The organism is Deinococcus soli (ex Cha et al. 2016) (genome assembly GCF_001007995.1).
In the GTDB taxonomy this organism is placed as follows: Bacteria; Deinococcota; Deinococci; order Deinococcales; family Deinococcaceae; genus Deinococcus; species Deinococcus soli.
The window spans coordinates 2240001-2297671 of record NZ_CP011389.1; the positions used below are offsets into that span (position 1 = coordinate 2240001).

The window sequence follows — 57671 nt, forward strand, 5'->3', positions numbered from 1 at the left end:
CCGTCGCGTCAATCCGCACCACGTCCAGCTGCCCGTCCGCCGGATCGGCATTCGTCGCCAGGCGTAGCCTCGGCCCGGTCGCCTTCGTGTTCATGACCTCCAGCAGCGCGAACGGCGTGTCCGGTTCCTCCTGCCCGTCCAGCGTGATCCGCACGGGCGGCGGGTCGAAGGTCGTCAGGGTCGTCGTGAGGGCCTGCACGGCCCGCAGGGGACTCTTGCCTTCCTCCGGGTCGTACTCGGCCATCACGTCCGCGAACGCCCCGCACCCACACGCCTCCAGGAACAGGTCCTCACCCCAGGGGCCCTCCACGCGGCCCAGGTCGAACGGCCGGACCTCCGCGCGGCCGTACGCGGCGATCACGTCCAGCGGCTCGCCCTGCACGCCCAGCGTCCGCGCCACGTTGTTCGCCGTGCCCATCGGAATGACCGCCAGGGTCACCTCCGGGCGGCCCGCCAGCGTCAGCGCCACCGCCCGCTGCGTACCGTCCCCGCCCGCCACGAACACCGTGCCCTCCACGCCGTCCAGCGCTTCTTTCAGGTCTTCCTCGGAGCTGGTCGCGCGGTACACGGGCGTGAAGCCGACGGCATGAATGGCGCTGACCAGATCGTCCGGCGACGCGTGCCTGCTACCCCCCGCGTTCGTGTTATAGATCAGCGTCGCGGGGCCACGCTGCGCGGGTGCAGGGGCGCCCTCCGGGGCGAGGGAATCAGGTGCGGTCATGCCGCCACTGTAGCCACCCCGCAAGACGCGCGCCTTGAGGAAATCATGACCCCTCCCCAGCCCGTCCCGCCCGCGCCCGGTACAGTGCAGGTCATGCCCCCCGCACCCGCCCTGCTGATCCACAACCCCGGCGCCGGTACCAGCCACCGCGCCGACCCTGCCCAGCTGCAGGCGGCGCTGCGGGACGCCGGATTCGACGTCGAGTACCGCCCCACCCGCACCCCGCACGACCTCGGCCCGGCCCTGAGCGGCCCGCTGCCCGGCCCGGTGTTCATCGCCGGGGGGGACGGCACCTTCCGCGCCGCCGCGCTGCACCTCGCGGGACGGGACGCCACGGTCGGCGTGATCCCGCTGGGCACCTCGAACAACATTGCCCGCACGCTGGGCCTGACCGGCGACCCCGTGGACATTGCCCGCGCGTACCTCACCGCCACGCGGCACCCGTTCGACGCGGGCCGCGTCCAGGCCCCCTGGGGCGACGACGTGTTCTTTGAGGCGTTCGGCTGCGGCCTGTTCGCCGACCTGCTGCACGCCTACGACCCCACCGCACCCAAGAGCCCCCTGCGGGCCGCGCAGGCCGTCCTGACCACCCTGCCCGGCTTCCAGGCGCAACCTGTCCCCACCTGCATCGACGGGCACCCCAGCCCCGCGCCGCCCCTGACCCTGCTGGAAATCATGAACATCCAGTCCACCGGGAACGGCCTGCACCTCGCGCCCGACGCGCACCCAGGCGACGGCCTGCTGAACCTCATCCGCGTGAACGGCCAGCAGCGCGACAGCCTCGCCGCGTACGCCACCGCCATGCTCCGCGGGCAATTCGACACGCTGCCCAGCGTGCAGGAGGACGTCGCCGCCACCTTCACCCTGCACGCCACCGGCCAGCACGTCGGGCAGGTGTTCCACGTGGACGGCGAAACCCGCACGCACCCCGGCGGCCCCGTCCACGTTCAGGTATGGGCGGGCGCGCTGCACGTCCTCCGACCCGACTGAGGCAGTCCCCGGAGGTTACCCCTCCACGCGACCCTCCCGCTCGGCCCGTATGGCCGCCGCGTCCTCAAGCATCAGCGCGGGCAGCAGCGCGAAACTCCCCGCGAAGAGTGAGGCCACCGCCGCCGGAACCCGCACCCGCGTCCGCCCGTTCAGTACCAGGTACAGCGCGCCCAGGGTGCTCAGCGCGCCGATATCCATGAACATCACCCGCGCGAACGCACTGCGCCGCAGCGTCTCCCGCGTACCCAGCTCCCCCGGACGCCGCCGCCCCACCACCGCCGTCAACACCAGCATCAGCAGCAGAGAGGCGTACAGGCGGAAACGAGCAGGGGAGGGGCGAGCGTAATCTGAGAGAGGCATATTGCAATATTATTTCCGCACATCAAATTATGCACTTTATGCGTTCATTAATATCATCAAAGAACTCTTTTCTGGCGCTTATGAATGCATCAATTATGGCATACTTTGCTAAGTCTTTAGGTATACCCATGATTCGAGAAAACTCCCGTATTTCACTGTGTTTGGATGCATTAATACCGTATTCAACTGCTTCTACTATGACGCCATCTTGAGTATTCAGAATACTTGATAATATGCCTATTGCTTTTGGCGAGGAGATAATTGTGTTGAAAATATGTTTTTCCGGCCATGTTGATCCGTCGAAAAATATAAGCGATTTCTCAATTTTTTCTCTAAGCGTCAATTTTTTCTGGGCGTCTGAGTTTTCGTGTTGATTTACGAACTCCCTTATAAGCCTTTCGCATTCTGTTTTTTATCTCCATCTATTAGGCAGATAAATTTTCTATTTGCGTCTTCTTTGAGCATTTCGGAGGCATGTCTAACCACGGCTAGCGCGCTACCAATCGGTAGTATTTTGGATCTTCTGACGAGTTCGTTATCTAGTCCGCGTATTAAAGCTGTCTCGCAAATATCGTCTTCTGTATAGATGGATAGTTCGTGATCGGCCTTTCCGGAAAGTTTACCGGTAGCAAATTTTGTTGAAATTTCAGAAATTATTTTAACTGCTTGATCATTTGATTCAATAAACAGCCGCCCTTCTGGAGGTAGGGCATTCATCACGCAGGAAGAGTGGGTTGTAAATATAATCTGTAAGCATTTCTTTTGGCAAATATTTTTTAACTCATTTAAGAGTCTTGATTGAGCTTCTTCGTGAAGTCCTAATTCTATCTCGTCTATTAAAATTAGCGTTTCATTCGGACAATTGTGCAGTACGTGCATTATTTCAAATAGAGAATCCTCACCTGCTCCCATATTGAAGCTTGAATACGTAGTATTATTGTGACGGATCTGGGTTATTCGGTGCTTGGAATACTCTCTCCTCTTTAAATCCTGAAATGATCGCCCCATTATATTACTCACCGAATTAATAATAGCTTCGGAATTTCCAGTATTGGTTTCGAGTAGCTTTTTATGATTTCTTCCGATCGATGTCATATATTTAGGAGCTATTCTATCAGTGCTGATAAATACCACATTGCGGCTAATTCTGGTTGAATAATCATTCCATTTCTTATAGCTCCTTTTTCTGGATTGAAAACCTATTCTTTCTTGATTTTGATCCGACTTGTTTTGTCTCCACTTGTTGTAGTATATCCCATATCTTATTAATATATGGTCATCCATAGGTGTATCTGTCTGGGTTTCTATGAAAAAATCTTTGAAAGTATAGTATGTATTTTTTCCTTTATAAGGATTATAACCATTTTGCTTATTATGGTAAGCACATGCTATAATTGCTAGTAGAGTTGACTTGCCTGATCCATTCTTGCCCGCTATCGCGGTGATGGGATATTTAAAATCGATTTCTATCGACTGTATTTGTCGTATTTTTCCGTAAGATACCTCGATTGATTTCAGTGATTTGCAGTTAGGATTTTTTGAGAACCATTCAAAGTTCTTATTATCGAGACTGGATATGGAGTATGACATTTCCCTCCTTTAATTTGCAGGGCGACATCGATGAATATGCATCTAGTTTTTAAATTGCCGCAGGGATCCAAAATAATGATTAGGCTTTTGGATCCCTGCTGCTGCACTTATGTGATTTAACTTTTTTTTATTTGCTTCTTCAGCCGCATTTGCTGTAGCCGCAGGCTTGGCATTTCAGGCAGCCTTCCTCGCGGATCACGGCTTTCTCCTCGCACACCGGGCACCGCTCGCGCGCCATGCCGTCCACGCTGACGCCACTGGGCGCGGCGCTGGTGACGGGTTGGGCGGTGTCGGTGCTGCCTCCGGCGAGGGGGGGGAGTTTGGCGGCGTCGAGGTCTTTCTGGAAGGTTTCCAGGGCGACGGCGATCAGGTCGGCCTTTGAACCGACGAGGCGGCCGTTGTAGCTGCCGTACAGGCCGCCGTTGATGCCTCGGAGGGTTTTGACGATGGCCTGGGCGGGGACGCCGTGTTGGAGGGCGATGCTGACGACGCGGCCGAGAGCTTCGCTGTCGGCGTTCGCTTCGTCTCCGGCGCGGCCGCTGATGACCATGACTTCGACGGGTTTGCCGCCGAGTTCGTTGACGGTGACGAGGAAGCTGCGGCGGTGGCCGCTGGTGGGGTCGGTGAGTTTGACCATGTCGGTGATGCCGCGCAGTCGGGTGGGACGTTCGTAGGTGGGTTTGGCGGGCGCGGCGGTCACTTTGGGGGTGGCGGGTTGAACGTCGGTTTTGGCGGGTTCGCTGCTGACCTGTTCGCCCATGACGTCGGCGCTGGCGCTGACTTCGGCGGTGGGTTCTTCGGTCTTGGCTTTTTTCTTGCTGGTGCTCAGGACCTGGAACTGCCTAGAGCCGTCGCGGTACACGGTGATGCCTTTGCAGCCGGTCTTGTACGCTTCGCTGTAGGCGTCCTGCACGTCCTGGACGGTGGCGTCGTTGGGGAGGTTGATGGTCTTGGACAGGCTGTTGGCGGCGTGCCCTTCGGCGTCGAAGGCGCGTTGCACGGTGCCCTGCATGCGGACGTGGTCGACGGGTTTGATGTCGTGCGCGCAGACGAACACCTGCTGGAGGGCGTCGGGGATGAAGGGCAGGCCGACGACCGAGCCGTGGTTTTCGCTGACGGCTTCGGTGACCTTGTCCCAGTCCCAGCCTCCGTCCTTCGTCATGCCCTGGGGGGCGGGGTACGTTTCGAGCAGTTCGACGAACAGCGGGGCGAGGAGGGCGCGGTATTCGCTGCCGATCTTGCGCCAGATGAACGGGCTGAAGATGGGTTCGATGCCGCTACTGACGCCCATGAGCATGCTGGTGGTGCCGGTGGGGGCGACGGTCAGCACGGCGACGTTGCGGCGGGGCGCGTGGGGGATCTGTTCGGCGTTGCGGGTGTACACGGGGTAGATGCCGCGTTCCTCGCCCAGGCGTTCGCTTTCCGCGATGGCTTCCTCGCGCAGGGCGCTCATGATGTCGTAGATGGTGTCGCGGCCCGCTTCGCTGTCGTAGCGCAGGCCGAGTTTGATGAGGGCGTCGGCGAGGCCCATGACGCCCAGGCCCAGGCGGCGCAGGTCCTGGCTGGCGACGCGGTTGTCTTCCAGTGCGAACACGTTCACGTCGAGCACGTCGTCCAGGAAGCGCACGCAGGTGCGGACGTCCGCGCGGAACGTGTCGTAATCGAAGGCGCTGTTCTGGACGTAAGCGGCGAGGTTGATGGCGCCCAGGTCGCAGGGTTCACCGACGGTCAGGGGAATCTCGCCGCAGGGGTTGGTGCTGCGGATCTGGTACCGCTCGCCGAGGTTCTTCAGAGCGCTGTATTCGTTGATGCGGTCCACGAAGATCAGGCCGGGTTCGCCGGTGCTCCAGGCGTGCTGCGCGATCTGGTCCCACAGCCACTGGGCGGGGATGCTGGTTTTGCCGGTCTTGTCGGTGTACACGGGGACGCCCTGCGCGTCGTCCTCGGCGCGGGTGGGCAGGCTGGGGAGGGTGCCCTTGAACGTGCCCTTCTGCGGCGCGAGGTAGTACTTGCCGGGCACGTCCTGCGCGTTCACGGGCCACAGGCCGCCCGCCTGGAGGGTGTCCCAGAAGGCGCTGCTGACCAGGATGCTGATGTTGAAGGTGCTGATGTCGCCCTCGGCGGCCTCGCGGTCGAGGTCCTTGGCGGTCAGGAAGTCCAGCACGTCCGGATGCTCGATGCTGATCGTGGCCATGCCCGCGCCGCGCCGGGTGCCGCCCTGACGCACGACGCGCAGCACGGGGGCGTACACGAAGCGCAGGGTGTTGATCGGGCCGCTCTGCTCGGCGCCGCGGTTGGCCCATTCCAGGAAGTTGTCGAAGATCTCCAGCAGGAAGCTGACGGGGCCGCTGCTCGTGCCGCCCGAGCCCTTGATGGGGGCACCCTCGGGGCGCATGCTGCTCAGGTCCAGGCGGGGTTCCAGGCCGGTCTTCGCGTCCTCGGCGATCTTGCGGGCCGCGTCGATGATGCCGCCCATGTCGTCCGGCACGGCCTGCACGCCTTCGGGCATGGCCTTGACGACCGATACGCCGTTGGCGCGGGCCAGCGCGACCAGTTCCGGCCTGATGACCTGCCCGTACACCACGCGCGTCCAGTTGCGCACGGCGATGGGTTGCTTCTCACCGTCGGGCTGGGTGGGGGGGCGCATGAGACCCTCGATGAAGTCCTGCACGTCCGCGTGCGCGGCGCTCATGTACACCCAGCCGCGCACGCCGGTGTCGGGGCGGCTGCTCTCGGCGCGGGGCGTGTACACGTCCAGGTTCACGCCGTTCCCGCCGCCGACCTTCGTGACCAGCGCGAGTTTCTTCGCGACTTCCATCACGCCCTCGAAGGTGTGCGGGGCGTGCTCGGTGGCGCCCTGCACGAAGCAGTTCAGGACGTTGCCGTGCTGCGTGCCCGCACCGGCCAGGACGCGCCCGCCGGGGCAGAATTTCTTCTCGGCCATCAGGTCGTAGTACGCCTGCGCCCAGTGCTCGCGCGCGCCCGCCTCCTCGGCGCCGGCCACCCAGGTGGCGATGCGGCGGAACATGCCGCTCAGGTCGCCGTCCGTGCCTTGCAGGTACTGCCGCTTGGCAATGTGGTGGGCATTCTCGTCGAAGTTGGTCAGGGGCTGGGCGCTCAGGGTGGTCACGGTGGGTCTCCTTGCGGGCGAGGGTGCGGGGCATGAAACGGCAAACAGCCGCGCATGCCGCTGGTGTCGCAGCGGGATGAGAGGTGGGCCGTTGGGTTGTTCTTAACGCGTGAAGCGTATCACGCGCAGTGCCCAGAGCGTACTACATCTTGTGGGCACTTGTCTGAAGGGTGACCACATATGGTATGCAGCGGGCGTGAATATCGGCCCGCTGCACGGTGAAAACCCCAGAAATTGATCCCCGGTTCAGCCTTCACCCGCCCAGGTCAGGGCAGAGGAGACGGCCCCTGACCCGCTCAGTGCTGCTCGGGTTTCGCCTCGCGTTCCATCAGGCGCGCCACGCCGTCTCCCGGCGTCCACTCGCCGCGCGTGACGTGCGCCACTGCCCGCACGATCGGCAGGTCATGCCCGTGCGCCGCCGCCCACGCGTCCAGCAGGCCTGCCGTGCGTAGGCCCTCCACGACCTTCCCGCCCTGCCCCGGATGCTCGCCGCGCGCGATGGCCTCGCCCGCCGCGCGGTTGCGGCTGTGACGACTGGTGGCCGTGGCGACCAGATCGCCCAGGCCACTCAGGCCATACACGGTCTCCTCGCGGGCGCCCAGCGCGGTCAGGTAGCGGTTCATCTCGCGCAGGCCGCGCGTGATCAGCGCGGACTTGGCGTTGTCGCCCAGGTTCAGGCCGTCCACCAGTCCGGCCGCGACCGCCATGACATTCTTCAGCACGCCGCCCAGTTCCACGCCGGTCTCGTCGTCGCTGGTGTACACGCGCAGGCCCGGCGTCATCAGCGCCGCCTGCACGGACCGGGCGAAGCCACCGTCGCGGCTGGCGACGACGGTGGCGGCGGGCAGGCCCCGCCCGATCTCCTCGGCGTGATTCGGGCCGCTCAGGACCGCCACGCGCGTGAACCCCAGCTGCCGCGCCAGCACGCTCAGCTGCCCCCCGTCCGGCGCGAGGCCCTTGGCGCACAGCACCACACCCAGGTCACGCGGCAGCGCCGCGAGCAGGTCCGGCACGCCCACGCTGGGCACCACGACCAGCGCGAACGGCGCGTCCGTGATCGCCTCGCCCAGGTGGGCCGTGACCTCCAGGCCCGCCGGGAGCGTCACGCCCGGCAGGTACGCCGCGTTCACCCGCTGCTCGGCCAGCGTCCGCGCGAAGTCCGCGCGGCGCGCCCACAGTCGCACCGGGCCGTTGCGCGCCGCGTTCACCGCGAGCGCCGTGCCCCAGCCGCCCGCGCCCAGCACCGGCAGCCCGTTCACGCTTCACCTGCCCAGGCGAACACCCACACGCGCGGCGCGTCCGGTTCCGGCGGCGCGTAATCCGGGTACTCCACGATCTCCCACCGCGCGAACCCCGCCGCCCCCAGCAGGGGCTCCAGGTCGGCCGGGTCGTACCCGCGCTCACGGTGCGTCTCCACGAACTCCTGCTCGTCCACCCGGCAGAACGCCTGCACCACGCCCACATCCGCCTCCGCGTCGTAGTGGTGCGACCAGTGGTAGTGGACCTCGCCGCCGTCCGGCAGTGGGGCCAGGCCCTCGATGGCGTCCCCCTCCCACAGTTCCCGCACGCCCAGGCGGGTGTTCACGTCGAACGCCAGCAGCCCGCCGGGACTCAGGTGCGCCCGCGCCCGAGCCAGCGCCGCGCCCAGATCCCCCGGCGTCAGGAGGTTGTTCAGGCTATCGAACACGCACGTGACCAGCCCAAACCGCTCCCCCAGGTCGAAGGTCCGCAGGTCCCCCTGCACGAACGGCACGCCCGGCAGACGCACGCGCGCCTCGGCCAGCATCGCCTCACTGAAATCCAGGCCCGTCACATCCCAGCCCGCCGCGCGCAACTCCCGCGTGAAACCCCCGGTGCCACACGCCAGATCCAGCGCGCGGCCCGGCCCGGCCAGCCCCCCATCCCGCGCGAACGACAGGACGAAATCCGACCAGTGGTCATACTCCACGTCCGCCATGATCGCGTCATACACGGCCGCCAGAGCGGTAAAAGGCTGCCTCTGCATGACGGGAAGTATAACGGGCAGCTGGTGGTTCAGACCGAGTGGCTATTGCAGGAGAAGACGACCACAGAGTGAACGTGTGGTCGTCTGCGGCGGTGATCCAGTTAATTGCTGAAGGTGTATTCGTTTCCGGAAAGCGATTTGACCTTCACGCCGTAGGCACCGGCACTGAGCTTCACGACTTCGCAGGTTTGCACGGAGACGGGCAGACTGGAAGACGCCCCTTCGGCAACATAGGCCGTGTCGTTGCAGTCGCTGGGCATGTCGGCGACCTTGTTCTTCGGGTCGTTCGTCAACCAGGACGTGGCGTAGGCCAGCATGTGCCGCCCGTAGCCCATGGCAGCCCCGTCGTGGGCCTTGTTGCGGGCGCTGACCAGGTTGGGTGTCAGGACGGCGGCCAGAATGCCGATGATGGCAACGACGATGAGCAGCTCGATCAGGGTGAAGCCTTGTGTCATTTTACCGATTGCCCTCATATGAACGAGAAAGGGGAAGCCTAAGCTCCCCCTCGGGTTTGAAAGCGGCTGCCTTACTTGAGGTCAGCGGTAGTGATGGCTGCAGCGCCTTTCGCGATGTTGACCCCATCGTAGTTGAAGAAGGTCTTGCCGTCCTGCATGGCGAGCGTCACGCCATAGTTATCCTTGGTGCCGTAGATGATCGTGCAGCTGGTGACACCGGCAGGCTCTTCGGTCTTTTCCTGCGCCACCTTGCAGTCCGTGATACTGGTGTCCAGTTTACCGCTGACGCTATCGCGCTTGGTTTCCACGGCGGTCAGCGTGTTGCGCACGAAGCTCTGGGCGGCGCTCTCGTTGGCCTTGGTGCGGGCGCTGAGCAGGTTGGGGATCAGGACGGCGGCCAGGATGCCGATGATGGCGATGACGATGAGCAGCTCGATCAGGGTGAAGCCTTGGGTGGTGTTCTTCATGCTGTGCTCCTGGTGCGACCGTCCCGGTTGATGGATGGATGGGTCCGGGTGGTCTGCGTATGGCGTTGGGCGGGTCAGGTGTCTCCTGTCCTGCCTTGATGTGAAGTGTACCTGGGGTTTTCTCACAACAGTCTTACGGAATGGTGGGGTGCGGAACGATCCGCCCCGCGGTGACCGGCAGGGGCCAAGTGTGAATTGCACGCCGTTTTTTCATTGTTTTGAACTGCCCTTTCGTTTGTGAGGGTCGCGGTGCGGTATTCCCCCATGGGTGGGGGTGGTATGCTGCTGGGCAGTTCAGCCTGCTCCGTCAGCGGGGTCAGGCGAATGGGATGACCTGCGGGTGTCCCCGACTTGCTCACATCACATTGGACGGCGGGAGCGGTCCGGGGCCCCAGCGTCCCGCGCCCTGCCGGGAGAGAGGCCGCATTTGGAACTCACGCCACGCGTTCCGCCGCACAGCAACGACGCTGAGATCAGCGTGCTGGGCAGCATCCTACTGGACAACGACACCCTGAACTCGCTGGGCGACACGGTCACGCCGGAGATGTTCTACCGCGAAGGGCACCGCAAGATCTTCACCGCCATGCGCACCCTGCAGGAGCGCGGCGAGCCGGTGGATCTGGTCACCCTCAGCGAGGACCTGCGCGTCAAGGGCATGCTCGACGAGGTGGGCGGCCTGACGTACCTGATCGGCCTGTCGGATCAGGTGCCGACCGCTGCGTACGCCGAGCACTACGCGCGGATCGTGCAGGAGAAGGCCACGCTGCGGTCGCTGATCAGCGCGTCCGGGAAGGCCATGCAGCTGGCGTACGAGGCGCAGCTGCCGCTGGAGGACCTGCTGGACCGCGCGGAGAAGATGATCTTCGAGGTCGCCGAGCAGAAGAAGAAGGGCGAGGCGTTCCAGGCGATGAACGAGGTCGTCACCGAGACCTTCGAGTACATCACGCTGCTGCACCAGAACAAGGGCATCCCCGACGGCGTCAGCACGGGTTTCCGTGACCTGGACGAGCAGATCTCTGGGTTGCAGAAGGGCAGCCTGAACGTGCTGGCCGCCCGGCCTTCGATGGGGAAGACGGCGTTCGCGCTGTCCATCGCGCAGAACGTCGCGCTGCGCGGCGAGAAGGCGGTCGCGGTGTTCAGCCTGGAAATGCCTGCCGTGCAGCTCGCGCTGCGCATGCTGTGCAGCGAGGCGCGTGTGGACATGAACCGCATCCGTTCGGGTCAGCTGAACGAACGGGATTTCGAGCGGCTGGCGCACGCGGCCGGGCGACTGGCGGACGCGCCGATGATCATCGACGACGAGGCGGACCTGACGCTGAACAACCTGCGCAGCAAACTCCGGCGGATCGCGGCGCAGCACGGGCGGCTGGGTCTGGTGGTCATCGACTACCTGCAGCTCATGTCGGGCAGCAAGGGCGGCGGCGGCACCGAGAACCGCCAGCAGGAGATCAGCACCATCTCGCGCGGCCTGAAGGGACTGGCGCGCGAGATGGAGGTCCCGATCATCGTGCTGTCGCAGTTGTCGCGCGCCGTCGAGCAGCGCCCCAACCACCGCCCGATGCTGTCGGACCTGCGTGAGTCGGGCGCGATCGAGCAGGACGCGGACATCGTGATGTTCATCTACCGCGACGAGTACTACAACAAGGAGACCGATCAGCAGGGCATCGCGGAGATCATCGTCGGCAAGCAGCGCAACGGTCCGGTCGGTACGGTGAAGTTGCAGTTTCACAGCGCGCACGTCCGCTTCAACGACCTCGCGCCGGAGGGCGTGTAATGGCGGAAGAACAGGTCAAGTCCGGAGGGCAGGGCGCGCAGCGCCGCCGCCGCCGTCGCCGCGGCACCGGGGGCGCGCAGGCGCGGCCCGGGCAGGTCACGAACACCACCGCCACGCCCGTTCCGGCGGCGCCCAGCAAGCGCGGGCAGAAGCGGCCGCTGGCCGACCCGCGCATCGGCGTGGGCTGCATCGTGCTGCGCGGCGACGAGATCCTGCTCGTGCGCGAGCGGGGCCGCTGGTCGCTGCCCAAGGGCGGCCTGGAGTCCGGGGAGCTCGTGCAGGACGGCGCCCGCCGCGAGACCTTCGAGGAGACCGGACTGGTCGTGGAACTGCGCGACCTGGCGTTCATCGTGGAATTCCAGGCGGTCACGTGGGGTCACCACCTGCAGTTCTTCTACACCGGGCGTGAGGTGGGCGGGAAGCTGGAGCCGCGCGACCCGGACCGGGACGTGCAGGAGGCGCGCTTCGTGCCGATCCGGCAGCTGCGGGAGTTCATCCGCTTCCGGCCGCGGCTGGTGGCGCTGGAGACGTGGCTGCGCGAGCGGCGCCCCCGGCATTTCGTGTTCAACCTGGACAAGGAACCCGCGATGCTGCGCAAGCGCCGCCGGGTGGGGGAGCCTGCGCCGGGGGCGCGCGCGCCGGAACCGGACTTCACGGACGAACCGGATTTGTAATAACCGGGATGGCGAAGGTGGGCGGCGGCCCACCTCTTTCCTGTGCGGGACGAATTGTCTGGGCTTATTCTGCTATGATCGTAGTATGAAGCAAGTCTCCCGCCCGCAGGCCGACCCCCTGCCCGCCAGCGGGCGCGGCTACCGGCACGTCTGCCCCCACTGCGCCCAGCCCCTGACCCTGCACGACCTGCGCGACGGCGACCAGGGTTACTGGTGCCATCCCTGCGGCTGCGGCCACCGCGCCGGCGATCCCCCCGCCCAGGCGCTGCAACCCCTGCCCCAGGCGGGATAACCGCCGCGCGCGCTCCGGTATGCTGAGGCACATGACCCAGCAGACCCCCACCGCTGCCGTGCCCGCGCACACCCCCGTCGGTGAAGTGCTGGCCGGACAGGTGATCGCCGTCACCGGCGCGGACCAGGGGTACGGGCGCACCGTCAGCGCCGCCCTGGCCCGCGCCGGGGCCAGCGTCGTCCTGATCGGCAACAACAGCGAGACCCTCGCCGCCGCCGCCAGCCAGCTCGAACACGCCGGCGGCACCGCCGTGCCCATCAAGGCCGACGTGGGCGTGCCTCTGGACTGGCTGAGCGCCCAGACCCGCATCCTCGACATCTACGGCAGCCTGCACGGCATCGTGCACCTCGCCGACAAACGCGCCCACGCCGAGTTCACCATGCTCAGCGAGAACGAATGGATGGACCTGTTCAACTGCAACGTGAAAAGCAGCGTCGCCATCGCGCAGATCATCCGCCGCCGCCTCCCGGGCACGTGGCTGACCATCATCGGCCCGCACACCGACGAACGCGGCCTGCACGTCCATCCGCAGCGCGGCGCCGTGCAGGGCCTCGTGGAGAACGCCCACCGCGAGAACCTGCGCCTGAACCTCCTGCTGCCCTCACGCGCCAGCAGCAGCGACGACACCCTCGACCGCCCACTGTCCACCGCCGTCATGGCCCTCGCGGCGCCCGGCATGGCCTCCCTGCGCGGCAACGTCATCGAGGTGCCCCTCCCGCCCCTGCCGAAACTGCGCGTGCAGGAGGACTACCCGCTGTGACCTGCCCCACGTCCGCACCGCGCCCCGACCGTTCCCGCCGGGCGGTCCCGGCATGAGATGCCCGTACTGCTCCGCGCCGGACAGCAAGGTCGTGAACTCCCGGCCCAGCGACGACGGGGCCAGCATCCGCCGCCGCCGCGAATGCCTGAACTGCGCCCGGCGCTTCACCACCTACGAACGCGCGCAGCTCGAACCGCTGATGGTCGTCAAACGCAGCGGCCCGCGCGAGGCGTTCAACCCCGACAAGCTGCTGCGCGGGCTGGTGCTGGCCACCGAGAAACGCCCCGTGGATCAGGACCTGCTGCGCGCCTTCGCGTACGGCTTCGAGGACGAGGTGCAGACCGGCGAGATCCGCAGCGAGGAGATCGGCCGCCGCGCCATGACCTTCCTGCGGCCCCTGGACGACGTGGCGTACATCCGCTTCGCGAGCGTGTACCGCGACTTCGACAGCCTGGAGCGCTTCATCGAGGAGATCCGCGGCCTGAAAGACGAGCAGTGACCGCAAAAGGAGGGCCGCCCGGCTAGGTGCGCGGGCGGCCCTCTTCCTGTGCCCCTTACCGGCGGCGCCGCCAGTGTTGCAGTGTCCCCACCACGCCCCGGCGGAAGAACAGCACGACCAGCACGAACACCACGCCCGTCACGATGCCCACCGGGAGGTTCGCGGTGGTCAGCACGTCACGCAGCAGCAGCACGATACCCGCGCCGATCACTGGGCCGAACAGGGTGGTGGTGCCGCCCAGCAGGGTCATCATGACGACCTCGCCGGACGTGCGCCAGTTCACGACCTCCAGGCTGACCACGCCGTGCCCGAAGGTGTACATCGCGCCCGCCAGTCCGGCCAGCCCGGCACTCAGCAGGAACGCCGTGAACTTGAAGCGCGCGGGGTTGTACCCGACGCTCTGCGCGCGCTGCTCGCTGTCCCGCACCGCCTGCTGCGCCTGCCCGAAGGGACTGCGCACCGCGCGGTACGCCACGCCGAAGCCCAGCGCGAACAGCACGAGGCACACGTAGTACCGCACCTGCGCGTCACTGAAATCCAGACCGAACAGGCTGGGCCGCGCGAAGCCCTGCAACCCGTTCTCACCGCCGGTCAGGTCCGTCCACTGCAGCGCCAGGAAGGACACCATCTGCGCGAACGCCAGCGTGATCATGCTGAAGTAGATGCCGCTGGAGCGGACGCTGAGGTACGCGACCGGTACCGCCAGCGCCAGCGCGCCCAGCGTGCCGCCCGCGAGGGCCACCGGGACGCTCTGCCCGTGCCCCAGCAGGTACGCGGTCAGGTACGCGCTGGTGCCCCAGAACGCCGCGTGCCCGAACGACAGCAGGCCGCTGAAACCGAACAGCAGGTCGAACGCCACCGCGAAGAGGCCCCAGGCCAGGATGTCCAGTGCCAGCACCGGGTAGATCAGGTGCGGCAGCGCCAGCAGCAGGACGCCCAGGCCGATCAGCCACGCGGCGCGGGTCACGCGGGCTGGATCGCGCGTCACCCCCAGTTTCGAGACGGCGCTCACCGCGCCCCCTCAGGCAGGCCGAACAGCCCACTAGGGCGCACGAGCAGGACCAGGGCCATCAGGATGAACACCAGCGTGTTCGCGATCGGCGGGTACACCGCCGCGCCCACCGCCGCCAGCACGCCCACCGCGAAACCGGTCACGACCGAGCCCAGGATGCTGCCCATCCCGCCGATCACGACCACCGCGAACGTCGTGATGATCAGCTCGGCGCCCATGTACGGCTCGACCGAGTAGATCGGCGCGGCCAGCACGCCCGCCAGCCCGGCCAGCGCCGCGCCCACCGCGAACACGCCCGTCACCCACAGGCTCACGTTGATGCCGAACGCCCGCGTCACCACCGGGTTCTCGGTACTGGCACGGATGATCGCGCCCACGCGCGTCTTCTCGATCACGAACCACGTGAGCAGGCACACGACCAACGACAGGGCGATCACGAACAGGCGGTACTTCGGGAACACCACGAAGCCCAGGTTCACCACGCCCGACAGCACCTCGGGCGGCGAGTACGGCGCGCTCGACACCGCGAAACGGCTCAGCATCACCTGCTTCACCAGGTCCTGCGTGAGCAGCGTCAGGCCGAAGGTCAGCAGCAGGTTGTAACTGGGCTCCAGCCCGTACAGCCGCGACAGCAGCCCACGTTCCAGCACTACACCCAGCAGGCCCACCAGCAGCGGCGCCAGAATCAGCGACGGCCAGAAGCCCAGGCCCAGCAATTGCCCCAGCGCGAACGCCGCGAACGCGCCCAGCATGTACAGCGCGCCGTGCATGAAATTCACGATCCGCAGCATCCCGAAGATCACCGCGAGGCCCAGCGACAGCAGCGCGTAGAACGCGCCGTTCACCAGACCGTTGAACACCTGAATCAAGAGTAACTGTGTATTCATAAGCGTCCGGGGGTCATAGAGTCCGAGGGGCCAGTTCAGCCCCTCAGACTGCTTAGACCGCCTTCCTCACATGCGGCACTTGTTCTCGCTCAGGGGCATGAAGGCCTTCGCGGCGGGAATGGTGTTCAGGCGCCTGTAGATGTCCCCGGCTTCCTTGGACTCGCTCTTGCCCTTGACCTGCACGACCTGCACGTCGAGGATCACGCGGTGGTCCTGGGGGCGGATCGTGGCGTTGCGCGCGAAGAAGTCGTCGAAGGAGTGGCCTTCGAGCGCCCTGACGACCGCGTCGCTGTTGTCGCTCTTGGCGCGCGCCACGGCGTTCAGGTACTGCAGGGTCGCGGAGTACACGCCCGCCTGAGCCCAGGTGGGTTTCTTCCCGAAGGCCTTCTCGAAGCGCCCGGCCCACTGGCGGGAACGCGCGTCGAAGTTCCAGAACCACGGCACGGTGGCGATCGCGCCCGCGAAGGCGTCCTGGCCCAGCGCGGCCACGTCGGTCTCGAACAGCAGGCCGATGCCCAGGCCGATGCCCTGTTTCTTCAGGCCGAACTCGTTGTACTGCTTGACGACGTTCACGAGGTCGTTCCCGGCCTGCATGGTCCCGAAGATCCTGGGCCGCACGCTCTGGGCCTTGAGCAGGTACGAGCTGAAATCCGTGTTCGGGAAGGGCGTGGCGTCGCTGGGCGCGGCCAGTTTCCCGCCGTTCTCCTGCACGGCCGACACCATCTGCCGGTTCAGGTCCTGCCCGAACGCGTAGTTGGGGTAGATGATGTACCAGCTGTTCCCGCCGCGTTTGGTGACGGCGGTGCCGGTGCCGTTGGCGAGCATGTAGTTGTCGTACGCGTAGTGGAAGGTGTACTTGTTGCACTTCTCGTTCGTCAGGGCGGTGGTGGCGCCGGTCACGACCATGGCGACCGTCTTCTTCTGCCGGGCGACCTCGGTGGCGGCCAGCGCGGCGCTGCTGGTCGGCATGTCCACCAGCATGTCCACGTTCTGCCGGTCGATCATCTCGGCGGCCTTGTTCCCGGCCACGTCCGCCTTGTTCTGGTGGTCCACGCCGATGACGCTGACCTTCCCGGCGTACGCGCGGTTCGCTTTCATGAAGTCCTCGGCGGCCATCTGCGCGGCCTTCACGCTGCCCTGCCCGGACAGCTCGGAGTACACGCCGGACAGGTCGGTCAGGACGCCCACCCTGATGCTCCCGTCGGACAGGGACTGGGCGGACGCGGCGGGCGCCAGAAGCAGGGCGGTCAGGGCCAGGACGGCGGTGTGGGTCTTGTTCATGGGACAACCTCCAGAGGAGTGAATGGCAGTGCAGGAATGGGGGAGAGGGGCGGGCCTACACGCTGAGGTAGCGCAGCAGGTCCTCCCGACGGGCCTCGACCTGCTCGCGCGGCACCTCGTCCACGATCTGCCCGTCCACGAACACGTAGTGCCGGTCCGCGAGGCGCGAGGCGAACTTCAGGTTCTGCTCGACCAGCAGCACCGCCATGCCGCTCTGGCGCAGCGTGTCGATGATCTCGCCGATGCGCTGCACGATCACGGGCGCCAGCCCCTCGCTGGGCTCGTCGAGCAGCAGCAGCTTCGGCCCGGCGCGCAGCACGCGCACCATCGCCAGCATCTGCTGCTCGCCGCCCGAGAGCTTGCTGCCCGGGTGATGCCCGCGCTCACGCAGCACCGGGAACGCGTCGTAGATGCGCTCGGTGCTCCAGCCTCCGGGGCGGCTGGGCGGCAGTTCGAGGTTCTCGCGGACGGTCAGGGTGCTGAGGATCGCGCGTTCCTCCGGCACCCACGCCAGCCCCTGCGCCGCCACGCGGTTGCTGGGCAGGCGGCTGATGTCCTGCCCGCCGAACGTGATCTGCCCCGTGCGGCTGCGCAGCACGCCCATCACGCTCTTGAGCGTCGTGGTCTTCCCGGCGCCGTTGCGGCCGATCAGGCTGACCACCTCGCCCGGGTTCACGTGCAGGGTCACGCCGCGCAGCACGTGACTCTGGCCGTAGAAGGCGTTCAGTTCCTGCACGGACAGGAGCGGCGTCACGCGTGCCCCCCGTCCTCACCCAGGTACGCCTCAATTACGCGCGGGTCGCGCCGCACGTCCTCGTAGCGGCCACTGGCGAGCACCGAGCCGTACTGCAACACCGTGATCCGGTCGGCGAGTTCCGCCACGACGCTCATGTTGTGTTCCACGAGCACCACCGTCCGCCCGCGTGCCACCTGCCGCACCAGCGCGATCACCCGCGCGATGCCCTCCGAGCCCATGCCGGACGTGGGTTCGTCCAGCAGCAGCACGCGCGGGTCCTGCGTCATGGAGATCCCGATCTCCAGCTGCCGTTTCTCCCCGTGGCTCAGGTCCGCCGCCAGCCGCCCTGGCATGCCGCCCAGGCCCACGTCCGCGAGGATCGCGTCCGCCCGCTCGCCCAGCGACTCCAGCCGCGAGAGCGGCACCCAGAACCGGTGCGGGAGCGGCGTGGGCGACTGGAGCGCCACCAGCACGTTCTCCCGCACGCTCAGGGTCGGGAAGACCGAGCTGATCTGAAACGACCGGGACAGGCCCCGGCGCACGATCTCGAAGGGCCTCAGGGTGTCCACCCGCTCGCCGAACAGCCGCACCTCGCCCGCCGTGGGTTTCAGGAAGCCCGACAGCAGGTTGAAGAGCGTGGTCTTCCCGGCCCCGTTCGGGCCGATGATCGCGTGAATCTCCCCGTCATGAACCTGCAGGTTCACGTCGTTCGTGGCGCGGAATCCCCGGAAGTCCTTGACCAGCCCCCGCGCCTCCAGCGCAATGGCCGGTGCGGGGGCCGCCCTGTCCATGTGAACCGACGTCGCCGTCACGGCGCGCCGGATGCCTCTTGTCGCATCACTCCTCCCCCCATGTTGTGTGGTCTGGGAGGAGCCTAGCGGGCGCGCGTCACGGTGTCGTTACACTTTGACCGGCGCGGACCGGACGGGTCAGGCGGGGCCGGGACGCCCCAGCGTGCGGCGCACCTCGCGCAGTTCCTCCGGTCCGGCCAGCACGAGCACCTGATCCCCGCCGCGCAGGTCCGTCGCGCCGCGCGGAATGAGGTACTCCCCGGCGCGGTTGATCAGGATGACCAGCGCCTCGGGCGGCAGGTGCAGGTCCACGATCCGCTGCCCGTCGGCGGCGCTGCCCGGGGCGACCTCCACCTCGACCATGTTGTTGCGGTCGTGTCCGGTGGGCGTGTACGTGATCGGGGACGCCGCGTTCACCGGCAGCGCCTCGCGCACGTGCAGGAACCGTGCCACGAGCGTCAGGGTGGTGCCCTGCAGGAGCACGCTGACGAGCACGATGAAGAACACGATGTTGAACAGCGTCTGCGCCTGCGGCACGCCCGCCAGCAGCGGGAAGGTCGCCAGGACGATCGGCACCGCGCCGCGCAGGCCCACCCACGCCACCATGCTCTTCTCGTTCAGCGGCATCTTCGCGCGGGCCAGCGCCAGGTACACGCTGACCGGCCGCGCCAGAAAGACCAGCACGAGCGCGCACGCGATGGCCAGGCCCGCCGTGGGCAGCAGTTCGTGCGGGTTGACGAGCAGGCCCAGCGTGAGGAACATCGCCACCTGCATCAGCCACGACAGCCCGTCATGGAAGCCGATCAGCGAGCGCTTGTGAATGAAGTCCGCGTTGCCCAGGATCACGCCCGCGATGTAGATCGCCAGGAAGCCGCTGCCGCCCGCGACCGCCGTGCCCGCGAAGATCGTCAGGGCCAGCGCCAGGGACAGCACCGAGTACAGGCCCTCGAACTGCAGTTGCAGGCGGTTCAGGACCCACAGCGCCCCCCGCCCCAGCACCACCCCGAACACCGCGCCCAGCAGCATCTGCTTGACGAACAGTGGCACGATGCTCAGCACGCCCAGCCCCGGATTCGCGATCAGTTCCAGCAGGCCCACGGTCAGGAAGACCGCCATCGGGTCGTTCCCGCCGGACTCGAATTCCAGCAGCGGCGCCACGTCCCCCTTCAGGCCCAGCTGCCGCTCCTTGAGCACGCTGAACACCGCACTGGCGTCCGTGCTGCTGACCACCGCGCCCAGCAGCCACGCCGTCAGCCACGGGAAGCCGAACGCGTAATGCACGAACGCCGCCATGATCCCGGCGGTGCCCAGCACCCCGACCGTCGCCAGACTCAGGCCGCGGCGCACCACGGGCCGCGTGTGCGCCCAGTTCGTATCCAGGCCGCCCTGGAACAGGATGAAGCACAGCGCCACCGTCCCGATCGCCTGCGCCAGCCGGTAATCGTGAAACTGGATGCCCAGCCCGTCGGACCCTGCCAGCATGCCCACCCCCAGGAAGAGCAGCAGGCCCGGAATGCCCAGCCGCCCCCCGATGCGACTCATGAGCAGGCTGCCCAGCAGCAGCACCCCGACAATCAGCAGGAACAGTTCGGCGTGCACTTCACCCATGCGGTCTCCAGATCATGCGTGTCATCTTTTCATGCGCCTGGACACGTAAAACAGGACCGGCCGCCCAGAAGCGGGCCGCCGGTCAGGAACGTGAAGATTAGATGAAGATCAGAGGTCCTTCGCCAGCCAGCGCACGATGTTCTTGCCCATCGCGGCGTTGCTGAGGTTCGGCCAGTTGTTGTACGTGCCGGTACTGCCGTCCGAGTACGTGTTGTCCCCGAAGGTGCTGCTGTCGCCCCACATCGCCACGCGCCCGGACCCGACGTTGTTCACCGCGAGGTACGTCTTGCCGCCCGTGCCCATCAGCGCCGTGCCCGTCAGTACGTCCACGCTGGTGCCCACGTACACCCCGGCGCTGCTCACGCCACTGAGGATCGGGTGGGTGGTCACGGGGGTCGCCGTGTACACCGGATCGCTGAAGCTGGAGTTGAACGACGCGCCCAGACCGAAGATCACGTCGCTGTTCAGGCTGGCCTGCAGGGTGCTGCCCACGCTGGCGGGCGTGCTGCCGTCCCAGCCGTTGAAGACCTCCGGGCTGTCCCAGCCGTTGTTGTTGCGGTCACTGACGCGGTGATCGGTGATCATGAACACGCCGCCGCCGTTCTGCACGAACGACTGGATCGCGGCGCGCTCCGCGTCACTGAAGGGATTCTGCGGCTCGGGAATGACCAGCACCGACGCGCCTGACAGGCTGGTGGACGTGATGCTCGTGCCTGTCAGGCTGCTCACCGTGTAGCCCAGCCCGCGCAGGGCACTGGCGTAATCGCTGTACGCTCCGTCGATGCGCCAGTCGGCGTTCCCGGCGTCCTCGGCCTTCGTCAGGTCGAACAGGACCTTCTTCCCGGTCGTGCCCCCGCCGCCGGTCTCGCCACCGTTCGCCGCGCCGGGCGTGCTGACCTGCACCTTGAAATCCACGCTGTTCGCGTTCGTGTCCGACCCGTCCGGCACGCGCGCCAGGGCGCTGCCCGCCCCGGTCGTGGGCGCCGGGCTGCCCTCACCCCTGTTGCTGCTGGGCGTACCGTACGCCACTGCGTCAATGATGGTGGTGCTCTTCAGGAGGCGCAGGCTGCCCGAGCCGTTGTTCAGGTCCGCGCCCACGTTCACCAGGGTGCGGCTGGCCACGGTCGTGTCCTGCGCCACCACGAAGTACCCGCTCGCCGGGATCGTGCCCGACAGGGTGATCGTGCGGTACTGCGTGCCCGCCGTGTCGAACGCCGCCAGCGTGTAGCCGCTCAGGCTCGCGCCCGCCGGGCCCTTCAGTTCGATGAACGTCCCCACGTCCGTGCTGGGCGAATCGTAGTACAGCTCGTTGATGACCGGCTCACCCGCCGCTGCCAGGGCAGACAGGTTCGGCGCCGCCGAGGCGGGGGTGCGACCACAGGAAGACAACGCAAGGGAAACGGAGGCCAGCAGCACGAAGCCGCGCCGGACAGTTGAATTGAACATCGGACTACCATTCTGCCCCCAGTTGTCAAGCCGATGTCAACACCGCCCGGTCACTTGTGCCCCGCCCGCGCCCGGACCTGCTACCCTGAACCCCATGACGCCCCGGACCGGTACACCTTCGCCGTTTACCCGCACCGGGGTCACGCTCGCCTGAACAGGTCGCAGCGCGTCACCCCGCCCGCACCCGCGAGGCGGGGCTTTTTCATTCCCCCCACAGGAGGAACCAGAGCCATGCAGCACGAAGCCATCCCCGAAATCCAGGCGGCCACCACCCTCGAAGCGCTCCAGACCGTCAAGACCAAGTACGTCGGCAAGAGCGGGCTCGTCACCCGCGAACTCGGCACGCTGGGCAAACTCCCCCCCGAGGAACGCAAGGCGCGCGGCGCAGAAATCAACGCCGTCCGTCAGGCCATCCAGGACGCCCTCGACACCCGCGAAGCCACCCTCAAGCGCGAAGCCCTCGACGCCCAGCTCGCCAGCGAGGCGATCGACGTCACCCTCCCCGGCCTCCCCCTCCCGAGTGGCGGCCTGCACCCCATCAACCGCGTCTACGACGACCTCACCGGCATCTACGAACGCCTCGGGTACACCGTCGTCGAGGGGCCCGAAGTCGAGGACGAACACCACAACTTCGAAGCGCTGAACGTCCCCTGGTACCACCCCGCCCGCGACCTCCAGGACACCTTCTGGCTCGAGGACGGCCGCCTGCTGCGCACCCACACCAGCCCCATGCAGATCCGCTACATGGTCGACCACGAACCCGACCTGAAGATCGTCGTGCGCGGCAAGGTCTACCGCTACGAAGCCACCGACGCCACCCACGAAAGCATGTTCCACCAGCTCGAAGGCCTCGTCGTGGGCGACCACATCAGCATGGCCGACCTGAAAGGCACCATCGCCGAGATGGCCCGCGGCCTCTACGGCCCCGGCGCCAAGGTCCGCTTCCAGCCCAGCTACTACCCCTTCGTGGAACCCGGCGCGGACTTCGCCGTGTACTGGGACAACCCCCGCGGCGAGAGCAAATGGCTCGAACTCGGCGGATGCGGCATGGTGCACCCCAACGTCTTCAAGGCCGTGGACGACCTCCGCGAAGCGCAGGGCAAGGCGCGCGTGTACGAAGGCAAGACCGGCTTCGCGTTCGGCCTCGGCCCGGAACGCATCGCCATGCTCAAGTACAAGATCCCCGACATCCGCTACTTCTACGCCAACGACCCCCGCGTGATCGGGCAGTTCCGGGGAGAACTGGAGTGAGGGCCCGCGCCGTCGCCATCATCCTGAATGACAGGGCCGAGGTGCTCCTCATGCTCCGGCGTAAGGCGGGCCGCGCGTATGCCACGCTGCCCGGCGGCGGCATCGAGGACGGCGAGACGCCCGCGCAGGCCTGCGTGCGCGAGGTGCTGGAGGAAGTGAACCTGACCGTCACGGTCGGCCCGCCCCTCCTCGTGCTGGAGAACATCGGCAACCTCGAGCACTACTTCCGGGCGCAGGTGCAGTCCGGCGAGATGCGCCTCGGCGACGGCCCCGAAGCGATCCGCAGCAGCGACGAGAACTGGTACTCGCCGCAGTGGGTGCCCCTCACGGACCTGGAAAGCGTGAACCTCGTGCCGGAGCGGGCACGGGACCTGGTGCGCGAGGTGGCAGGGACCGCCGCGCCCCAACACGACTGACAGCAGGCTGAAACTGAAGATTCTGTCTCCCTCTCCTGTCGCGGAGAGGGCCGGGATAAGGGGGTTCCCTGCCCCCGACCAACTCAAGAGGTACTCAATGAAAATTCCGTATTCGTGGTTGAAGGAACTGGTGCCGGGTCTGCCGGTGGTGTCGGAGCTGGAGCCGATTCTGGCGGGGCTGGGTCTGCCCCTGGAGGGCGTGGAGGAGGTCGCCGCGCCGCCGGCGGGGGTGCTGCTGGTGGCGGTGAAGGCGGCCGAGGCGATGCCGGGCACGCAGCTGACGAAACTGACGCTGGATGTCGGTGAGCACGGCGAGAAGGTCATCGCGTCGGGTGCAGGGAACGCAGTGGGGCTGCCTGCCGGGACGATGCTGGCGCTGGTGTCGCCGGGCACGGAGCTGGGCGGCCTGACGTACGGCGTGCGGGCGTTGCAGGGCGTGGAGTCCTGGGGCATGGCGGCCAGCGCCAAGGAACTGGGCCTGGGCGAGAGCAGCGCGGGCCTGATGCTGTTCCCCGCCGGGACGGCGCAGCCCGGGACGCCCCTGCGGGAGCTGTGGGCGGCGGATCACGTGCTGGACGTGGAGGTCACCCCGAACCGCGCGGACGTGCTGAGTGCGCTGGGGCTGGCGCGGGATCTGGCGGCGTTCCTGAAACTGGACCTCGTGCAGCCCCCGATGGGGCCGCAGGCGGTGGGGGAGGGCGAGATCCGCGTGTCCCTGCCCGAGAAGGGCATCCGCATCGAGCGGGACCCGACGCAGAAGCTGCGCTTCGGCTGCGACCGCTTCGTGGCCCGCACCGTCAGTGGGCTGCGCAACGGTCCGGCGCCGCTGTGGATGCAGCGCCGCGTGACCCTGGCGGGCATGCGGTCCATCGACCTGATCGTGGATACCAGCAACTACGTGATGCTGGAACTGGGCCAGCCGACGGCGCTGTACGACCGCCGGGACGTGCGGGGCGATCAGATTCTGGTGGCGTTCGGGCTGCGTCAGGGCGAGGTCGTGCGGGACCTGATGGGCGGCGAGCATGAGGTCGGCCCGGAGGACCTGCTGATCCTCGACGGCGCGCAGCCCGGGGTGTCCACTGTCGCGGAGGCCTTCGAGACCGCCGGGCGGCCCAAGCCGGGTGACACGGTGCTGGGCATCGCGGGCATCATGGGCGGCGACCGCGGGCACGTGCGCGCGGACACGACGGACGTGGTGATCGAGGTGGCGCACTTCGATCCGGTGCTGCTGCGCCGCACGAGCACCCGCCTGGGCCTGAAGACCGACGCCGTGTACCGCTACGAGCGCGGCGTGGACCCCCTGCTGCCCGAACGCGCGGCGGCCCGCCTGGTGGGCCTGCTGGGCGACGCGGGTGGACAGGTGCACCCCGGCGCGACCGTCGTGGGCGACCCCGAGATTCCGGGCCGGATTGAGGCGACGGGCGAGCAGATCCGCGCGCTGCTGGGCATGCCCGTGGACACCGCCGAGATGCGCGGCATCCTCACCCGCCTGGGCTGTGTCGTGGAGGGCGAGGGGGACACGCTGAGCGTCCTGCCGCCCTCGTGGCGGGTGGATATGGCGATCTGGCAGGACCTCGCCGAGGAGGTCGCGCGCCTGCACGGCTTCGTGCACCTCCCCGAGACCCTGCCCACCCTGCGCGTGCACGAGAGCAACCTCGGCGCGGAGAAGCCCGGCGTGGCCCGCGCGACCCTGCGCCGCACCCTGGCCGGACTGGGCGCGCAGGAGGTCGTCACGTACACCTTCACCAGCGACGAGGAGGCCGGGAAGGCCCGCACCGAGCGGCCCGGCGTGCGCCTGCGCAACCCCCTGACCGCCGACCGCACCGGGCTGCGCACCGCGCTGTACCCCAGCCTCGTGAAGGCCGCGCAGGCCCACGCGAAGGGCGACCGCGCGCTGATCTTTGAGATGGGCCGCATCTTCCCCGCCAGCGGCGAGACCGAACGTGTGGGCCTCCTGATGCGCGGCCCGCTGGCGCCCCGCACCGATCAGGCAGGCGTTGCCGGGGACTTCCGCGCGTTCAAGGGCCTCGTGGAATCCCTGGCGGGCACCCTGGGCGCCAGCTTCGAACTGCGCCAGCTGCGCGGCGACGCCGTACCAGCGGCCCTGCACCCCGGTATCGCGGGCGAGGTCGTCTGGAACGGGCAGAGCGTCGGCTGGCTCGGCGCGCTGCACCCCGAGATCGCCCAGGCGTTCGGCCTGAAAGGCGACACGTTCCTCATGGAAGCCGCGCTGCCCCTCCCGGGCCGCGAGTGGGCGTTCCGCGACCCCAGCCGCGCCCCCGCCGCGTGGCGCGACCTCGCCGTCATCACCCCCACCGGTGTCAGCTACGGCGAGATCGCCGCGCTGCTGCGCGAACACGGCGGCACCCTTCTGGAAAGCGTGGAACCCTTCGACGTGTTCACCGGCGAGCAGATCGGCGCGGGCAACCGCTCCGTCGCCGTGCGCCTCGTCTTCCGCGGCGACAAGACCCTCACCGACGCCGAAGTCGATCCCGTCATGGACGCACTCATGGGCGCCGTCCGCGCGCAGGGCTGGAGTATCCGCGAGAAGTGAAGCTCGCTCCCTTTCCCCTCGTGGGGCTCGCAGAGCTGCGGAGCAGAGAGGGTGGGGGTGAGGGGGCGTGTGACCCACTCGACCTGATCAGGGAGGCCAAGGCCGCGCGCTCTGGCCTCCTCTGGTTACTGGGCGGGGGTGTCCCCGTGCGTGCGCCACCAGCGGAGGTTGGCGCGGATCAGTTCGCCGCTCAGGTCCTCTTCGCCCGGCAGGTCGGCGGGGCTGAACCACCCGACCTCCAGCACCTCGCCGTCCTGCGGGGTGAGGGTGCCGGTGACGCCCTGGGCGCGGTGCAGAACGGACACGTTGTCGATGACGTGCCCGTTCGGGTACGTGAAGCGGTACTCCGGCCCGGCGAACATGTGCAGCGGCTCAAGGTGAGCGGCGCGCAGGCCGGTCTCCTCGTGCAATTCCCGCGCGGCAGTCTGGGCGAAGGCCTCGCCGGGTTCCAGGCTGCCGCCGGGCAGGGTCCACAGGCGGGTGTGCCCGTGCCGCAGCAGCAGGAGGCGCCCCTGTTCGTCGGTGACAAGGACGTTCGAGCCGGGTGCGAACCAGGGGCGCGGGCCGATCACGCGCCGCAACTCCATCAGGAAATTCCCGACCGGCGGTGCGGGTGGCGTGGGGGCCAGGGGCAGGGGCGGCAGGCCCGCGCGGGTGCGCAGGACGTTCAGGCTGGCGTGGTTGGCATTGTTGCTCAGGTCCGGCAGGGCGTCCAGCGGGAACCAACGGAGTTCCAGGGTCTCGCCGCTGTCGTCCGGCGCGGCCTGCTCCAGCGCGGCGGCGGGGAGCGTGCCGTGCGCCCGCATCCCGATGATGTAGATCTCGTGCCCGTTCGGGTAGCGGTGGAACAGCTCCGGGCCGTCCTGCAACCCCTCGGGCAGCGGCAGCAGGGTCAGGTTCGGGCAGTCCAGCCCGGTCTCCTCGAACAGTTCGCGGCGGGCGCCGATCAGGAAGTCTTCGCCGGGTTCCAGCGCGCCGCCCGGTTCGCCCCACAGGCCGTCGTCGCCGCGGCGTTGCAGCAGCACCCGCCCGTGCTCGTCCTGGATCAGGACGCCCACGGCGGCGGCCATCAGGGGCGCGTTGCCCCATACCTCACGCAGTTCCATCAGGGTCATCGGGGCTTACGGTACCCTGCCGGGTGATGAGGACCGATGCTGCGCCGCTGCGCGTGCTGTTCGTGACCGACGCGCCCGCCGTGGGCGGCAGCGAGGTCTACATGCGCGAGATCATTCCCCCCATGCGCGCCCACGGGGTGCACGCCGAGGTCGCCATGCCGGACGTACCGGGCACCGCCGACTTCCGCGCGCAGATTCAGGAACGCGGCATTCCCGTGCACGCCTACCGCACCCTGGACGAGGTGGCCCGCGTAGAGAGCGAGGGGCAGGGCTTCGACCTGACGATCCTGAGCAGCTGGAACCCGCGCGGGTACCGCAAGTACTACCGCGCGCTGCGCGGGCCGTTCGTGTCCCTGGTGCACGACCAGCTCATGCTGCACATTCCGGGCCTGCCGCAGGGCGTGTACCGCGCGTGCTACGAGTGGTTGCAGGCCGGGGACATCCGCGGCGCGCAGCACGTGATCACCGTGTCCGAGTGGGGCGCGGCGTACCTGCGGCGTCACCACCGCATGACCCAGGTGCACGCCGTGCCGAACGGCGTGGACACCGTGAAGTTCCGCCCCGGCGACCCGGGGGAGCGCGCCGCGCTGCGCGGGCGCCTGGGCTTTACCGGTTTCACGGTGCTGAACCCGGCCCGCATGAGCATCGAGAAGAACCACCCGGCGGTCATCGCCACGGCGTGGCAGGCGCCGGAACTGCACTTCGTCTTGGTGGGGACCGGGTACCTGGAACCCGCCCTGAAACGCGCCGCGCCGCGCAACGTGACGTTCCTGGGCAAACGGCACGACATGCCAGACCTGTACCGCGCGGCGGACGTGGTCCTGCAACCCACCATCGCGGAGAACCAGTCCCTGGCGACCCTGGAAGCCCTGGCGAGCGGCACGCCGGTCGTCACGAACGACATCCCCGCGCAGCGCGAACTGATCCGCATGGGTCAGGAGGGCCTGCTCGTGCGCGGCGGCGCCCCCGGCTACGCGGCGGCCCTGCGGGCCCTGGCCGCCCACCCGGACGCCCTGCGCCGCATGGGCCTCGCGGCGCGCCAGAGCGTGCTGGACGGCCACACGCTGGACGGCAACGCCCGCCACCTCGCCACGCTACTCACGGAACTGGCCGGGCGCTGACGGCCTGGGCGAGTCACTGACAGCGGTGTCCAGTTCCATTGAAGGGCCAACGTCACGCCCTTCGATGCCACTTCCAACCGCTGGTGTTGTCAGGTGCTCGCTCTGCGGCGCAGCTCTTCGAGTCCGCTCGTTCAGGAGCATTGAAGGTGCTTTTCAATACTCCTGAATGCTGCTGTGAGTCGCCTCAGCCGTCGTAGAAGGTCTCGATGCGCTGGCGGGCCAGTTCAGGGCTGAGTTTCAGGGCGGCGTTGCGCAGCAGCCGGGCCGGGCCGCGCAGCTGGCCGATCTGGCCCAGGTGCCGGGACTGCTGCACCATGCTGTTCGCGGTGCCCTCGCGGGCGCGCTGGTAGGCGGGCAGCGCCAGTGAGAGCGGCAGCCCGCTGCACAGCGCCTGCGCCAGGGCGTCGGCGTCCTGCAGGGCCTGCGCGGCGCCCTGCCCGAGGTTCGGGGTGGTGGCGTGCGCGGCGTCCCCGATCAGGACGGCCCGGCCCCGGTGCCAGTGGGGCAGCGGGTCGATGTCGCTGAGTTCCACCGGGTGAATGCGGTCCTCCTGGGTGTGGGCGATGAGTTCGATCACCTGGTCGGGGAAGTCGCGGTACTCGCGCAGCAGGTCGGTCTTCCTGCGGGTCTGCCCGGGGGCGGTGTGGATGGGCGCGTGCCAGTACGTGACGCCGGGCGCGATGCGGAAGAACGTGAAGCGGTGCCCGCGCCCCCAGAACTCCACGAAGGACTCGCGGTACTCGGGCAGTGGGTCGATGTTCGTCAGGCCCCGGTACGCGATCTGCCCGGTGCTCACCAGTCGCGCCTCGGGCATCAGCAGGTCGCGGGCGCGGGAGACGCGGCCCTCGGCGTCCACGAGCAGCCCGGCGTTCACGCGGGTGCCGTCCGTGAAGGTCACCGCGACCTGATGCGCGTCCTGCGTGAGGCCCAGCAGGCGGCGGCCGGTGTGCACCGTGCCGTCCGGGAGGCTTGCGGCCAGCGCGCGGTGCAGCGCCGTTCTGGAGATCGCGTACAGGCCGCGGCCGTGCGCGCGGGCCACCTCGCGCTGGTCGCGGTGGTACAGCACGCGCCCGCCCGCGTCGATGATCTGCATGTCGCGCAGGGCGAGCCCATGGGTGTCCAGCACGTCCGCCACGCCCAGCCGTTCCAGGATGCGGGCGCTGTTCGGCGGGATGATCAGCCCGCCCCCGATGGACTGGAGCTGCGGTGCGGCCTCGTGCACGTGGATGGACTGGCCGCGCAGGGTCATGGCGCGGGCGAAGGCCAGGCCGCTGATACCGGCCCCGACGACGTGAATGTTCATGGGCACCCTCCGGGGGTGTGAATAGCGAAGGCGGGCGCGGCTTTTTGCCGTGCTGGACGTTGTTGCGCTGAGTATTCGCCTGAGCGGGTGGGCCGGTTGTCCCGCCCGGGCGCCGGCGCGAACCTGCGCCCGCTCACACCTGACCCTGGGCGCGGCTGTTATGCTGCTGTGCTTGATGCGGTGCCCCCAGGGCGGCCCGCGCGCAGGTGACAGGTGAGGGGCCGCCACAGCGTCCCGAAAAGGGGTGAAGTGACGTGACGGCAGCCGAACAGATACAGGATCAGGTGTTTCCCGCGCCCATCAAGACCGTGGAGGCGGGCAGCGCCGCCGAACGTGCGGGCGTGCGTCCGGGCGACGTGCTGCTGCGCGTGAACGGGCAGGCCGTCACGGACGTCCTCGCGTACCGCCACCTGCTCTCGCAGGGCCGGGCGACGCTGGAGATCGCCCGCCCGCAGGAGGCGCCGCGCGTCATGACCGGCGTGCCCGGCACCGCGCAGGACCACCACCGCCTCTTCCTGACCGCGGCGCCCAGTCTGGACGACACGTTCACGTTCAGCGTCGAGTGGGAGGACCCGGGCCTGGAGTTCGAGGAGGTGCTGTTCGACGGCATCAAGAAGTGCGCGAACAAGTGCGACTTCTGCTACGTGCACCAGATGCCGCGCGGCTTCCGCAAGAGCCTGTACATCATGGACGACGACTACCGTCTGAGCTTCCTGTACGGCTCGTTCGTGACCCTGACGAACCTCTCCGAGCATGACATCCAGCGGATTGAGGACGAGAACCTCTCGCCGCTGTACGTGTCGGTCCACACCGCGAACCAGGACCTGCGCCAGGACATGATGAAGTGGTGGCGCCTGAAGGTGAAGGACCCCCAGGCCGTGCAGATCCGCTCCATGATCGAGCGGCTGGAGCAGATCGACCTGTACACGCAGATCGTGCTCGTGCCCGAACGCAACGACCGCGAGAACCTCGACGAGACCGTTGAGTACCTGTCGAGCCGCCCTAACGTGATCAGCGCGGCGGTCGTGCCGATCGGCCTGACCAGCCACCGCACGAACCTCCCGGACGTGCGCGTGTTCTCCCGCGAGGAAGCGCAGGACACCCTGCGGCGCCTGAACGTGTGGCGCAAGCAGTTCCTCGCCGAGCGCGGCACCCGCTTCGTGTTCCCGTCGGACGAACTGTACCTGCTGGCCGGCGAGCCGCTCCCCAGCGAGGAGGAGTACGAGGGCTTCCCCATGCTGGAAAACGGCGTGGGCATGATCCGCGACTTCCTCACCGAGGGCGTCCCGGACCTGCCTGCCGCGCTGCCCGAACCGCGCCGCGTGATCCTGGGCACCGGCACGCTGTTCGCCGAGTCCCTCGACCGCGCCGTGGAACCCCTGCGGGCCATCAGGAACCTCAGCATCGAGGTGCGTGCCGTCGAGAACAAGACCTTCGGGAAGGTCACGACCGTCGCGGGGCTCCTGACGGGCCGCTGCTTCCGGCACGCGGTGAAGCCGGGCGAGGCCGACCTGCTGATCGTGCCGCCCACCACCCTGCGCTACGGCACGGAACTCATGCTCGACGACGTGAGCCTGGACGACCTGCGCGCCGAACTGCGCATGGACATCCGCTCGGGCGGCTCCACGCTGGGTGAACTGACCCGCGTGATTCTCCAGGGGGCGCAGAGCAGCGGCCCGCAGTTCGGCATGAGCGCCCACGCCGTCAAGGACACCGCCGAACCCATCTCGGTGCAGGTCGCCGAGCAGAACATGCGCGGGCAGGCGTAAGGCCACCACCCGCTGCGCCGACCGGCCCGCGCCCCTGAAGAGGGTGACGGGCCGGTCCTGCGTCCGGGGGTGGTGCGTGGTCTGCCCCTCTACCCGGCGGGGGAGGGGGGTACGCCCCCACCGCCGCGGATGGTGTGGGCGGATACGGAATCTGCCGTGCTGCTAGCAAGTTTCCGGCAGCCGGTCCCGTAAAAATTCCACAGAAACCAAACCTGTCTAGATCTCTTCATGAGGGGAGGATTGCTGAACGCTGAACGACCTGACACACTCCGGCCATGCTGAGTGGATTCAGAGACTTCATCATGCGCGGCAACATCGTGGACCTCGCCATCGCCGTCGCGACGGGTGCAGCCTTTACCGCACTGGTGGGCGCCTTCTCGACAGCCTTCATCAACCCGCTGATCAAACTGGCGACCGGCGGCGGCGCCGTCGGCGGCAAGTTCGTGATCAACGGTGTGGAATTCGACTACGGCCTGTTCATCACGGCGCTCATCACCTTCCTGATCACCATGCTCGTCCTGTACGTCGTGGTCGTCACGCCCTACAACCGCTTCCGCGAGCGCCTGGCCAAACCCGCCGCACCGGTCGTCGTGGAACCCACCGCCCAGGAAAAACTGCTGGCCGAGATCCGCGACGAACTGCGCCGCCGCCCCTGAGCAGCGCTCCAGCGACGTCCCCCGGTGCCCATGGCTCCGGGGGACGTTCCCGCTGTTCAGCGCCGTGGGATCACCGCAGGAGATCCAGGGTCGCGCCGTACAGCCCGACGAACGCGTCCTCCTGCAGGGGCCCCGGGGCGTTCCAGGTGGCACTCACGCAGTACGTGCGCCCGGTCAGGGTGGTGATCTGCGTGGTCAGGTTCAGCACGCCGGGCTCGCTGCCGCCCTTGTAACTCACGCTGCGGAAGCGCGCCGGGTCGGCCACGCCGGGGTTCAGCTGCGTCTCCTTCAGGGCCGCCACCCCGGCCATCAGGCGGCACAGCGTGGCCGGTGTAGCGAACCACTCCACGTCCCGCGCCAGGGGGCCGCCCGCGAAGTCGGTGGCGGCGGGCAGCGGCGCCATGCGGGCGCGGTCCAGCACCGCCCGGCGCGCGGGCACGTTCAGGACAGCGGCGCGGTACGCGGCGAGCAGCGCGGCGTTCGCGGGATTCTTCAGGGCGAAGGCCTCGCGGGTGCTGGGGAAGGGCCGCTGGCCGAACCGGGCCTCCACGCCCGCGCGGCCCACCACGCCCAGCAGCAGGTCGGTGGCGGTGTTGTCGCTCTGCGCGATCATCCGCGCCGCCAGGTCCCGCAGCGTGTAGCGGCTGCCGGTGGGGGCGTCCTGCAGGGTGCCGCTGGGCAGGCTGCGGTCTGCGTCGGTCAGGGTCACCTCGTCCGTCCACTGTTTCTGCCCGGCGCTCACCTGTGATTGCAGTTCGGCCAGGATCGCCAGCTTGAACGTGGACCCGACCGCCAGGGGCCGCGTGACGTTCAGCGCGGCGGCAGGCGTGGGCGCCCCCACCTCCTGCACGAGCAGGCTGACCTGACCGGGCAGGGCAGCAAAGGCCGCGCGGGTCTCGTCCAGCGACGTGAAGACCGGCGGGGGCGGCGTGAGGAGCAGTCCCGTCACGCGGCCCTGGTCGTCCAGCGAGAACTGCGTCACGTTCAGCTGCCCCCGCTCGAAGATCAGCCCCGCGATCTGCGCGCCGACCCGCACGTCCTTCAGGGCGCCGAACTGCGCCGTGACGTCCGCCAGCAGGGCGCGCAGCTGCGCCTCCGGCACGGCCGCCAGGAAGGACGGGGCGAACAGCGTGGCGTCGAACGGCCCGCCGAAGATGCGGGTCAGCACCTCGCGCGGCGAACCCACCCCGGGAGCCTGGGCTGTCGTCAGGAGCGGCGCGAACCGCAGGCCCGTGAAGCGTCCCTGGTCGTCCAGCGCGGCCAGCACGTTCAGTTCACCGCGTTCGAACACCGCCACGAGCAGGTCGCCGCGCGGCTCGGTCCGCACGAACGCACCCAGCTGGGCAGTCAGGCCGTCCAGGGCCGCCTGGAGCGCCTCGGTCGGCAGGGCCGCCAGGAAGGACGGCGCCAGCCACGCCGGCTGCACCGGCCCGCTGAACAGGCGCGTCACGGCGGCCGCCGGACTGGATGGCGTCTGAGTGGGCGTCTGGGCCTGCGCGGGCAGGGTGGCGGTCAGGACGATCAGGGCAGCGGTGAGGGGGCGCATGCCCCTGACTACGCCAGTGGGCGGGTGCGGGTTCCGGGGGCCGCCGCCTATACTTCAGGGCATGATTGACGCGGCCCAGATCGACCATCTCGCGCAGCTCGCGCGGCTGCACCTGACTCCGGAGGAACGCGCGGCCATGCAGGCCGACCTGACCCGCGTGCTCGGCTACTTCGAACAGCTGAATGAGGTGGACACCGGCGGCGTGCCGGAGATGCAGCGCCCCGTGACCCTCGTGAACGTCCTGCGCGACGACGTGGCGGGCGACGTGTTCCCCGTGGCGACCGTCACTGCTCTGGCGCCCGAGAGCATGCCCGACGGCCACATCCGCGTGCCCCGCACCGTGGAGACCGACTGATGACGGGCAAGACGCTCAGGGGCGGCCCCTCGCTTGACTTGATGGTCACCGACCGTCTCTGGAGGCTGTGATGCTCGACATCAAGTTCATCCGTGAGAACGCCGGGGCCGTGAAGCACGCCGTGGAGGTCAAGGGCGTGCCCATCGACATCGACGACCTGCTGCGCATCGACCGCGAACTGGTGGACCTCAAGCAGCGCGTGGAGGCCATGCAGGCCGAACGCAACGCCAACGCCAAACTGGTGCCCAAGGCGACGCCCGAGGAGCGACCCACGCTGATCCAGCGCGGCAAGGACCTGGCCGAGGAGATCAAGTTGCTCGACCCGGCCCTGCGCGCCCACGAGGACAACCTCAGGCAGCTGCTGCTGCGCGTGCCGAACATCCCGCACGCCTCGGTGCCGGTCGGCAAGGACGACAATGACAACGTCGAGCTGCGCCGCGAAGGAACGCTCCCCGCGTTCGAGTTCACGCCGCGCGATCAGGTGGACCTGCTGGAGGGTCAGGGCTGGAGTGACTTCGAGCGGGTGGCGCGCGTGTCCGGGAGCCGCAGCTACCTTCTGAAGGGCGAGGGCGCGCTGCTGGAGATGGCCGTGCAGATGTTCGCCATGAGCTTCCTGGCGGGGCGGGGCTTCACGCCGCTGAGCACGACCGCACTGGTGCGCCCCGAGACGCTCGTGAACTCCGGGCACTTCCCCGGCGACGAGGAGAGCGTGTACAAGCTCGAAGGTGACGAGCTGATGCTGGCCGGCACCGCCGAGGTGCCCGTGAACAGCCTGTATGCCGGTGAGCAGCTGAGCGCCGACCAGCTGCCGATGGCGTTCTCCGCGATCAGCGGCGCGTTCCGCCGCGAGGCCGGGAGCGCCGGGCGGGACGTGCGCGGCCTGATCCGCGTGCATGAGTTCCGCAAGGTCGAGCAGTACGTCATCTGCCGCGCCGACGAGCAGGAGGGCATGAAGTGGTTCGAGACCCTGCTCGGCAACGCCGAGGCGATTCTGCAGGCGCTGGAACTGCCGTACCGCGTGGTGCAGAACTGCACGGGCGACATGGGCGCGGGCAAGGTCCTGATGTACGACATCGAGACCTGGGTGCCCAGCGAGCAGAAGTACCGCGAGACGCACTCCTGCTCGTACCTGGGCGACTGGCAGGCCCGCCGCACCGGCCTGCGCTACCGCGACGAGACCGGCAAGCTGGTGTACGCGCACACCCTGAACAACACCGGGATCGCCACGCCGCGCATCCTGGTGCCGCTGCTGGAAAACCACCAGCGGGCCGACGGGACCATCCACGTCCCCGAGGCGCTACGCCCGTACCTGGGTGGCAAGGCCGTCCTGGGCCAGCCCGTCCACTGACTTCAGGAACGGGGGAGAGGGGGGCCGCGCTGACCTGCGGCCCCCTCCTCATGCGTGCCCGGTACCCTGCCGTTATGAAGGCTGCCGGTCTGAACCTCCTGCGGGCCGCCCTGCTGCCGCTGCTCCTGCTCACGCCCGCGCAGGCCGGGGGTGCGGCGCAGCCCGCCTGGATCGGCCGCGCGGTAGACGTGCCCGCCACGCCATTGTGCCGGGCGCTGGGCTGCACCCTCCAGACCGTCCGCGAGAACACCCCGGATACCCTGGGCGGACATGACGGCCAGCAGCGCACCTACCGCACCGCGAGCGGCTGGCGGCTGGAGGTGGACGTCCGCCCCGGCGGGCGGGTCAGCGGCGCGCGCCTGCTGCGCCCCGGCGCCCCGCGCGGCACGCGCCTGACCGACGCGCAGACCCGCGAGGCCGCCGCGTTCCTGAGCGCCCTGACCGGTCGGGCCTTCCGACCACAGGCCGTGCAGGCCTGCCTGAACGCCGGGCTGGCCGCGCAGGCCCGGGACTTCGACGCCTACGGCCCTGCCGACCCCCTGAGCCGCTGGAGCACGCCCGCCGGGTGGGCATTCCGGGCGCGCTGTGGCGTGGCGGGCGCGGGCGCGCTGGGCGTGTGGGCCGGGTGGAGGCAGGGCTGACCGCGCCGGGCCGCGCGGCGTACACTGCCCGCATGACCAAACCGCTGCTGGACCCGGCCGCCCTGGCCCCCATGGGCGCCACGCCCGAGGACGTCCGCGCCCGTCTGGACCGCGAACTCGACCTGTTCCACGCGCACCTGCGGACCCGCCAGCAAGACTGGACCCGCACCCAGCCCGGGCGCGACTGGAGCCCCGCGCAGGAGGCCGAGCACGTCCTGAAGATCAACGACTCCATCGCGCGCGGCGTCGGTCTGCTGCTCTCGGAGCGGGAACTGCGCCCCATGCCGCAGACCCCCGGTGAACTCACGCCCGACGGCCGTCGCGTCGCCCCGCCCCATACCCAGCCCGGCGACACGGGCCTCGCCTGGGACGACCTGGACGCCACCTGGGCGCACAGCCGCGCGGGCCTGAGCACCGTCACGGGCGCGCTGCGGGCCACGCCCGGCCGCACCCTCTGGCACCCCTTCTTCGGGGAACTCGACGCGCTGGACTGGACCCGCATGGTCGCCGCGCACCTGTACCAGCACCGCAAGGCCCTGGAGCGCAGCGCCCAGCCGCAGAGCCTTCAGGAGCCGAGCCTCCCGTGACGGCCCCGACCTCCCGCACGGACAAGGGCACGCGCGGCTTCGAACTGGACCTGCACGTCACCTTCACCCGCCCGCTGCCCGAAGCGCAGGCCCGCGCCGCGCTGCTGGCCCTGCCGGGCTTCACGGTGGACCTGTACCGCCCGCATCCCAACCCCACCGGACAGAGGCCCACCCAGACGCCAGAGGAGGCCCCGGGTGTACCCTCCGCGCGCCTGACCGGCCCCCTGACCGACCCGGACGCCATCCGCGCCGGACTGGCCGCGCTGCTGGGCGGCGACGCCCGTTACGTCGAGGTCGGCCTGCGCGGCTTCCTGCGCAGCGCCCAGGGGCAGACCGAATGGATGCCCTGGCGCCGCAACGTCGTCCTGCCGCGCGCCGACGTCGCCCGCGTCACCTTCGAGGAGAGCATCCGCTACGTGCTGGAGTGACATCGACTCGGGTGGACTGGTTTTTGCCAACCAGTCCACCCGAGCGGATGCGACTCGCAGAGCTGCCCCGCAGAGTAGGAGAGAAAGGGGATCCGGGAGTGGAGTGGGGGAATCGGTGTCGTTCCAGTCCCTCCACGAAACGGACGGGCTCCCGCTCATGCGAGGCCCGGAGGCTGAACCTCAACTTCCGGGCCGCAGGGGCAGGGTCCGCAGGCGCTGGCCGGTCAGGGTGAACACCGCGTTCGCCACGGCGGCCGCCGCCGGGCCCATCACGGGTTCCCCCAGGCCCTGCGGGTCCTCGCCGCTCTCGATCAGGAGCACCTCGACTTCCGGCGCGTCCCGCAGGGGCAGGAGGCGGTACCGGTCGAAGTTCGATTCGACCACCCGCCCGTCCTGAATGGTCAGTTCCTCGTGCAGCGCGGAACTCAGGGCCATCATTACCGACCCCTGGATCTGCAGTCGCGCGCCGTCCGGGTTCACGACCAGCCCGGGGTCCACGGCGACCGTCACGCGGTGCACCTGCACCCGCCCATCCTCCACCGAGACCTCCGCGACCAGTGCCGAGGCGGTGTTCAGGTCCAGGCAGCACGCCACGCCCCGTGCCCGGCCTGCCGCGACGGGCGTGCCCCACCCGGCCGCCCGAGCGGCGCGCTCCAGCACGGTCCGCAGGCGACCCCCGTCCCCGCCGGGCCCCAGGTGCCGCAGCCGGAACGCCAGTGGGTCCGCCTGCGCCGCGTGCGCGAGTTCATCCATGAAGCTCTCCAGCGCGAACGTGTTCGGCAGCACGCCCAGCCCGCGCCAGTACCCGGTCGGGACGGGCAGCGCCTCGCGGCGGTTCACGACCCGGTACGCCGGGAGGTCGTACGGCAGGAACTGCCCCGCCAGGCCGCCCGGATCGAAGCCCAGCGCGTCCCGCACGAACTCCGGCAGGCCGGTCTGCCCCCAGATGATGTCGCCGCCCGCCGTGAACTGCTCCACGCCCCGCAGCCCACCGTCCGCGCCCACACTGCCGCGCAGGACGTGATGGGTGGGCGGCCGGTAGAAGGCGTGCTGGAGGTCCTCCTCGCGCGTCCAGCCGACATGCACGGGCCTGCCGACCGCCGCCGAGAGCCGCGCGGCCTCCAGCGCCGCATGCTGCCCCGCCTTGCGCCCGAAGCCGCCGCCCAGCTGCGTCGGGTGGACCAGCACCTCGCGGTCCTTACCGAACACGCCGCGCAGGTCGTCGATGACCATCTGCGGGTACTGCGTGGACGCCCACACCTCGATCCGCCCGCCCGCCTGCACGTCCGCCAGCGCCGCCAGCGGTTCCAGGTGCGCGTGCGCGGCCAGCGGCGTGCGGTACTCGGCCTGCACCACCGTCCCCCCGGAAAGGGCCGCGCGGACGTTCCCGCGCCGCCGCAGCACCGAGCCCGACCCCGCCTGAATCTGCGCGTCCAGGTCGGCGCTGCTGGCAGTCGTGCCGCCCTCCCAGCGCAGGTCCAGGGAGGGCAGCGCCGCGCGGGCCTGCGTGCGCGTCCGCGCGACCACCCCCGCAAAACCCGCTTTCAGGTCGATCACGACCCGCACCACGCCCGGCTGCCGCCCCGCCGCGCCCGCCGACGCCGACACCAGCCGCGCCCCGAACCTCGGCGGGCGCGCCACCGCCCCGAACAGCATGCCCGGCAGGCGCGCGTCGTACCCGTACGTGGCCGTGCCCAGCACCTTGTCCCGGAAGTCCGTGCGCGGCATGGCCCGCCCGATCCGCTTGAAGTCCCGCCGCGCCTTCAGCGTGGGGGCGGCCTCCGGGATCACCCATTCGCCCTGCTTGCCCGCCACGACCTGCGCGTACGGGATGCGCTGGCGCGAACCCGCCAAGAAGAACGACCCACCCGCTGCCGTCAGCCGCGCCGCCGGAACGCCCAGCTGCCGCGCCGCCTCCTCCCGCAGCAGTTCCCGCAGGGTCGCCGCTGCCTCGCGCAGGGGCCGGTACAGCGCCTTTACGCTGGTCGAACCGAACGTGAACATCGTCCCGCCCGCGTACCCGCGCGCCGTGTCCGCCTGCCGAACCGTCAGCTGCTCCGGCGTGACCTCCAGTTCCTCCGCCGCAATCTGAGCCAGCGCCGTGTGAATGCCCTGCCCCATCTCGACCTTCGGGACGAAGAACGTCACCCCGGCGGGCGTCACCTCGAACCACAGGTCCGGGTCGCGGGGCGCGTCCTGCGGCCCGGTGCCGTTCTCCTCGATGAACTCCACGAGCGCCGGGCGGCCCGCGGTCAGCGCCAGCGGCACCCCCACCACCAGCAGGCCCGCGCCACTCCCCAGGCCGATCAGGACCCGGCGGCGCGTGACGGGCTTCACAGGCCCTCCCGTTTCAGTTCCGCGGCGCGGGCGACCGCCCGGCGGATCGCGTTGTACCCGCCGCAGCGGCACAGGTTGATGCCCGCCGCCTCCTCGATCTGCGCGGGCGTGGGGTCCGGGGTGCGCCCCAGCAGCGCCACTGCCGACATCAGGTGCCCGGGCAGGCACCACCCGCACTGCAACGGATTTTCCAGGAACGCCTGCTGCACCGGATGCAACTGCTCCCCACGCGCCAGTCCCTCCACGGTCGTCACCTCCCGCCCTGCGGCCGCGCTCGCCGGGGTCAGGCACGCGCGGGTCACCTGCCCGCCGACCAGCACCGTGCAGCTGCCGCACGCGCCGATCCCGCAGCCGTAGTGCGTGCCGGTCAGGCCCAGTTCATCGCGCAGCACCCACACCAGCATCTCGTCCGGGTGCGCCACCTCGCGGCGCTGGCCGTTCACGGTCAGCTGCACGCCGACCCCTGCCCACATTCGTTCATGAAGCCAGCTTAAGCACGGTGGCGCGCGGGACGTGTACGCGGTCCCGCCGTCAGCCGCCGCCCAGCAGCCAGCCCAGCGCCGCGCAGACCGGCACGACCACCCACGCCGGGACCCGCCCAGCCGTCAGCGCCGCGTAGGCCAGCAGCACGCCCGCCAGGTCGGCCGGGCCGCGCACCGCGCCCGTGAACACCGGCGTGTACAGCGCCGCCAGCAGCAGGCCCACCACGCCCGCGTTCACGCCCGCCAGCGCCGCGCGCGCGCCCATGCGGCCACTCAGCGCGGACCAGAACGGCAGCGCTCCCAGCATGAGCAGCGCGCCCGGCAGGAAGATGCCCAGCGTGCCCAGCAGCGCCCCCACCCCTGCCCCCAGGCCCAGGGCGGGCGCGGCGGCGGCCCCCAGGTACGACGCGAAGGTGAACAGCGGCCCCGGCATGGCGTTCGCCGCGCCGTAGCCGGCCACGAACGCCCCGTGCGGCAGCAGGGCCGGCACGAACGCGGGTTCCAGCAGCGGCAGCACCACGTGACCCCCGCCGAACACCAGCGCGCCCGCCCGGAAGGTCGCCCACAGCAGCGCCCAGCCGCCCCCCAGGGCCGACAGGCCCGCGAGGGTGACCGCCAGCGCCGCGCACAGGGCCAGCAGCGCCGTGCCCGCCCGGCGCGACACCGGCACGCGCAGCGCCTGCCCCTCTGTGACCGGCGCCGTCAGGGTGCGCCAGCCGATCAGCGCGCACAGGCCCAGCACGCCCAGCGTGCCCCACCCGCCCGCCCCCGGCCACCACGCGGGCAGGACCAGCAGCGCCGCCGCCGCGCCCAGCGCCAGCCCCGCCCGCACCCGGTCCATCACCAGCGCGCCCCACATGCCCGCCACCGCCTGCGCCACGACCGCCACGGCCGCCAGCTTCACGCCCTGCACCCACCCCGCCCCGTCCGCCGCGCCGCCCGCCAGCGTCCCGCCCAGCAGCGCCATGAGCAGCGCGCTCGGCAGCGTGAACCCCAGCCACGCCGCGCCCGCCCCCGCCCACCCGGCCCGGCGCAGACCCACCGCCAGCCCCACCTGCGAGCTGCTCGGGCCCGGCAGGAAGTTCGCCACCGCCACCAGCTCCGCGTACTCCGCGTCACTGAGCCACGCGCGGCGCTCCACGAACTCCGCCCGGAAGAAGCCCAGGTGCGCCACCGGCCCCCCGAAACTCGACAGGCCCAGCCGCAGGAACACCGTGAAGACCTCCAGAACGTGCATGCCGAACAGCGTACCGGACCGCCCGTCAGGCCCGCCTCCGGCCCCGGGCCGCTCCTCACGCGGGAATGCACGAGAATGCCGGGTATGACCGCAGCTCCCACCCCCACGCCCGCCAACCGCTCCCGCGTGCCCAAGACCGTCTGGGACCTGATCTTCACGCTGGTCATTCCGATCATGATCCTCAGCCCGAATATCCTGGGCAGCGGCATCAGCGTCGCCGAGCAGGTGTTCGGGGGCGGCACCACCGGCAACGTCCGCGCGTACCTCCTCGCCGCGCTGATTCCCGTCGGGTACGTCCTGTGGGACCTCCTGGTGAACCGCAACGTCAGCCCCGTCGCCCTGATCGGCGGGGCAGGCGCGATCTTCAGCGGCGCGCTGGCCTTCTGGTACGTGGACGGCTTCTGGTACGCCATCAAGGACAGCGCCCGCTCGTACCTCGTGGGCCTGCTGTTCCTGATCAGCGCCGCCACCAGCGTGCCGCTGTTCCGCGTGTTCCTCGACGCGACCAGCATCGGCGAGAGCCCCGAACACCGCGCCGCCACCCAGACCGCCATGCGCGACCCGGTCGTCAGGCGCGGCCTGGTGCAGGGCACCGTCGTGTTCGCCGTGGTCGACCTGATCGGCGGCGTCGTGAACAGCGTCGTGAACTACCAGCGCGTCACCGCGAAGTTCGGCACGGACGACTTCAACGCCCAGATCGCCGCCGTGAACGCCGTCATGCGCGTCCCGGGCCTGATCATCAGCCTCGTGGGCGTCGCGGGCGCCGTGTGGCTCCTGAACCGCGCCGTGACCGCCCGCTACGGCGCGGGCGCCAGCCTCTTCGAACCCGGCAAGCTCGCTGAACGCCTGCGTGAACGCGGCGAACCTGTCAGCTGAATCACCCCCGAGGGCCGCGGCGGGGTACCCTCCCCGCCGCGGCCCTTTCACGTCCGGGGCCGGGGGGTGTTGACAGTTTCGGCACTCGCCTATAAAGTAAGCGAGCCCTGAAACGCGCCCGAGCGCGGGCGAGAATACCAAAGGTGTGCCGAGGTGGCGGAATTGGTAGACGCACTAGTTTCAGGGACTAGCGCCGCGAGGCGTGTGGGTTCAAGTCCCATCTTCGGCACCACACAGAAGGCCCCAGCAGAAATGCCGGGGCCTTCCTGTATTACATGACGATCAGACAGCAGCGGAAGGGAGACCAGTGCGGCCTCCCCTCCGCTGCAGTTCCGTTCCCTACCGGCGTTTGCGGTGGATGACCTGTTCGTACACGGCTTCCAGCGCGGCGGCGCGGGTGGTCAGGTCGTACTGCGCGGCGCTGGCGCGCGCCCCGGCCTGAAGTGCGGGCAGGCGACCGGGCATCAGGGTGTCGAGCAGGCCCTCGGCGAGCGCTTCGGGCGTGGCGGCGCGGACGGTGCCGTTCACGCCCTCCTGAATCAGGTCCAGCGCGGCGGGACTCTGCGCGGCGACGAGGGGCGCGCCCGCCGCGAGGGCCTCGATCATACTCATGGGGAGGACCTCGCTGGTGCTCGCGGTGATGAACACGTCGGCGGCCGCCAGCGCCTCGGGAACTCGCTCGTACGGGACGGGACCGGTGAAGGTGACGCCCTCGGGGGCCGACTGTTCCAGCGCGGCGCGGCTGGGGCCGTCCCCGACGACCAGCAGGCGCAGGTCCGGGCGGCTGGCGCGGGCGCGGTCGAAGGCGCGCAGCATGACGTCCAGGTTCTTCTCGGGGGCCAGTCGGCCCAGCGATACGACCAGTGGCGCGTCCGGCGCCACGTGGTACGTCTCGCGGAACGCCGCGCCCGTGGCGGCGCGGAACGCGGCGAGATCCACCGGGTTCGGCATCAGGTCCACGGGGCCCTGGAAGCCGTACTCGCGCAGCATGTCCACCATCGCGCGGCCCGGCGCGAGCACCGCGTCCACCCGGCGTGCGAACGCGCTCACGTGCGGGCGCAGCACCGCGCGGCCCACCCGCTTGGGCATGGGCGCGTAGTGCAGGTACTGGTCGTACTGCGTGTGGGCCGTGTACACCACGGGCGCCCCGGACAGCCGCGCCCACTTCAGGGCCAGCTGGCCCGCCAGGAACGGGTGCATGGTGTGCAGCACGTCCAGCCCGCGCAGTGGCAGCCGCGAGGTCAGGAGGGGCCCCGGCGCGAGCATCACGGGGTAGTCCGCCGGGGCACCCAGCGCCCGCGCGCCCGCAAAGGACGAGTTCAGGCGGTACACGCCGTCCTCGCGTGGGGGCATCAGCGGGTGGCGGGGCGCGAAGATCCGCACCTCGTGCCCACGCTCGCGCAGGCCCCGCGCGAACAGCGCCGTGCTGGTCGCCACCCCGTTCCGGGACGGCAGGTAGGTCGCAGTGACAATCCCGACGCGCACCCGCGCAGTGTAGCCCCGCAGGCGTCCCCGCGCGAGCCGGCCCCGTATCCTGTGGCCCATGCAAGAGCCGCTCATCATTCCCTGCGTGGACATCCAGTCCGGGCGCGCCGTGCGCCTGTTCGAGGGCGACCCCGACCGCGAGACCGTGTACTTCGACTCCCCTCTGGACGCCGCCCGGCACTGGGTGGGCCTGGGCGCGGGCCTCGTGCACCTCGTGGATCTGGACGCCGCCACGGGCCGCGGCGAGAACCGCGCCGTGATCGCGCAGATCACGCAGGAACTGGGCGTACCGGTCGAGGTGGGCGGCGGCATCCGCAGCCGCGAGGCCGCCGAGGAATTGCTGCGCCTGGGCGTGGACCGCGTCGTGATCGGCACCGCCGCCGTGAAGCAGCCGGAACTCGTGCGGGAATTGATCACCGCGCACGGCCCCGAACGGGTGGTCGTCAGCCTGGACGCGCGCGGGCTGGAGGTCGCCACGCACGGCTGGGCGCAGGGCAGCGGCGTCATGGTCGCCGACCTGACCCCCACCCTGGCCGACGCGGGCCTGGAAACGCTGATCTTCACGGACGTCACCCGCGACGGCACGCTGCGCGGCCTGAACCGCGACCTGATGGCCCAGGTCCGCCGTCTCTGGATGAACACCCTGATCGTGGGCGGCGGCGTCGCGAACCTCGACGACGTGCGCCTGCTGCGCGAGGAACACATCGAGGGCGCCATCGTGGGCCGCGCCATCTACGAGGGCACCCTGCCGTTCCCCGCCGTGCTCGACTAAAACGGATTCCGTTTCGCTCCTGCTCGCGCTGCTGCGCAGCTCTCCGAGTCCGCTCGGGTTGAAAGATGCTGCACACCTTGCAACCGGAGTCCATATGATCTGCCGGACAGGGAGCGGGGCGGAGGTGACCCACGACCTCCGCCCCGCTCCCTGTGCCCTTACCTGCGCCGTCCGCCGGTGATGCCCAGCAGGCGCAGCACGATCACGACGGGCACGGCGAGCACGGCAGTCACGGCGTTCCACAGGGCGGCGCGGACGGTGGGCAGCATGCGGCCCTCCTCGCGGCGCGGCACCTGCTTCAGTACACGCGGCAGTGTCGGGACCGCCACGCCCAGCACGCGGCCCCGGGCGTCCTGCGCGGGGCGCCCGGCGGCGTCCTTCGCGTCGCGTTCCTGGGCACTCTCGGTGGGGTCGATGTCCACGCCCTGCGCGGCCAGCGCTTCCTTCTTCGCGGTGTTCGCGGCGCCCCCGGCGTGCGTGCCGAACTTCTGTGAGTACACCCAGGTGACTTCGGCGCCGAAGAAGAAGATCATCGCGGAGTAGTAGATCCACAGCAGGAGCACGATCAGGGTCGCGGCCGCCCCGAAGGCGCTGCCGGGCGCCGCCTGACCCAGGTACAGGCCGATGCCCAGCTGGCCCAGCGTGAACAGCGTGGACGTGAAGAAGCCTCCCACCCACACCTCGTGCCACTGGAGTTTCACGTCGGGCAGCACCTTGTACACGCCCGCGAAGACCGGCGCGAGGAACAGCGTGGACAGCAGCGCCGTGCCCAGCCGCACGAAGAACGCGCCCGCGCCGATGGTGTCTCCCAGGGTCTGCGCGATGGCGGACAGGTACGTGTTCAGGCCCAGGAACACGATCAGCAGCAGGCCGATCACGATGATCATCAGGAACGACTTCACGCGCGTCCACAGGATGTTCACGATGCCCTGCGGCGGGGCCGGGTCGGCGCCCCACATGGAGTTCAGGGCGTCCTGCACCTGCACGAACAGGCCCGTGGCGCCCATGAACAGCGTCACGAACGCCGCGATGGTCGCCACGAGACTTCCCTTGAGCAGGCTGTCGGGTTTGATCAGGCCGCGCAGGAACTCGGCGGTGTCGCTGCCCAGGTTCTGCGACACCAGCCCCGCCGGGCCGAACAGCTGGTCCAGCACCGCCGAGTCGGTCAGGAACCGCCCGGCGACCGCCACCGCGAGCAGCAGGAGCGGCGCGATGCTGAACATGGCGTAGTAGGCGATCGCGGCGGCGAGGCGCGGGGCCTTGTCCTGCCCGAAGGCCAAGAAGGCCTCGCGCAGCAGGGTGAACAGGTCGGCAGGCTTGAGCCTCATCCCGGCAGTCTACGGACGCGCGCGGCAGGTGTCCGCAGGAGCGGGATTCACGCTTTTCCCATACTGCCCCGGCCCTGCTAGCCTGCCCCTCATGCACGCCATCCCGGAAGGCTTCACGCAGACCCTGACCGTGACCGTCACCGACGACATGACCGTCAGTTTTGGCGAACTGGGCCGCCTGCACCCCGTGTACGCCACGTACTGGATGGCCAAACACTTCGAGGAGGCCGGGCGCAAGATCATCCTGCCCTTCCTGGAAGACGGTGAGGGCGGCATCGGCACGCAGGTGGACGTCACGCACACCGCCTCCGCGCTGCCCGGCATGACGGTCACCGTGACCGCCACCTTCGACCGGATGGACGGGCGGCGCATCGTCGCCCGGATGCGCGCCGTGAACGAACTCGGCGACGAGATCGGATTTGGCAGCACCACCCAGATGGTCCTGCCACAGTCGCGCATCGATGCGGGCTTCGACACGTTGCGCGCCCGCTGGGCGGAACGGGTTGATGGGTGATGGAGGGGGGCGGTTCGGTTTGCTGTGCGCCTTCTGTTCACGGGCTGAACTGAGCTGAGCTGCGGCCTGGGGGGCGGCGTGCGTTTCGTGCGCGGCTTTCCTGGACCGGGTGCAGCGGGGGGCCGCTATGCTGGAGCGTCATGCCGAAATCTCTTCCCGTGTCCCGGTACTACGACGTGCAGCGCGATGAGGCCGGTCAGCGCTTCATCCGCGTGAACGTGACGGGCCTCGCCCTGCTGCAAAACCCCCTGCTGAACAAGACCACCGCGTTCACCCCGCAGGAGCGGCGCGAACTGGACCTCGAGGGCCTCGTGCCGCCCCACACCAGCACCTTCGAGGAGCAGAAGGAACGCACGTACCTGCGCTACCTGAAGTGCAACTCCGACCTGGAAAAACACGAGTACCTGCGCGCCCTGCAGGACCGCAACGAGGTGCTGTTCTACGCGATCCTCGAGGATCACCTGGAGGAGATGCTGCCCATCATCTACACGCCCACCGTGGGCGAGGCGGTCCGCAACTACTCCAGCAACTACCGCTACCCGCGCGGGTTCACGGTCAGCACCGGCGACATCGACCGGGTGGACGACATGCTGGAGAACGTCACCGTGAACGACGTGCGCATGATCGTCGCGACCGACAGCAGCGCCATCCTGGGCATCGGTGACCAGGGCTTCGGCGGCATGGCGATCAGCATCGGCAAGCTGTCCCTGTACACCGCCGCCGGGGGCGTCGGCCCCGACAAGACCCTGCCCGTGGAACTGGACGTCGGTACGAACCGCCAGGACCTGATCGACGACCCGCTGTACCTGGGCGTGCACCACCAGCGCCTGACCGGCGCCGCGTACGACGAGTTCCTGGACGCGTTCGTGGAGGCCGTGTCGCACCGCTATCCGAAGGCGATCATCCAGTGGGAGGACTTCAGTCGCGGCACCGCCTTCCGCGTGCTCGAACGCTACCGGCGTGTGGTGCCCAGCTTCAACGACGACATCCAGGGTACGGGCGCCATGGCCCTGGCGGGCCTGATGCGCGCCGCGCAGATCAAGGGCGAGCGGCTGGAGGACCAGGTGTTCGTGATCGTCGGCGCGGGCGCCGCCGGGATCGGCGTGGCCATGGCGATCCGGCAGGGCCTGATGACCTGGGGCGGCCTGAGCCACGCTGACGCGAACGCCCGGGTGTTCGTCGTGGACCGTCACGGCCTGCTCATGCACGGCCAGCCGGACCTGGAGGAGCAGCAGCTGAGCTTCGTGCGCCGCCCCGAGGACCTCCAGGGCTGGACATACGAGGGCGAGTACCCCAGCATGCACGACGTCATCGTGAACGCGCGGGCCACCGCGCTGCTGGGCTTCACCGGCGTGCCCGGCCTGTTCCGCCAGGAGAGCATCCAGGCGATGCTGGAGCACACCCCACGTCCCATCGTGTTCCCGCTGAGCAACCCCAGCAGCCACGTCGAGGCCCGCCCCGCCGACGTCATCCACTGGACGCAGGGCGGCGCGATCGTCGCGTCCGGCAGCCCCTTCCCGGACGTGGAGTACGGCGGCAAGCGCCACCCCATCGGGCAGGGCAACAACGCCTTCATCTTCCCCGGCCTGGGCTTCGGCGCGATCGCCAGCCGTGCCCGCGAGATCACCGACACCATGGTCATGGAAGCCGCCCGCACCCTGGCCGAATTCACCGCGCAGTCCGGCGAACGCGTCTACCCGCCCATCAGCGACCTGCGCGAACTGAGCATCCAGGTGGCCGTGAACGTCGCCCTGCAATCCATCCGCGACGGCGTGTGCGCCGAACGCCGCATCCGCAACATGACCAGAGACGAACTCGAACAGGTCATCCGGGGCCGCGCCTGGGAACCCCGCTACCTCCCACTTCGGAAGGGGTGATGGTTGAAAGTTGATGGGTGATGGAGGCGGGACAGTCCGGCCCATCACCCTTTGCCCATCAACCCTTCCCCCCGTCACTGCGCCCCGCTTCACCTGGGCCCTAGAATGGTGAGGTGAAGCGGCGTGCATGCAGGGTGGGGCTTGAGTTGAGCGGCGACAGGCCGCGGGGTTCAGCGTTCGAGCCGCTCCTGCGCCGTGTCGCCGGGAGACAACTGTGAGTGCCATCTACCAGCGGGCCCGCCCGGTGCGGTGGGAGGACGTGGTCGGGCAGGAGCACGTCAAGGACGTCCTGAAGGCCGCGCTGGAGCAGGGCCGCGTGGGGCACGCGTACCTGTTCAGCGGGCCGCGCGGGGTGGGGAAGACCACCACCGCCCGATTGATCGCCATGACCGCCAACTGCACCGGCCCGATGCCGAAGCCCTGCGGGGAGTGCGAGTCGTGCCTGAGTGTCCGCGCCGGCTCGCACCCGGACGTCATGGAGATCGACGCGGCCAGCAACAACAGCGTGGACGACGTCCGCGACCTGCGCGAGAAGGTCGGGCTGGCCGCCATGCGCGGCGGGAAGAAGATCTACATCCTGGACGAGGCGCACATGATGAGCCGCGCCGCGTTCAACGCCCTCCTGAAGACACTGGAGGAACCACCCGGCCACGTCATCTTCATCTTGGCGACCACCGAACCCGAGAAGATCATCCCCACGATCCTCTCGCGCTGCCAGCACTACCGTTTCCGCCGCCTGACCCCGGAGGAGATCGCCGGGAAGCTCGCCGGGCTCGCCCAGCGCGAGGGCGTGCGCGCCGAGGGCGACGCGTTGCAACTCATCGGACGGCTGGCCGACGGCGCGATGCGTGACGGCGAGAGCCTGCTGGAACGCATGCTGGCCGCCGGCACCGCCGTGACCCGTGCGGGCGTGGAGGAGGCGCTGGGTCTCCCGCCCGGCGAGCGCGTGCGCGGCATCGCCGCCGCCCTGGTGAGCGGCGACGCGGGCGCCGCCCTGAGTGGCGCGGGGCACCTGTACCGCGACGGCTTCGCGGCCCGCACGGTCGTCGAGGGCCTTGTCGCGGCGCTGGGTGCGGCCCTGCACGCCGAACTGGGCCTGAACCCCGACGGTCGCCTGGACGGCGCGGACATTCCCCGCCTGCTGAAACTTCAGGCGGCCCTGGACGAGCAGGAATCCCGCTTCGCCCGCGCCGCAGACCAGCAGAGCCTCGAACTGGCCCTGACGCACGCCCTGCTCGCCGCCGACACCGTGAGCGGCGGCAGCGCCCCGGCCAGCGCGGGCGCGGGGGCCGCTCTCCCGGCGGACCTCGCGCAGCGCCTGAACCGCCTGGAGAAGGAACTCGCCACACTGCGTGCCAACCCGCCCGCCGCGCCGTCCGGCCCGGTGGGAGAGGCCCGCCGCGCCCCCACGCCCGGCAGCGCAGCCCCCGGCCCGCGCGCCGCCAGCCCCGACCCCGCGCAGCCCATTCCCGCCCCGACGGGTGGCAGCTGGGCGGACGTGACCCGGCAGGCCAGCATGCAGCTGCGCGCCTTCCTGAAACCCGCCCGGCAGCACGCCGAACCCGGCTACGTCAGCCTCGGGTACGACGACCGCAACGCCTTCCACGCCAAGCAGGTCGCCGCGAAATTCGACGACATCGCCAGGATCGTCCTGGGCGTGTTCGGCCCGGTCACCTTCGAACTGATCGCGCCGGAAGGCAGCCGCCGCGTGAACCTCGGCGGGGGTCAATCCGGTGGTGGGCAGTTCGGTGGCGGTTCGGCGGGCAGCGCCCCGGCCCCCGAGCCGACCCCGCCCGCCCCGACCCCAGCCCCGGCCCGCGCCGCGCCGCCCGTCCGGGAGCCTGCGCCGGACCACGGGGCCGCGCCGGACGTCGCGCCGTTCGACCCGACCCGCAGCGCCCCCCGCCGCCCCGCAGGCACGCGCGGCCCGGATTTCGCGCCCATTGACCCGCCACAGGCCCAGGCCACCCCGATACAGCCCGCGCCGGCGCAACAGGCCACCGCGCCGACCCAGGCCGGGCCGTCCCCACGCGCCAGCGTCGCCACGCTCCCCCCACCCCTCCCCGAACGGCGCGTGCCCCCCACCAGCCCCGACGACGCCGCGCCCGCCCCGCTGGCCGACCTCGACCCCGGCCCGTGGGACGACACGCCCGCCGCGCAGCCCGCCAGTATCCCCCGTGACGCCGGGCCGCCCCCGCGCAGCGAACGGAACCTCTACCTGGGCGAGGTCATCACCGAGGAACCCGACTGGAACGCCTTCGGCGGCCCCGACCTGCTGGGCGACCTGCCGCCCGAGGAGGACATGCCCTTCGCGGACCTCGGCGTCCCCCGCCCCGCCCCGAAACCCACCCCGGCCCCCACGCCCGCCCCGCAGGAGGCGAAAGCCCCCCCGCAGGACGCCAGGGTGACCCCCGGGAGGCCCGGCGACATCCGCGCCCACCCCGTCTACGAGGACATCCGCACCCGCTTCAGCGGCCGCGTGCGCGAGATCGGCAAGAACCGCAACGCCCCGCCCGTTCCCGATACCCTGGGCGCCGACCTTCCCGAAGAGGACGACGAGTAAGAGGCTGTCCCCATCGGGTGTGACGGATGCCCGCCCCGGGAAAGCCTCCCGGGGCGGGCACTGAACTGGGTGGAGCTGACCCGGTGATCGGGATGCGGCTAGGCCACCTGGAGCGGCGTGTCATTCAGGTGCAGCCGCCCGGCCCGGACGTCCGCCACGAGATCGAAGTACCCAGTGACGCTGGCGGCGTCGTGCATGATCGAGAGCATCGTCTTGCCGCCGGTGTACTTCAGCATCAGCTGAAACGCCGTCAGCTGGGTCGGGTCGTCAAGGTTGGCCAGCGGCTCGTCGAACACGTACAGGTCGGCGGGCTTGAGGAGCGTCATGGTGAGCGCGAACTTCTTGCGCTGCCCGAGGGACAGCTCGTCGTAGCGGGCGTCGAGCAGCGCCGTGAGTCCGAACGCCTCGGTCAGCTCCTGCGCGGCGCGGGGGTCGTGCCCACTCAGCAGCTCCCGCAGGGGTAGCGCGGGGAACACCACCGGCTCGACGAGTCCACTGACCTCGCCCGAACGGCTCAGGGTGCCGTCCCGCAGCGGCAGCAGGCCAAGGGCGGTCAGGGCGAGGGTGCTCTTGCCCGCCCCGTTCGCACCCTGGATCAGCACACGGCTGCCGGTGGGGACGGTCAGGTTCACGTCGGTGAGGGTTGCGGTATCCCCCTGACCGAACGCAGCGCCCTGCCACTCGATCGCCACCTGCCGGGGTGCGGCGGGAAAGGACGGAGCCTCGGTCGCCTGCGCCAGCAGTCCGGCCAGGCGCGCGATGTTGGCGCGCAGGACCTGCACGCCCGGCAGCAGGTCAATCAGGGACTGCACCGCCCCCACGGCCATCCAGTACGCCGTCATGTACGCCATCAGGCTGCCCAGCGTCAGCGAGGTGGTCATGACGGCGTAGCCGCCCAGGACCAGCACCAGCAGTTCCGCCACGCTCAGGGTGATGCGGCTCAGGGTGCTGTACTTTCCGGATCGGTACCCCAGGGTGTACACCGCGTCCAGGCGGCGGTCCACGGCACGCATCAGCTGATGCAGGGCCAGGCCGTCCAGCTGGAACGTCCGGACCGTGCGGTACGCCCCGATGGCCGCTGCGTGGATCTCCTGCTGGGCGGCGGTGGCTTCCTGCACGCCGTGGGCGTCCTGGTGCAGCCGGGCGGCGAAGTGCCGTGCGAGCAGCAGCAGAGCGGGTGTGATGACCAGCAGCACGCTCGTGAGCTGCCAGGACAGCAGCAGCACCGTGACCAGCGCCGTGACCAGGGTCATGAGGGCGCGCAGCAGCTGCATGCCGGTGGTGACCACGGGCGTCACGGTCTGTTCCACCTCGGTCATGGTGCGCGCCACGAAGTACCCGTCGCCCTGCTGCGCGACCAGCACCGGGGGCAGACGGTAGTACCCGTCCACCATGCGCCGCGTGAGCGCCGCACTCAGGCGGTTCGTGAGCCGCTGCTGGTACTGGCCGCCCTGGAAGTCCGCCCAGCGCAGCAGGCTGAACACCAGCAGGGACACTGCGGCGATACCGATCAGCCAGTCCAGCCGGCCCCGCGCCACCGCCACGTCGAAGATCAGGCGGGTTGCCAGGGGATTCAGGGCTGTCATCAGGAAGGCGATCGATCCGGCCCAGGTCAGGGCCAGCAGGTACGGGCGGGTCTGCCCGGCGACCACCAGCGTCCAGTCCTCCTTCCAGCTTCTCATGCCTGGCCTCCGTGTCTGTTGAGCAGGTCGTCCGGCAGCAGCGGGTTGGTGCGACCAGCGGCGAGGCGGTGCAGGAACAGGGCGACGCCGCTGCTGCCGCTGCCCAGGTCGGTGCTGACGCGGTGCAGGTAATCGCCAGGGAACGTGACGCCCTGCGCCCGGCGCACGCTGAACAGCAGGACCCCACGGGCGGCGCGGTGGGCGTCTTGCACGTAGGAGGGATCGTTCAGGAACTCGGCGGCGTCCAGCAGGTACATGCCCAGCCCTGCCATGCCCATGAACAGGCCAGGGAACACGCTGTACTTGGAGGTGGTGGCCAGCCGGATCTGCCCGGCCAGCTGCCGGTACATGGGGTGTCCGGTGACGTGGGCGTAGCGGACCAGCACGCTGCCCACCCCGGCGCTGCCGGTCAGCCAGTATGGGTAGAGGACCGAGCCGCCGGGCTGGTCCGGGAAGCCCAGCGCTCCGCCGTCCAGTGTGCGGGCCTGCGCGAGGTCCTCAGCCAGGGCTGCCTCGCCGAGGCTGAGGTATCGACGTTCCCCGGTCGCCGCGTGCAGGTACAGCAGGAACAGGGCCACCCCGCTGCCACCGAATCCCAGGCCGACTTCCTGCGGTCCGAAGTCGGGCCAGGTGGCGCGCCCGTCCAACCGGCGGGCGGTCGCGTCGAGCAGGTCGCCGATCCGGCGGGCCTCGTCCAAGTACGCCGGGTCACCCCACTGCCGGTGCAGCAGCAGGCTCGCCAGCCCGAACCCGCTGGCTCCGCCGTACAGGTGCACGCGGGCGTACAGGTGATCGTGCCGCTGGGCCAGCTGGTAGGCCCGTTCGGCCAGCCCGCGTTCACCCAAGCGGGCGAGGCCCACGGCCATACCGGCCAGCCCGCTGAACAGGCCGGGTGCCGTGCCCGTCGTGGGGGGCTGGCGGCGGATCCACTCGCGCACCTTGCGGGGCACCTCGCCGTTCACGGTGTGCAGCGCCGCCGTGACGCCCAGCGCGCCGAAATCCAGGCTCAGGCTGTGGCTGAGCTGCGGGGAGGACGGGAACAGCCGGTCCTGCCGGGTGTCGTCGGCAACCCCGATGGCGTGCCGCAGGGCGCTGCGGGCCACCCGCTCCAGCTGCGCGGCCTCGACCGGCCGGGGGGGCGTCAGGATGGCGGGCGTGCGGCGCAGGGTCACGCGGTCATGCAACTGTGCCATGAGGGCCGCGAGATCCAGCGTGCCGTCCGAGGCGAGCAGCTGCTCGATGACCTGCACGAACGCGGCGGGCAGGCCGAAGTCGGCCGCGAAGGCCTGCAGGAAGGTGGGAAGTGCGTCGTCCTTGACGTTCCTGAGCACTGCGACGGGCAGGAGCAAGCTGAACAGCAGCGCGCCCAGAGCGTAGTGATCGTCCGCGACGGTGGTGCCCGCCTGACCGGCCCGGCCGGGCCGGTCGAAGCCTGGCGTGAACATGTTGATGTCCGGGTCCACGCCGCGCTGCGCGGCCCCCTCGAAGTCGATCAGCCAGGCTCCTGCGCACCGGCCCTCGTCAACTGAGACCAGCACGTTGTTCATGGACAGGTCGCCGAAGACCACGCCGCGCTGGTGCACGGCCTGCACGGCCCGCATGACTTGCACAGAAACGGACCGCAGCAGCGTCCACCAGCTCTGTAGGGCGGCCAGGTCGTGAGTGGTGCGGACCACGGGGCTGTACTTGACGGCGAAGGCATGCAGGGACATGCCGCTCAGGTACGACTGCGCCAGGAACGTGTGCTCCCAGCTCGTGAACAGGTCCAGGGCTTCCGGCGCGACCCCGCTGCCGCCCAGGAGGGTCAGCAGGCGGTGTTCCTTGCGCAGCTGTTCTACCGCGTCCTGCCCGGTGACGCTGGCGTTCACGTGGGGCCTGGCCTCCTTGAGGACCACCGTTGCGCCCGTCTGTTGATCGGCGGCCAGGTACACCCCGCCGGAATTCGAGTAATTCAGGACCTGTTGGACCTCGTAGCGGCCATTCAGGAGTGCGGCGTCCTCGTCGGGCTCGTCCGGCTGGAAGGGGTCACGCAGCCAGTCGGGCTGCTGGTACTGCGGCGTGCGTTCATCCGCTTCCAGGCTGAGGTCCGGGCGGATCAGGTACGACGTGAGTGCGCCGTCCGGGTCGCGCCGCGTGATGGGCGTGAAGCCGCCATAGCGGTAGTACAGCACCGCGCAGTCGCGGTAGCGGCGGTCCGAGAGAACATAGGGGCCCTCAAAGTCCTTCAGCTGCCCGTACAGCGTCTCCAGTAGCGTCCGGGCCTGCTGCTCGTCACGGGGGTAGAGGGTCATGAATTTCCCGCTGGAGCCGCGCGCGCAGCCCTTGCCGAGCAGGAGCGACAGCACAAACGGATCACTGGCGAACTTGAAGGGCACGTTCGCCTGCACGCAGATGCGGGTCACGCGTTCCAGGATTGCCCTGGCGTTGCCGGGCGTGGCCGACACGTGTAGTTTCCAGCCCTGCATGGGGACCGCTGCGCCCAGCGGCTGCACGTGCGTCCAGAAGGCTTCCCGGACCACGCGGGTCGCCAGGGGCAGCAGCGGCTGCACCACGGTCACATACTCGGTGCCGGGCTGGTACCGCTCGAAGGGCTCGTAGTAGTCGGAGCGCAGGTAGAGGTGACGGACGACCTGCTGAAAGTTGAAGCGGGGGGGGACGAGGTTCGCGCCGGTGCTCATGGTGCCTCCTGGAAGAATGGATCGGTCTAATTGATCGTTCTGCTGTTGTGGCGGGGCAAAAAATGGGGGCGCAGCTGCGCCCCCCGTGAAGGTCATTCCTGGCCGGTCGCTGCCGGGCGGATGGGGAGATAGGTGTGGACGTGGTTCAGGGCGTCCAGTGCATCGAACTTGTGCATGCCCGGATCAGGCGAGCTGGTTGCTGCCGCAGTGGTTGCTGATGGTGCTCCAGTCGGTGGGGGCGGGGGCGGTGGTGCGCAGGGTCTGCAGGTTCAGGATGTTCTTCATGGGGTCACTTCCTTGTGGGGCGAGAGGGCGATGGTGGAGTGATCGGAGGGGGGTGATCAGGCGAGCTGGTTGCTGCCGCAATGGTTGCTGATGGTGCTCCACTCGGTGGGGGCGGGGGCGGCGGTGCGCAGGGTCTGCAGGTTCAGGATGTTCTTCATGGGGTCACTTCCTTGTGGGGCGAGAGGGCGATGGTGGAGTGATCGGGGGGGTGATCAGGCGAGCTGGTTGCTGCCGCAATGGTTGCTGATGGTGCTCCACTCGGTGGGGGCGGGGGCGGCGGTGCGCAGGGTCTGCAGGTTCAGGATGTTCTTCATGGGGTCACTTCCTTGTGGGGCGAGAGGGCGATGGTGGAGTGATCGGGGGGGTGATCAGGCGAGCTGGTTGCTGCCGCAGTGGTTGCTGATGGTGCTCCAGTCGGTGGGGGCGGGGGCGGCGGTGCGCAGGGTCTGCAGGTTCAGGATGTTCTTCATGGGGTCACTTCCTTGTGGGGCGAGAGGGCGATGGTGGAGTGATCGGGGGGGTGATCAGGCGAGCTGGTTGCTGCCGCAGTGGTTGCTGATGGTGCTCCAGTCGGTGGGGGCGGGGGCGGTGGTGCGCAGGGCCTGCAGGTTCAGGATGTTCTTCATGACTCACCTCCTCAGGTGGAACTTGAGCTTGTGAACACCGTCTGTGGCGTTCTCGTTTCCGCTCTTGCCACAGTTGTACGTGGGTCACTGGGAACCGCCTGGGACCCAGATGCTCTCCAGACTGGGAATCGGGAGCCCGTGATCGGTTCATGCACTCTGCATCTCGGTAAAGTCAGGTATGACGCAATTCAGCTCCAGAGGTTCTGCCCGGACAACGGTGCCGCGCGCGTTGCCCTCCGAGGTCATCCGCGTGGACGCACTGGCGCAACTTTCTGTTCCGGACCGTCCTGGAGTTGTCCTGCTGGCCCCGAGTGGCTACGGCAAGACCACACTGCTCGCGCAGTACGCGCGCAACACCACCCGGCCGGTCGTGTGGCTGTCACTTGGCCCGGGCGATGAGGACACTGCCGTCTTCCGCAAGAACCTCTGCCAGGCATTTCACGTGGCGTGTGGCGTCCTCCCGACGGACCCCACCGGGGCACTGCTGGATGTCATGGACCGCATCCTCGAACAGATGCCAACCGATGGGCCGGGCGTCGACATCGTGCTTGACCGGGCCGAGCACGTCACCCAGACCCACGGGGCGTTCCTGGCAGCCCTGATTGACCTGCTGCCGGAAGGGTACCGGGTGCTGATCGCCACGTACGATTCCCAGGGGTTCCCGCTGGCGCGGCTGGTGGCATCCGGGCACGTGAGCGTCCTGACGACCGAGCACCTGCGCTTCACCGATCAGGAGACGGCCATCTTCCTCCAGGCGCATGACCGCGGACAGGACGTTGCGCAGCTGATGGTGAGCAGCGAGGGCTGGCCGGTCAGCATCGCCCTGAGCCTGCTCGAATCCACGGCTCAGGTGGACATCAATCAACTCCTGCATGACGCCCTGACCCCACTGCCGACCGAGGTACTGGCAGCGTTGCCTGACCTCGCGCTGTTTGATGAATGGAGTGATGACCTGTCGGATGTTCTGGGGCGTCCTCTGCCCCCCGAGTGGCTGACCACGCTGCGCCGCGCCGGGCTGCCCCTCACACCTCTGGGTCGGGGGCTGTACCGACCGCACCGCCTGCTGCTGAATCTGCTGGAGCGTCAGTTGCAGCGCCTGCCGGACCGTAACCGTCAGGCCCACCTGTTACGGGCCCAGATGGCTGCGCAGGACCACGACCTGTCCACCGCTCTGCGCCACGCCCGGCGCGCTGAACGGCCGGACCTGATGGAAGCCTACGCGCGGGATCTGTTTCCCGCACTGCGGGTCCAGCTGGATTTCACCCTCCTCAATGAACTGGCTGGGCTGCACCCGGGCCGCGCGCCTGACTGGTGGCTGGAACTCCAGGCAGTCGCGCAACTTGAAACCGGGCAGGGCGAGGCAGGCCTGAGCCTGCTGCACACCATGCTGAACGCCCGGCAGCTGTCCGGGGTGGGCTTCGCCGCTCTTGCGCTGCACGCCGCGCGTCAGGGGAATTTTGAGGGACAGCTCACGCACGCCCAGGCAGGTCTTGACGTGGCGGACGGCACCGTGCGGACCGCGCTTGCCATGCAGCTCGCTTCTGCATTCATCTCGCTGGAGCGGTTTGCGGATGGTGAACAGGTCACCGATGATCTGATCCGGCAGGCGCGGGCGCAGGGGGACGACCTGACTGAAGCGAACGTGCTCAGCATGCACCAGTACACGCTGTTGATGCAGCGCCGCTGGATGGAACGCGAAGAGGTGCTGCGCCGCGCCCGCAGCATCCTCCAGGCGCATGGGCAGCGCCGAAGGGCCCTGCAGATCGATACGGAGTGGGCGCAGGTGCTGATCGAACAGGGGCAGCACGACGAGGCCGCCGCTCTCCTGACCGAGTGCATTGAACTGGCCCTGCGCACGCAACCAATCCACCTGCCCACCCTGTATCAGGCACTTGCCCGGCTGAAACTCATCCGCGGTGACCGGGACGGCGCTGCCCATTCCCTGGCCAACGCCCGCGATGTGATGCGCTCCCTGAACCTGCCGGTGCTCCTGCCCTTCCTTCATGCCAGTCACTTCGACCTGCATGGCAGCGCGGCTGACCTTGAACGGGCCGATCAGGCCTACGCGCAGCTCCGTGACGCAGCCCAGCGGCCCATTTTCCGCCGCCACCTGCTGCCTCTGTTCGAGGGACTGCACGCCCTGGATCACCGTCAGGCCGACGCAGCCCGCGCCGCCCTGAGCGCCGCCACGCGCGACTGCGTGGACCGCACGCACGCCGCACGCGCCCAGACCCTGCTCCTGGCCCTGGACGCCCAGCAGGGCCAGCTGAGCCGCGCCGCCCTGGACGCCAGCCGGCACACCCTTCAGGCCCTTGACGTCCCGAGCGTCACCTACGCCGATCAGCGCCATCTGAGTGCGCT

48 protein-coding genes and 1 tRNA gene (2 of these 49 cut by a window edge) are annotated in these 57671 nt (G+C 69.1%); 24 read left to right on the top strand and 25 right to left on the bottom strand.

Features of this window, described 5'->3' with window-relative positions; genetic code table 11:
* A protein-coding gene (locus SY84_RS11015) for a diacylglycerol/lipid kinase family protein (protein WP_046844048.1) crosses the window boundary here: on the bottom strand, positions 1-721 show its 5' portion. The gene continues 260 nt to the left of window position 1, outside the view; the window shows 721 of its 981 coding nt (coding positions 1-721); it begins with the start codon at positions 719-721; its stop codon lies beyond the left edge, outside the window.
* Positions 722-814: 93 nt separating this feature from the next.
* Between SY84_RS11015 and SY84_RS11020 the strand changes: the two genes are divergently transcribed.
* Positions 815-1711, top strand: a complete 897-nt coding sequence (locus SY84_RS11020) for a diacylglycerol/lipid kinase family protein (protein WP_046844049.1) — start codon at positions 815-817, stop codon at positions 1709-1711.
* Between the two features lie 15 nt (positions 1712-1726).
* On the opposite strand, the gene SY84_RS11025 is transcribed toward SY84_RS11020, so the two are convergent.
* From SY84_RS11025 to SY84_RS11050, 7 genes are all read right to left on the bottom strand, one after another.
* Entirely contained in the window at positions 1727-2071 is a 345-nt protein-coding gene (locus tag SY84_RS11025; RefSeq protein ID WP_046844050.1) for a hypothetical protein, read from the bottom strand.
* 387 nt (positions 2072-2458) lie between these two features.
* The gene (locus SY84_RS16285; RefSeq protein WP_081424702.1) at positions 2459-3661 is read right to left on the bottom strand and encodes an AAA family ATPase; all 1203 of its coding nucleotides are present in this window, start codon (positions 3659-3661) and stop codon (positions 2459-2461) included.
* Positions 3662-3800: 139 nt separating this feature from the next.
* Entirely contained in the window at positions 3801-6791 is a 2991-nt protein-coding gene (locus tag SY84_RS11030; RefSeq protein WP_046844051.1) for an adenosylcobalamin-dependent ribonucleoside-diphosphate reductase, read from the bottom strand.
* A gap of 296 nt (positions 6792-7087) precedes the next feature.
* Positions 7088-8050 (bottom strand): NAD(P)H-dependent glycerol-3-phosphate dehydrogenase, encoded by a 963-nt coding sequence (locus tag SY84_RS11035; protein WP_046844052.1) that lies wholly within the window; start codon positions 8048-8050, stop codon positions 7088-7090.
* Positions 8047-8796, bottom strand: a complete 750-nt coding sequence (locus tag SY84_RS11040) for a class I SAM-dependent DNA methyltransferase (RefSeq protein ID WP_046844053.1) — start codon at positions 8794-8796, stop codon at positions 8047-8049. Before SY84_RS11040 ends, SY84_RS11035 begins: the two co-directional genes overlap by 4 nt.
* A gap of 101 nt (positions 8797-8897) precedes the next feature.
* Positions 8898-9269, bottom strand: a complete 372-nt coding sequence (locus SY84_RS11045) for a type IV pilin protein (protein WP_046844054.1) — start codon at positions 9267-9269, stop codon at positions 8898-8900.
* A 53-nt stretch (positions 9270-9322) separates the two neighbouring features.
* Positions 9323-9718 (bottom strand): prepilin-type N-terminal cleavage/methylation domain-containing protein, encoded by a 396-nt coding sequence (locus tag SY84_RS11050; RefSeq protein ID WP_046844055.1) that lies wholly within the window; start codon positions 9716-9718, stop codon positions 9323-9325.
* 427 nt (positions 9719-10145) lie between these two features.
* Here SY84_RS11050 and dnaB point away from each other — a divergent pair, with 427 nt between their 5' ends.
* The 5 genes from dnaB to nrdR all read left to right on the top strand — a co-directional run bounded on the left by dnaB (position 10146) and on the right by nrdR (position 13717).
* Positions 10146-11492, top strand: coding sequence for a replicative DNA helicase (gene dnaB, locus SY84_RS11055; RefSeq protein ID WP_046844056.1), 1347 nt, complete (start codon positions 10146-10148; stop codon positions 11490-11492).
* Positions 11492-12166, top strand: coding sequence for an NUDIX hydrolase (locus SY84_RS11060; protein WP_046844057.1), 675 nt, complete (start codon positions 11492-11494; stop codon positions 12164-12166). The genes dnaB and SY84_RS11060 overlap by 1 nt, the downstream gene beginning before the upstream one ends.
* An 85-nt stretch (positions 12167-12251) precedes the next feature.
* The gene (locus SY84_RS11065) at positions 12252-12458 is read left to right on the top strand and encodes a hypothetical protein (protein ID WP_046844058.1); all 207 of its coding nucleotides are present in this window, start codon (positions 12252-12254) and stop codon (positions 12456-12458) included.
* A 31-nt stretch (positions 12459-12489) separates the two neighbouring features.
* On the top strand, positions 12490-13218 hold the full coding sequence (locus SY84_RS11070) for an SDR family NAD(P)-dependent oxidoreductase (RefSeq protein WP_046844059.1): 729 nt from the start codon (positions 12490-12492) through the stop codon (positions 13216-13218).
* 52 nt (positions 13219-13270) lie between these two features.
* The gene (gene nrdR / locus SY84_RS11075) at positions 13271-13717 is read left to right on the top strand and encodes a transcriptional regulator NrdR (RefSeq protein ID WP_046844060.1); all 447 of its coding nucleotides are present in this window, start codon (positions 13271-13273) and stop codon (positions 13715-13717) included.
* Between the two features lie 55 nt (positions 13718-13772).
* Here nrdR and SY84_RS11080 read toward each other — a convergent pair whose 3' ends face one another.
* The 7 genes from SY84_RS11080 to SY84_RS11110 form a co-directional block, all read right to left on the bottom strand.
* A complete protein-coding gene (locus tag SY84_RS11080; RefSeq protein WP_046844061.1) occupies positions 13773-14729 on the bottom strand; it encodes a branched-chain amino acid ABC transporter permease in 957 nt (318 codons plus the stop codon).
* Complete coding sequence (locus tag SY84_RS11085; RefSeq protein ID WP_046844062.1) at positions 14726-15616, bottom strand: branched-chain amino acid ABC transporter permease; 891 nt, start codon at positions 15614-15616, stop codon at positions 14726-14728. The genes SY84_RS11080 and SY84_RS11085 overlap by 4 nt, the downstream gene beginning before the upstream one ends.
* Before the next feature lie 66 nt (positions 15617-15682).
* Complete coding sequence (locus SY84_RS11090) at positions 15683-16897, bottom strand: ABC transporter substrate-binding protein (RefSeq protein ID WP_052751125.1); 1215 nt, start codon at positions 16895-16897, stop codon at positions 15683-15685.
* Positions 16898-16952: 55 nt separating this feature from the next.
* Entirely contained in the window at positions 16953-17651 is a 699-nt protein-coding gene (locus SY84_RS11095; RefSeq protein ID WP_046844063.1) for an ABC transporter ATP-binding protein, read from the bottom strand.
* Positions 17648-18424, bottom strand: coding sequence for an ABC transporter ATP-binding protein (locus tag SY84_RS11100; RefSeq protein ID WP_046844064.1), 777 nt, complete (start codon positions 18422-18424; stop codon positions 17648-17650). Before SY84_RS11100 ends, SY84_RS11095 begins: the two co-directional genes overlap by 4 nt.
* A 138-nt stretch (positions 18425-18562) precedes the next feature.
* The gene (locus tag SY84_RS11105) at positions 18563-20032 is read right to left on the bottom strand and encodes a potassium/proton antiporter (protein WP_046844065.1); all 1470 of its coding nucleotides are present in this window, start codon (positions 20030-20032) and stop codon (positions 18563-18565) included.
* A gap of 108 nt (positions 20033-20140) precedes the next feature.
* Positions 20141-21478 carry a lamin tail domain-containing protein gene (locus SY84_RS11110; protein ID WP_046844066.1) on the bottom strand — a complete coding sequence of 446 codons (1338 nt, stop codon included), beginning with the start codon at positions 21476-21478 and terminating at the stop codon, positions 20141-20143.
* 231 nt (positions 21479-21709) lie between these two features.
* Here SY84_RS11110 and pheS point away from each other — a divergent pair, with 231 nt between their 5' ends.
* From pheS to SY84_RS11125, 3 genes are all read left to right on the top strand, one after another.
* Positions 21710-22729, top strand: a complete 1020-nt coding sequence (pheS, locus tag SY84_RS11115) for a phenylalanine--tRNA ligase subunit alpha (protein WP_046844067.1) — start codon at positions 21710-21712, stop codon at positions 22727-22729.
* Positions 22726-23145: an NUDIX hydrolase gene (locus SY84_RS11120; RefSeq protein WP_046844068.1), complete on the top strand. Its 420-nt coding sequence runs from the start codon at positions 22726-22728 to the stop codon at positions 23143-23145. Before pheS ends, SY84_RS11120 begins: the two co-directional genes overlap by 4 nt.
* A 97-nt stretch (positions 23146-23242) precedes the next feature.
* Positions 23243-25699 (top strand): phenylalanine--tRNA ligase subunit beta, encoded by a 2457-nt coding sequence (locus tag SY84_RS11125; protein ID WP_046844069.1) that lies wholly within the window; start codon positions 23243-23245, stop codon positions 25697-25699.
* A 125-nt stretch (positions 25700-25824) separates the two neighbouring features.
* Here SY84_RS11125 and SY84_RS11130 read toward each other — a convergent pair whose 3' ends face one another.
* Positions 25825-26814, bottom strand: coding sequence for an NUDIX domain-containing protein (locus tag SY84_RS11130; protein ID WP_046844070.1), 990 nt, complete (start codon positions 26812-26814; stop codon positions 25825-25827).
* Between the two features lie 26 nt (positions 26815-26840).
* Between SY84_RS11130 and SY84_RS11135 the strand changes: the two genes are divergently transcribed.
* On the top strand, positions 26841-27935 hold the full coding sequence (locus SY84_RS11135; RefSeq protein WP_052751126.1) for a glycosyltransferase family 4 protein: 1095 nt from the start codon (positions 26841-26843) through the stop codon (positions 27933-27935).
* Between the two features lie 184 nt (positions 27936-28119).
* On the opposite strand, the gene SY84_RS11140 is transcribed toward SY84_RS11135, so the two are convergent.
* Positions 28120-29238, bottom strand: coding sequence for an FAD-dependent monooxygenase (locus SY84_RS11140; protein ID WP_046844071.1), 1119 nt, complete (start codon positions 29236-29238; stop codon positions 28120-28122).
* Positions 29239-29492: 254 nt separating this feature from the next.
* Between SY84_RS11140 and SY84_RS11145 the strand changes: the two genes are divergently transcribed.
* On the top strand, positions 29493-31007 hold the full coding sequence (locus tag SY84_RS11145; RefSeq protein ID WP_046844072.1) for a DUF512 domain-containing protein: 1515 nt from the start codon (positions 29493-29495) through the stop codon (positions 31005-31007).
* 275 nt (positions 31008-31282) lie between these two features.
* Positions 31283-31663 carry a large conductance mechanosensitive channel protein MscL gene (gene mscL, locus SY84_RS11150; RefSeq protein ID WP_046844073.1) on the top strand — a complete coding sequence of 127 codons (381 nt, stop codon included), beginning with the start codon at positions 31283-31285 and terminating at the stop codon, positions 31661-31663.
* Between the two features lie 70 nt (positions 31664-31733).
* Here the strand turns inward: mscL and SY84_RS11155 are convergent, their stop codons facing one another.
* On the bottom strand, positions 31734-33209 hold the full coding sequence (locus tag SY84_RS11155; RefSeq protein ID WP_052751127.1) for a serine hydrolase: 1476 nt from the start codon (positions 33207-33209) through the stop codon (positions 31734-31736).
* Between the two features lie 61 nt (positions 33210-33270).
* Here SY84_RS11155 and gatC point away from each other — a divergent pair, with 61 nt between their 5' ends.
* The 5 genes from gatC to SY84_RS11180 all read left to right on the top strand — a co-directional run bounded on the left by gatC (position 33271) and on the right by SY84_RS11180 (position 36568).
* Positions 33271-33564 (top strand): Asp-tRNA(Asn)/Glu-tRNA(Gln) amidotransferase subunit GatC, encoded by a 294-nt coding sequence (gatC, locus tag SY84_RS11160; protein WP_046844074.1) that lies wholly within the window; start codon positions 33271-33273, stop codon positions 33562-33564.
* A 70-nt stretch (positions 33565-33634) separates the two neighbouring features.
* Entirely contained in the window at positions 33635-34912 is a 1278-nt protein-coding gene (gene serS / locus SY84_RS11165) for a serine--tRNA ligase (RefSeq protein ID WP_046844075.1), read from the top strand.
* Between the two features lie 74 nt (positions 34913-34986).
* Complete coding sequence (locus SY84_RS16550; protein WP_046844076.1) at positions 34987-35553, top strand: hypothetical protein; 567 nt, start codon at positions 34987-34989, stop codon at positions 35551-35553.
* Positions 35554-35585: 32 nt separating this feature from the next.
* The gene (locus tag SY84_RS11175; protein WP_046844077.1) at positions 35586-36140 is read left to right on the top strand and encodes a DinB family protein; all 555 of its coding nucleotides are present in this window, start codon (positions 35586-35588) and stop codon (positions 36138-36140) included.
* On the top strand, positions 36137-36568 hold the full coding sequence (locus SY84_RS11180) for a hypothetical protein (protein ID WP_046844078.1): 432 nt from the start codon (positions 36137-36139) through the stop codon (positions 36566-36568). The genes SY84_RS11175 and SY84_RS11180 overlap by 4 nt, the downstream gene beginning before the upstream one ends.
* 180 nt (positions 36569-36748) lie before the next feature.
* On the opposite strand, the gene SY84_RS11185 is transcribed toward SY84_RS11180, so the two are convergent.
* The 3 genes from SY84_RS11185 to chrA are packed head-to-tail and all read right to left on the bottom strand — an operon-like array spanning position 36749 to position 40624.
* Positions 36749-38905 (bottom strand): xanthine dehydrogenase family protein molybdopterin-binding subunit, encoded by a 2157-nt coding sequence (locus tag SY84_RS11185; RefSeq protein ID WP_046844079.1) that lies wholly within the window; start codon positions 38903-38905, stop codon positions 36749-36751.
* Positions 38902-39378, bottom strand: a complete 477-nt coding sequence (locus SY84_RS11190) for a (2Fe-2S)-binding protein (protein WP_211117111.1) — start codon at positions 39376-39378, stop codon at positions 38902-38904. The genes SY84_RS11185 and SY84_RS11190 overlap by 4 nt, the downstream gene beginning before the upstream one ends.
* Positions 39379-39436: 58 nt before the next feature.
* Entirely contained in the window at positions 39437-40624 is a 1188-nt protein-coding gene (chrA, locus tag SY84_RS11195; protein WP_046844080.1) for a chromate efflux transporter, read from the bottom strand.
* A 75-nt stretch (positions 40625-40699) separates the two neighbouring features.
* On the opposite strand from chrA, the gene SY84_RS11200 reads away from it, so the two are divergent.
* A complete protein-coding gene (locus SY84_RS11200; protein ID WP_046844081.1) occupies positions 40700-41500 on the top strand; it encodes a VC0807 family protein in 801 nt (266 codons plus the stop codon).
* 147 nt (positions 41501-41647) lie between these two features.
* Positions 41648-41732 (top strand) — tRNA-Leu (locus SY84_RS11205).
* A 107-nt stretch (positions 41733-41839) separates the two neighbouring features.
* On the opposite strand, the gene SY84_RS11210 is transcribed toward SY84_RS11205, so the two are convergent.
* On the bottom strand, positions 41840-42985 hold the full coding sequence (locus SY84_RS11210) for a glycosyltransferase family 4 protein (RefSeq protein WP_046844082.1): 1146 nt from the start codon (positions 42983-42985) through the stop codon (positions 41840-41842).
* 58 nt (positions 42986-43043) lie between these two features.
* On the opposite strand from SY84_RS11210, the gene hisA reads away from it, so the two are divergent.
* Positions 43044-43757 carry a 1-(5-phosphoribosyl)-5-[(5-phosphoribosylamino)methylideneamino]imidazole-4-carboxamide isomerase gene (gene hisA, locus SY84_RS11215; RefSeq protein WP_046844083.1) on the top strand — a complete coding sequence of 238 codons (714 nt, stop codon included), beginning with the start codon at positions 43044-43046 and terminating at the stop codon, positions 43755-43757.
* Between the two features lie 158 nt (positions 43758-43915).
* On the opposite strand, the gene SY84_RS11220 is transcribed toward hisA, so the two are convergent.
* Positions 43916-45085 (bottom strand): YihY/virulence factor BrkB family protein, encoded by a 1170-nt coding sequence (locus SY84_RS11220; RefSeq protein WP_046844084.1) that lies wholly within the window; start codon positions 45083-45085, stop codon positions 43916-43918.
* A gap of 91 nt (positions 45086-45176) precedes the next feature.
* Here SY84_RS11220 and SY84_RS11225 point away from each other — a divergent pair, with 91 nt between their 5' ends.
* The 3 genes from SY84_RS11225 (at position 45177) to dnaX (ending at position 50039) form a co-directional block, all read left to right on the top strand.
* A complete protein-coding gene (locus SY84_RS11225; protein ID WP_046844085.1) occupies positions 45177-45599 on the top strand; it encodes a thioesterase family protein in 423 nt (140 codons plus the stop codon).
* 140 nt (positions 45600-45739) lie between these two features.
* Positions 45740-47476, top strand: a complete 1737-nt coding sequence (locus tag SY84_RS11230; protein ID WP_046844086.1) for an NAD-dependent malic enzyme — start codon at positions 45740-45742, stop codon at positions 47474-47476.
* Between the two features lie 214 nt (positions 47477-47690).
* Positions 47691-50039, top strand: coding sequence for a DNA polymerase III subunit gamma/tau (gene dnaX / locus SY84_RS11235; RefSeq protein ID WP_046844087.1), 2349 nt, complete (start codon positions 47691-47693; stop codon positions 50037-50039).
* A 98-nt stretch (positions 50040-50137) separates the two neighbouring features.
* On the opposite strand, the gene SY84_RS11240 is transcribed toward dnaX, so the two are convergent.
* On the bottom strand, positions 50138-51721 hold the full coding sequence (locus tag SY84_RS11240) for an ATP-binding cassette domain-containing protein (RefSeq protein WP_046844088.1): 1584 nt from the start codon (positions 51719-51721) through the stop codon (positions 50138-50140).
* A complete protein-coding gene (gene lanKC / locus SY84_RS11245; RefSeq protein WP_046844089.1) occupies positions 51718-54399 on the bottom strand; it encodes a class III lanthionine synthetase LanKC in 2682 nt (893 codons plus the stop codon). Before lanKC ends, SY84_RS11240 begins: the two co-directional genes overlap by 4 nt.
* Before the next feature lie 1140 nt (positions 54400-55539).
* Between lanKC and SY84_RS11250 the strand changes: the two genes are divergently transcribed.
* Positions 55540-57671: the 5' portion of a LuxR family transcriptional regulator gene (locus SY84_RS11250; RefSeq protein WP_245621327.1), read on the top strand. The gene runs 787 nt beyond the window's last position; the window shows 2132 of its 2919 coding nt (coding positions 1-2132); it begins with the start codon at positions 55540-55542; its stop codon lies off the right edge, out of view.

Coding starts and splice junctions, on each gene's coding strand:
- SY84_RS11020 (WP_046844049.1), top strand. CDS start 815: ATGCCCCCCGCACCCGCCCTGCTGATCCACAACCCCGGCGCCGGTACC.
- SY84_RS11025 (WP_046844050.1), bottom strand. CDS start 2,071: ATGCCTCTCTCAGATTACGCTCGCCCCTCCCCTGCTCGTTTCCGCCTG.
- SY84_RS16285 (WP_081424702.1), bottom strand. CDS start 3,661: ATGTCATACTCCATATCCAGTCTCGATAATAAGAACTTTGAATGGTTC.
- SY84_RS11040 (WP_046844053.1), bottom strand. CDS start 8,796: ATGCAGAGGCAGCCTTTTACCGCTCTGGCGGCCGTGTATGACGCGATC.
- SY84_RS11045 (WP_046844054.1), bottom strand. CDS start 9,269: ATGAGGGCAATCGGTAAAATGACACAAGGCTTCACCCTGATCGAGCTG.
- SY84_RS11050 (WP_046844055.1), bottom strand. CDS start 9,718: ATGAAGAACACCACCCAAGGCTTCACCCTGATCGAGCTGCTCATCGTC.
- SY84_RS11060 (WP_046844057.1), top strand. CDS start 11,492: ATGGCGGAAGAACAGGTCAAGTCCGGAGGGCAGGGCGCGCAGCGCCGC.
- SY84_RS11065 (WP_046844058.1), top strand. CDS start 12,252: ATGAAGCAAGTCTCCCGCCCGCAGGCCGACCCCCTGCCCGCCAGCGGG.
- SY84_RS11070 (WP_046844059.1), top strand. CDS start 12,490: ATGACCCAGCAGACCCCCACCGCTGCCGTGCCCGCGCACACCCCCGTC.
- nrdR (WP_046844060.1), top strand. CDS start 13,271: ATGAGATGCCCGTACTGCTCCGCGCCGGACAGCAAGGTCGTGAACTCC.
- SY84_RS11085 (WP_046844062.1), bottom strand. CDS start 15,616: ATGAATACACAGTTACTCTTGATTCAGGTGTTCAACGGTCTGGTGAAC.
- SY84_RS11090 (WP_052751125.1), bottom strand. CDS start 16,897: ATGAACAAGACCCACACCGCCGTCCTGGCCCTGACCGCCCTGCTTCTG.
- SY84_RS11100 (WP_046844064.1), bottom strand. CDS start 18,424: ATGGACAGGGCGGCCCCCGCACCGGCCATTGCGCTGGAGGCGCGGGGG.
- SY84_RS11105 (WP_046844065.1), bottom strand. CDS start 20,032: ATGGGTGAAGTGCACGCCGAACTGTTCCTGCTGATTGTCGGGGTGCTG.
- SY84_RS11110 (WP_046844066.1), bottom strand. CDS start 21,478: ATGTTCAATTCAACTGTCCGGCGCGGCTTCGTGCTGCTGGCCTCCGTT.
- pheS (WP_046844067.1), top strand. CDS start 21,710: ATGCAGCACGAAGCCATCCCCGAAATCCAGGCGGCCACCACCCTCGAA.
- SY84_RS11125 (WP_046844069.1), top strand. CDS start 23,243: ATGAAAATTCCGTATTCGTGGTTGAAGGAACTGGTGCCGGGTCTGCCG.
- SY84_RS11130 (WP_046844070.1), bottom strand. CDS start 26,814: ATGACCCTGATGGAACTGCGTGAGGTATGGGGCAACGCGCCCCTGATG.
- SY84_RS11135 (WP_052751126.1), top strand. CDS start 26,841: ATGAGGACCGATGCTGCGCCGCTGCGCGTGCTGTTCGTGACCGACGCG.
- SY84_RS11140 (WP_046844071.1), bottom strand. CDS start 29,238: ATGAACATTCACGTCGTCGGGGCCGGTATCAGCGGCCTGGCCTTCGCC.
- mscL (WP_046844073.1), top strand. CDS start 31,283: ATGCTGAGTGGATTCAGAGACTTCATCATGCGCGGCAACATCGTGGAC.
- SY84_RS11155 (WP_052751127.1), bottom strand. CDS start 33,209: ATGCGCCCCCTCACCGCTGCCCTGATCGTCCTGACCGCCACCCTGCCC.
- gatC (WP_046844074.1), top strand. CDS start 33,271: ATGATTGACGCGGCCCAGATCGACCATCTCGCGCAGCTCGCGCGGCTG.
- serS (WP_046844075.1), top strand. CDS start 33,635: ATGCTCGACATCAAGTTCATCCGTGAGAACGCCGGGGCCGTGAAGCAC.
- SY84_RS16550 (WP_046844076.1), top strand. CDS start 34,987: ATGAAGGCTGCCGGTCTGAACCTCCTGCGGGCCGCCCTGCTGCCGCTG.
- SY84_RS11175 (WP_046844077.1), top strand. CDS start 35,586: ATGACCAAACCGCTGCTGGACCCGGCCGCCCTGGCCCCCATGGGCGCC.
- SY84_RS11190 (WP_211117111.1), bottom strand. CDS start 39,378: ATGTGGGCAGGGGTCGGCGTGCAGCTGACCGTGAACGGCCAGCGCCGC.
- chrA (WP_046844080.1), bottom strand. CDS start 40,624: ATGCACGTTCTGGAGGTCTTCACGGTGTTCCTGCGGCTGGGCCTGTCG.
- SY84_RS11200 (WP_046844081.1), top strand. CDS start 40,700: ATGCCGGGTATGACCGCAGCTCCCACCCCCACGCCCGCCAACCGCTCC.
- hisA (WP_046844083.1), top strand. CDS start 43,044: ATGCAAGAGCCGCTCATCATTCCCTGCGTGGACATCCAGTCCGGGCGC.
- SY84_RS11220 (WP_046844084.1), bottom strand. CDS start 45,085: ATGAGGCTCAAGCCTGCCGACCTGTTCACCCTGCTGCGCGAGGCCTTC.
- SY84_RS11225 (WP_046844085.1), top strand. CDS start 45,177: ATGCACGCCATCCCGGAAGGCTTCACGCAGACCCTGACCGTGACCGTC.
- SY84_RS11230 (WP_046844086.1), top strand. CDS start 45,740: ATGCCGAAATCTCTTCCCGTGTCCCGGTACTACGACGTGCAGCGCGAT.
- SY84_RS11240 (WP_046844088.1), bottom strand. CDS start 51,721: ATGAGAAGCTGGAAGGAGGACTGGACGCTGGTGGTCGCCGGGCAGACC.
- lanKC (WP_046844089.1), bottom strand. CDS start 54,399: ATGAGCACCGGCGCGAACCTCGTCCCCCCCCGCTTCAACTTTCAGCAG.